We start from the raw sequence: 57,671 nt of genomic DNA on the forward strand, positions 1-57,671 counted from the left end.
TGATAATAAAGGTGTATCTTTAGTATTAATAAATACATATAAAGGCAACAATACATTTAAGTATTTGAATAATAAACCTAAATACAAAAATATTGAAAAAGTTAAATTTTTTAATGGCGGACTAGGAGGCAATATAGCTATATTTTCTAACAGAAAATATTTTTTTGATAATTTAGATAAAGAACCTTTAGAAGAGTTATATAAAAATAGCTGTAACCCAAAATATAATATAGCGATAATTAATATGGGTACATCAAATAATTTTGGTGCTGTTTTAACTTCTTATGCTATATTTTATATAATAAAACAACTTTATTATAATCCAATACTAATATATGATAATTTGAGGAGTGAAAGTTTATATGATAATACAAAAGGTTGTCAAACATATTTTAAATATCTAAATGTTGGAAATGAAACATTTTCTAGAAAAGAGCTAGAAAGATATGTAGAGAAATGTAATACTTTTATTGTAGGTTCCGATCAGTTATGGAAATTTAACACATGGTCTAATTATGCTTTAGATTATTATATGTTACACTTCGTACCAAATAATAAAAAAAAAATATCCTATGCTCCATCATTTGGTATTAGTAAATATGAAGGTGGTAAATATAATGAACTTATGTGTAAATTTTATTTAAAACAATTTGATCATGTTTCTGTTAGAGAAGATGATGGTGTTAATATTTGTAAATATTATTTTGACGTTGAAGCAACTCATGTATTAGATCCTGTATTTTTGCTGGAAAAAAAATACTATGACTATTTAATATCTAAAAGCAAATTAAAAATAGATTATAATTATATAGCTGTATATAATTTAAGATCTGATTTAAATAATATAATTAACATTATATCAGATAAATTAAATTTAAAATGTATAGTAATAAATGATGGGGATCATAATTTTTCTATAGAAGATTGGCTTTATATAATTAAAAATTCAAAATATTTTATAACAGATTCTTTTCATGGTATGTGCTTTTCTATTATTTTTAAGATTCCTTTTTTAGTTACATTAAATGAGCATGGCGGTATATCAAGAATATTATCAATATCAAAACAATTTAATTTTGAAGATAGGGTTATAAAAGATATTAATGAAATAACAGATAATAAAATAAATAATATAATCAATATGGATTTTACAGAAATAAATAATAAACTAAAAACAGAAAAAGAAAAATCTTTAAGTTGGCTTGTAAATGCTATTGAAACTCCAAAAAAAATTAATAAAGATTCATATAAGGATGATATGATAAATTTGCTTATAGAAAAAAATCAACAGTTAAATAATGAAAATAAACAATTAAGCAATAAAATAAATTATTTAGCAAATAATATAAATTGGTTAAAGTTTTTTGGAATATATAATAGCAAGAATTATATTTATATATACTTATTTGGTATTAAAGTCACAATAAAAGCTACTGAGAACAATATTAATATGATAGCTTGGTGGATACCAGTAAAAAAGTGGCGTGAAGCTTTTAGAGATAAATTCAGAATATTATATTGATAATAATTTCTAATAAACAATACCGCCGCATAAAGTTAGTTCTCCGTCATAACATACGCATGACTGTCCTTTAGCTACTATTCCTGTAGGTTCAAGAAATTTTATTTTTATAGTATTTTCATCTATGGGAATAACTCTCGCCATAGTACCTTTGTGTACACTTCTTGTTTTTACTAAAGCTTCAAATTCTTTTTGTATAGGTTCAGCTATCCAATTAACATTGTATATGGTAACTTCATTAACAAAAGTATGATTCTTATTACCAACATAAACAGTATTTGTTTTGCTGTCTAATGATATTATAAATAAAGGTTCTTTATAAGCTATACCCAAACCTTTTCTCTGTCCTACAGTATAATGCCATATTCCTTTATGATGCCCCAATACTTCATTCGTATCTATATTTATTATATCACCTTCCTTATCTCCATCAAATAGTCTGTGATATTCGCCTGCAAAAAAATCCTGACTCTCACTTTTTTCAGAAACTTCCAAATTATATTCCCTTGCTATTTTCCTAGTATCCTCTTTTGTATTTTCATACATTGGGAATATTATTTTTGATAATTGATATTGAGTAAGCCTGTATAAAAAATATGACTGATCCTTTATAAGATTTTTTCCTCTTAATAAAATATATCTTTTTGATTTTTCATCATATTTAACACCTGCATAATGTCCTGTAGCAAATTTATCAAATTCTAACCCATGATTTTCTATAGCCTCAAATAAAGCCATAAACTTAATCTGACTATTGCACATAATACATGGATTAGGAGTAAGTCCGTTTTTATAAGACTCTGCCACATAATCTATAACTTTTTTTTGAAACATATCGCTTACATCGAATGCATAATAATCTATTCCAATAGCCTTAGCATATCTTTTACATTCATCTACCATATTTGACTGTGAAGGACTATAACATGAACCGCTTAAAGGGGCTCTTTTATCACCATTCCAAAGAAGCATAGTAACACCAAATACTTCATTTCCTTGTTCTTTTAAAATCTTTGCTGTAGTAGTAGAATCCACTCCTGCACTCATTCCAACCGCTATTTTTAACATAAATCCGCTCCATTATTATATCTTTTCTGCCGAACTCTTATTTATCCAGCCCTTAAAATTTCCTTTTACATAATACCAATTAGTATATTCTTCTAATATTCTCAATTTTTCACCTTCATGTATTATAGAAACTATATCAGATTTTGTACTGCTTCCATTATAAATATTTGCTTCTTCTACAGTTACAACATAATCATCATTTATTCTGTTATTAATTATTATAGTAGGTATCAAAAATACAATAGATAATATTAATAAAAATTTATTAGACTTTCTTAGTTTTATAAGCAGTACAATAAACACTGTAAAACTTATCAAAAATAATATTAACAATATATATATAGTTATAATCATTTGTGAATTATAATTATTATTTCCTGTAATAGAGTTTATCATATTTTTTGTTTCTTTATCAAAAGGAGATATATTAAGAGCCTTTTCATAATAAAGTACAGCATATCCATTGCTTCCAATAGCTGCATAAGAAGAAGCTAAATTATAATACAAATCTTTTGAAATAATATTAGATGATGCAATATCTTTGTATAAATAATTAGCCTCTAAATATTTGCCTTCATTATAAAGAGTATTGGCATTTTCAAATAAATTATTTATTTTATCCAAATCAGCACAGTATAAAAAACATGATTGAAATATCAAAAATATCACTATATATTTTCTTATATTCATTTATAAAATTTCCATATTATTAATTATTTATTTTTGATTTTTAATTTATCTATATATTTTATTATTTCAATGGCTTTTGTATGATAATCTTCATTGTTATATGATTCTCCAGAATACAATTCAAAATTGCATTTATCAATTATATTCTTTATCTCATCAGCCTTTTGAGAACCTATATAATCATTTAACTTTTCATATAAAGTATTATTATCATATATATTAAATTTATCTTTTATCTTATTTATTAAAATATTTTCTATAGATTTACAGTACTCTTTTCTATTATTGTCAGCGTAATATTTTTTAATGTTCTCAATACTAGAATCATTATTTTTATTAGAATTATTAAATAATAATTTTAAATTACTAATCTTTTTAGAATTATATATTATTATAGATACAGCTATTAATATTATAATATAAAAATAAATTATATTGATATTGAATACTCTAAACTCTTTATCTTCTTTTATGATTGTATTTTTTATAGGTATAACATTCAGCTCTTCATTATCATTATTAACAAAAGAATTAAAATTCTGCTTAATGCCTGATACTGTTAGATTAAAAGCACTAGAATAAATATTAGTATAGCTTTTATCATTAGGCGAAAAATAGCAAAAACTAATATTTGATATTATAGACTCTCCTTCATCTTTTGCAACTAATACATACTCTTTTATTTTTTTTCCTATTATTCTATTTCCGTCAAACCAATTTGTTTCATAAGTTTTAGGCTGATATACAGAAAAATAATTAGTTACATCATCATTAATATTAGGCATATTTATTATAGAAGTATTGCCCTCGCCTACAACTTCCATTGTAATAAGCATCTCTTCTCCTACAGCCACATTAGTTTTATTAACTTTTACATTAAAATTAAAATCGCCAACTGCTCCAGAAAAATTATCAAAACCAGTTTTATCAGGCAGAGGCAGTACATTTACAGTAAAATCTTCTTCGCCGTATTCGACTCTGTCATAAAACATGCCCTCTTTCTCAAATACAAAAGGCGTAGTTAATATATCTTTTATTCCAGACTTCATAGGATACAATGCTTCTTTCTTCAATGGTATAACGCTTACCCTTTTACCGTCTATTATTTCCGTAAATGAATTGTATTCGGATGAATCAGAATATGAAAGAAAATCAGTTCTAACAGGAATCTTTGAAAATCCAAGCACATTTACAGGTATATGAGAATATGCCTTCTGTTCTATATATATAGGTTCGTATAAATATACTTCTTTCTTATTAATATTATTATCAACATAAATATCTTCTCCGTAATCCATAAACTCCTCAAATTTATTTCCGTCAGGAGTACGGTCATCATCTCTGCTTCTTACTGGAGAACTCAAAACCTCTATTTCAACAGGATTTGCAACATAGGTATTATTATTTACTTTTACTCTAATATTATCTATTTTATATGTTCCTTCTTTGTTGGCTATATATGTAAAATTGTATGTCTGAATTGATTTGAATGTACCTGAAGAATACATCATATTCCTGCTTTGAGATGTACCTCTAAGCACAAATCCGTCTATATCAGGCATTATTACTCTTCCTGAACTGTTATTTATAGTTACAGATAGAGTAAATATTTCGCCTACACCTATTCTTTTGTCAGAAAACTCAGCTGTTATGCTTGTCTGTGCCGATAATGAATTGTAGGCAATAAATAATACAATCAATATGGAACTTATAAAAATATTACCAATCCTTGTCAATTCTTCCTCCGCCGTAATATTGATCTCCATTATCTTTATCTTTTCTAAACTGCCTTAAAGATTCTAATAATCTGTCAATATCTGATTTACTGTCTTCGTTGTTATTGCTGTTATTGTTGTTATTATTATTATTTTGATTATTCTGATTATTATCATTATTTTGATTATCCTGATTATTATCATTATTTTGATCATTCTGATTATTATTGTTATTTTGATTATCTTGATTCTGATTATTACTGTCATCATTATTCTGATTATTTTCACCAGAGTTTCCGTCATTATTATCGCTTTGACCGTCTTGCTCATCTTCACTTTGCTGATTATTAAATCCGCTGTTATTCTGCTGATTCTGTTTTTGATCTTCTAACTTTTTCTGTGCATATTCTAATGCTCTTTTTGCATTCTCATCATCTGGAGTATTAACAAGAGATTCAACTAATTCATCTATGGCACCTTGATAATCCTGACCTTCTATTTTTGTTATGCCTGAATTATAATGAATAGCACTTCTCATTTTTTTACTTGTATTTTCTGTAACACTTTTCTTTGCCATATCGAATAATTGAACAGCACTTTGAATATCTCCAATGGATGACATAGTTGTACCCATGTTATAAAATATTTCTGGAGAATTAGGAACTTTGCTTAAAGCCTTCTCATATAAAGTTACAGCACCTTCATAATTTCCTTTTTTCATCAATCTATTAGCCCTGTCCACATCAAGTTTCGCTGTAAGCTCATTGAATGAAAAGGCATATATATTAAAAGACATAATTACAAATAAAAATATTAATAAATTGTATTTTTTCATTTTTAAATTCCTGCTTAATAAGATTTAGCTTTTTTATTAACAATTTTTTCTTTGGGAGTATTTACTCTTATTTGAGTTAATATATTAAACATACTGGCAATTATTATAAGAATAACTGAAGCTGCTAAAAATATTTGGAATCTTTCTTTATAGCTTCTATTATTTCTTATAGAAGATACGCTATCCATATTTTTTTTCATATCATCAAATATTCTTTCCAAAGAAACATTCTCAGCAATATAGCTTTTTCCATGCGTAGAATCGGCTATCATTTTCAATGTATTATCATCCCTTTTTGAAATTATAGTTTTTTCTCTAACTCCTAAATCCGTACTTATGCTTGCACCTTCTAATGTACCAACTCCTATTGTATATACGCTTACATTCATGTCATTTAATTCTTTTAAAACTTCATCAAAATAACCGCCATGATCCTCTCCGTCAGTTATAAGTACTATTGATTTTTTACTTACGGCATTAACATTAAATGTATTTTTAGCTGTAACTAAAGCATCTGCTATTCTAGTTCCCTGCAATGTAACAGATTTTGTATTTAAATTATTTAATATATAAGTAAAAGTGTCCATATCCTGTGTAAAAGGACTTGCTATAAAACTAGTTCCTGCAAATCCTACTAATGCCACGGATAAATTATCAGTGTTTTCAACAAACTTTTTTATTTCTAACTTAGCTCTTTCCAATCTTGAAGGCCATACATCATCCGCATCCATAGACCTAGATAAATCCAATGCTATTGTTATCATATAATTATCTGTTTTTATTTTTTGCTCTATTATCCCCCATTTAGGCTGCATGAGTGCAAATATTAAACATGCAGCTGCAAGAATCATAAATATAATAGAAAATACTCTTAAATTTGATATTCTTTTATAATTTTTATCACTTTGAAAATTGGAATTCTTTGTAAATATAGAAAGTATCTTATGCACTTTTTTCCTTGACATAATAAACAATGCTATAAGTACAGGAATTAATATATATAAAATTACAAATTTAAAGTCGCCAAAAAACATTATATCTAATCACTTTTTATAAATATATTTATTTATTATACTAATATTTAGTATTTTAATCAATATGTATAAATAACCATTGTTATTTGATAATGTAAACATCTAAAAATTTATTATACTTGTTTTAAAACTAAATTTCTTAATACTGACAATTTTTTATTTAATATTTTTTAATTATAGTTTGGGCACACAGCCGTGAAAGACCGCATATTTACACACTAAAATAATCATTTATACAACATATAAAAACATTATTTTTGCATTGGTAAATTATAAAAATTTTATATATAATCTTGTCAAGTACTTTTGAAACAAATCTATTAATTTCTATTCAATATATGCATTCCTAAAATCATACACAGAAAAAATATCGTATTTTACACCATGAAGTTTTTTACTCTGCATAACTGTAGCCTTATCATAATATATAGGTATAATAGCCATATCTTCTTTTATGAGTATGCGTTCTGCATCATAGGCTGCTTTTATTCTTATATCTTCATTAGCATTTGTCATAGCAATATCAACTAAATAATCATAAACTGCATTAGTATATCCGCCGTCATTGCCAAGTCCGTCAAGCTGAAAAAGTCTTAAATAACCAGCCGCCTGATTATAAGCTACACTAGTACCTGCCTTAATCATTTGAAAACTTCCGTCTTTTATTGACTGCAAATATGATGTAGGCTCTTCATATCTAAGTTTCAAATCAATGCCTAAATTATTTTTATACATATTCTGAATGGCTTCTGCTACAAAAAGCGATGAAGGATTAGTAGTTGTTATTAATTCTATAATAGGGAATTTTTTTATATCGCTGTATCCTGCATCTGAAAGAAGTTTTTTAGCCTCTTCAATATTTTTCTGATAATCGCCTTCTTTTAAAGAAATATATTCTGGTGCATTCTCTCTAAAATCATTAGTACCTATTTTTACATTTATAGGAACAAATCCGTCAGCAGCTACCCTTCCTCCACCTAAAACATTATTTACTATATAATTTCTGTCTATACCTAAAGCTAATGCCTTTCTCACTAAAGGATCTGTAAAAGGTTTTCTTTTTAAGTTTACCATATAGTAGGCAATAGATGTTATATCTGCTTCTCTTCCTATACCCTGCTCTATTAAAGAAGCTCTTTCATTTTCTGGAGTCTCTGGATAAAATAATATACTATCTGCATAAATAGCCGCAACTGCAGTATTAACATCTTCCAAAAACTCGAAAGTTATTTTTTCAGCCTTTACATTATCTTTATCCCAATAATAAGGGTTTTTCTCCATCACTATTTTTACAGCCTCATCATATTCTGTTATTATATAAGGTCCGTTTCCAATATAATGATCTTTACTCAAAGCCCAATCCTCTCCGTAAGTTTCTATAATATCACTTCTTATAGGTGAGGCAATATCGCTTGCCATAGCCTCTTCAAAATACGGAAGCGGTACATCAAGTTCTATTTTCAAAGTATAATCATCTAATGCATATACTCCAAGTTCTTCTAAAGACTTTTCCCCTTTCATTATACTTTGAGCATTCTTTATTATATCAAACCCTAAAGAAAATGGAGAAGCAACTTTCGGGTCTATTAATCTTCTTAATGTATATACAAAATCATTTGCAGTAACCGTTTTTCCGTCAGACCATTTGGCATTATTTCTCAAATAAAATATATAAACAGTATTATTACTCATAGCCTCCCAGCTTTCAGCAAGTGCAGGAATTATAGTACCGTCTTCATCTCTTTGAGTTAATGTTTCAAAAGTATGTGTTATGTAAACTGCTGTATTTATGCCTTTAGCAAATGCTGGGTCTAAGCTGCTTGGCATTCCTCCTACTGATACAACTATACCGCTATTATTATGTTTACTATTAGAACATGATAATAAAAATATACCTGCAATAAAAATTATTATAAAAATATTCTTCTTCATAAATATTTATTCCATTATTTTTTTAACATATTTAATGATAAATCAATATATAATTATGTCAACTATATTATGTTAATAAATGAAAATGCAGTAAAAATTATCAATTTAAAATAAGCTGGGGCGGGGAATTAGAATAAATTAAAAATTTTATTTACACACCCCACCCTATATACTTTATAGATTTATTTTTTAACTCTAACTTATTTACTTTTTGATATCAATTTAGCAACAGCACGCCCTCCCAAGTTTTATTAAAAAATATGAACCCAATTAACGCACGGTTAACAGCACTAAGTTTTTAACAAAATCATATCGCATAATACGTATATATTTTTTATTTTATTAAGCGTGCGTTGAATAAGTCTTGAAAATAAATAAAGTTAGGGCGGGAGTTTTATATTTATAATTAATCAACAAAAAAGTAAAGATGTAAATTTTCAATATAATCAAAAAATTTAATGGGCGGGGAATATATTTAAAACTATTATGCGATAATACCTAAAATATATTTTGAATCTACATAATCACAAAGCCAAACTTTATTTTCTGATAAATTGAAGCTGATACCATCTTCATGCATCTGTTTAGCATTAATCTTTATTATGGTAGGATTTCCATGACGTTCCCCAACTTTTTTGGCAATGTCTTCTGTTAATGATCAATGTACATGAAGCCTTTTCATTTTTTAATACCTTATTTTTTATGCTATCTATATTATTGGTAGAAGTGCCATGAAATAAAATATCAGGGGTTCTTTTTCTTCAAAATCCAAATCTACATCTATACTATGCCCATGATTGGTACTTATTAAAGTATGATTTTTATTAAAACTAAATCTCTTCTTATCATTTCATTATATAATACAACTCTCTCAAGTATATCTTTATCAATATTTTTTCCTTTTGATTTTATTTTTTCTATTAGTTCATGAACATTAGCCCATACGTCTTTTGATAATTTAATACCTATATACTCTGGCTTATGCCTTAATACCATACTTACAAACTTACTAATTTTCACTTCTTCTTTATTTAATTTATTATCTGACATTTTTACTTTCCAACATTTAGTAAATAAAAAATAATATCATTTAAAAATTATGTCAACTATATTAATTATGCCTTGTAAAAAAATAATTTTGCTTTAATATATATGTCAAATATTTTTAAGGAAAATCATTATGGCTGTTATAGGTTTATCTGGAAATCTTTTATATGAAAATAGTTCTATACCAAAAGAATTTGTTAATCGCTCTTATGTTGATTCTATTATAAGGTCAAAAGGAGTACCTTTTATAATGCCTATTACAGAAGACGAAGAAATAATAAAAAAAATGGCTGAAAATGTTGATGGCATTATTATGACTGAAGGTGTTGATGTTCACCCTTTTAGATTTAATGAAGAGCCTATAGAAAAAATCGGTACTATATCTGCCGAAAGAGATGATTTTGATTTTAAATTAATGAAATATGCTGTTGAAATGAATAAACCAATATTTGGAATATGCAGAGGAATACAGGTTATAAATGTATACTTCGGAGGCACTTTAATACAGGATATACCTACTCAAAGAAATACAAATATACTTCACAGCCAAACTGCTGAATATCATACAGCCACGCATAAAATACAAATAGTAAAAGACAGTATTATATACGATATGCTTGGAGAAAGTTCTGAAGTTAATAGTTTTCATCATCAGGCTATAGATAAATTAGCTAAAGACTTTAAAGTTACAGCTGCAGCAAAGGATGGTATAGTGGAAGCTATAGAATACAAGAAAAAAGATTCTTTTATTTTAGGCGTACAATGGCATCCTGAATTAATGAGTGCTAAAAGTGTAAAAATGCAGAATATTTTTGATATGTTTTTAGAAGTATGCAGGTCAAGAAAGGAGTAACAAATATTTTTTATTAATATTAATAATTTGATATTAATGCATATAAAACTTTTTCATAGCATATATAAACAATTATATTAAATTATTTATTTCCTCTAAGTTTATTTATAGTATCTTTTTTATTATCGCTGTCAATTATAGCACTTCCAGCAACAAGGAAATTAGCACCTGCCTCAATTACCTTATCACAAGTATTAAAATTAACTCCGCCGTCAACAGCAAGAATTATATTTCTATTATCTATTAATTTTCTAATTTCTTTTATTTTTTGTATTGAAGATTCTATAAACTTCTGTCCGCCAAATCCAGGATTAACACTCATAACAAGAACATAATCAATATCATCAATAATAGGTTCTATTACATCAGCCCTTGTATGAGGATTAAGTACAATACCTGCTTTTATATTATGGGATTTTATTTGATGAAGAATCCTATGAATATGAATATTACCCTCAAAATGAACGCTTATTATATCGCATCCAGCCTTTGCAAAATCATCAATATGCTTTTCTGGATTTACTATCATAAGATGAGCATCAAGCGGTATTTTACTAATTTTTTTTATATCAGAAACTATTTTTGCACCAAAAGTAATTTGAGGCACGAATACTCCGTCCATTATATCCAAATGAAGATAATCGCTTCCTGCTTCTTCAAGCTCCTTTATAGTATTTTCCAAATTAGAAAATGGTGCTGTTAATATTGATGGTGCTATTAATATTTTACTCATAATATTCCTTTTATTAATTTTTATTTTGCCTGTTTCTTTTTATAGTGCTGCTTACTATCTCTATTTTATTTAATGCACTTTTAGCCGCTTCAGTTTCAGCTTCTTTTTTACTCCTTCCAAAACCCACTGCAAAAATATTATCATTTACATGAACTTCTGCTTTAAACATTTCATCATGATTTTCATTACTGCATGTATATTCAAAAGATTTATACACAGGACTTGTTTTATGCTTTTTCTGTATTAGTTCCTGAAATATAGTTTTATAATCTTTATCAAAATTTTCTATATCCAAATTTTTAAGTCTATTTTGATAAGCCATCATAACAAATTTAGAAGCATTACCTATACCAGAATCCAAATATATAGCTCCAACAACAGCCTCAAATAAATCCTCAAGCATATTAGACCTATAACGTCCTCCAGAAGCCTCTTCTCCATGACCAAGAAGCAAAAAATCCCCCAGCTTAAGCTCCTTTGAAAGCTCAGATAATGATTTCTGAGATACCAATGATGATTTCACTTTTGAAAGAAGTCCCTCTTTACTTGTATTATATTTTTTAAATAAATAATCGGATATAATAAGAGAAAGAACAGAGTCCCCCAAAAACTCAAGTCTTTGATTATATTTCATCTTTTTTTTGGATTCATTTGCATAAGTTCTATGAGTTATAGCTTCCAAAAGATAAGCTCTATTCTTAAACTCATATTTTATAGCTTTCTGACAATTATCTAATACTTCATCTAAATTCATACCGCACACTGCCTAGTAATGATAGCATTATCATACAATGAAAAAAATAACAGTCAAGAATTTTTTTATATAATTTTGTTAATTACCAAATATATTTGAATACATATTTCCAGTAATTTCCTTAACGGAAGCATTTGAAGAATCATAGCACCAATTATAATCAAATATGCTGTTTTTCACATTGAACATAGGGCTGCTGCCTATTATAAGAGAGAAAAACCTATTTTCATTTTTCTTTTGGGCTTCAGACAATTTATAATCTTCTTCTGTAAATTCATTAAATACAAAATCAGAAACAAAAAGTAAATCAGATTTTTTATAATTCTCAGTATTCATAGTTTTTACGGCATGCCTCAATGCAGGTACAGCATCAGTTCCTCCGTTAAAACTTAATCTCAAAAACTCAATCAAATTATCCATAGTATTAGGGTATGTTAAATCCATAGTTTCTATTTGCGTACTGAAATTTATAAGGTAACAATTTCTTTTCTGTTTCATTGCACGAGTAGCCAGATATAATGTAACAGCCTTTGCAACAGTTTCAGGAACTCCGCTCATAGAACCGCTTGTATCAACGCATATTATAATAGGACCTTTTTTATCCTCCTCCGCAACCTGCATTTCATCTTCAACCATTTCATCATAAGAATAATCAGTATAACCCTCTTTTTTGAAAGTCAAAAGCCTATTTTCAAAATACTTTACTCCGAATAAAGTTTCAAGTACGCCTTCAGCTAAAAGCAGCTTCTCCTGAGGAAGTATATTATGTATATCCCTAGAATAAGTTATTCCGACAATCTCTTCCTGAGAGTTAGTATCTATTTTTTTAGTTTTGAAAGTTTCTTTTCTTAGAACTTTTTCTATTTTTATGCTTTCCTCTGCTTTCATAAATCTTCCTAGCATATCGCAAAGTTCTTTTATACTTTTATGATTTTTTAGAAAGTTTGCTAGTTTTTTTATATAATTTATATCTCTTTTTGCAATTTTTCCAAGACTCAAATCAAAAAGCTCGCCTGTTTCATCGCCTAATGATTCTTTAATCTCTTTTATATCTTTTAAATATTCAAGCAGATTTTTAGTATCTTTAAAAAACTCTTTTCTCCTTTCATCTATTTTATCCAAGGCCCATTTAGTATATTCTCTATCTAAAGAATTTTTCCAATCATTTAAAACCACTTTTTCTAAAGCATTATAATCGTTATTGATATTGCTGTATTCTTCTTTATGTTTATTTTTTATATCATTTAATTTTTTATTATAAAAATTATCATCAGCATCTTTATCAAAATTTTTATAATTATTTATATCATTTAAAATACGGTTTTCATCAGCACCATTATTTTTAAAAGAAGAATATGCATTATTATATTTATCATATTCATTTTTTAAAGGATTATTAGATGAAAGTTCTTTATTCAAATTTTCATTATAATCATTTATTTTTTTATCAAGTTCTTTAGCAAAATCTTCATCTTCAAGTAATTCACCGTACTGAGAGAATTCAGTGTATAATTGATTTTTAATATCATCTTTTTTAAATAAAAAACTTAATATATCCAACATATTATTTCAAAGACTCTCTAATCTTTTCAAGCTCTATAATCTTAGACTTTAATTCAGATATATTTTCATTGTATATTTTATACATTAAGAGATTGTTTTCATCGCTTAAAAATACAGAATATATATTATTAATATTATTTTTTAAATAATTTTCATATCCATTAACAAAGTCATTAATATTCTCTATTAACTCGTTACATTCTCTTTTTAAGTCTGAATTATTTACTGATACAGTATTATTAGCTGTATTATTGACACTATTTTTAACAGGCAGACTGCATGTAGTTTCATCTGCTTCATTTCCATTTTCATCTATTAAAGTAATAGGATTATATATATTATTATTAAGTGCAGCACTTATTGATGATATCCCAGAACTAATGTTACTAACTTTTAGATTCTTTGTTATTTTTAATTTGCCATTACCTAAATGTATACATTCAAAATCTTCGCATTGACTGCCGTATTCATCATATGGATTGAAATATGAATCAGTATTTAATTGATATGATGTAGCGTATAAATTGTTAAGTCTAAGCCTAGTAATCACAAATGATGAGCTAGATCTAAATTTTACAGGCAGTTTTACAAATTTTTTTCCTTTTATTGATACTGTTTCAAATTCTAAATCGTCATTATTAGTTGAACTAGTGCTGCTGCTATTTGAAGAAGTTTTAGAACTATTTTTTATGTACTCAATTTTTTCATCAAATCTGTTAATATCTAAAGTCGAAAAAATTTTTATGGCTTCTAACACGATTTTTTTTACTTCTTCAATATTTTCTTCAAGCGTCCATATACAATGAGTTATTAAAAAACAATCTACAGGCATAACAGTATTTCTATCAGAGAAAAATGCAGCTGCTTTCAGTATATAAACAATATTCTTCCATCTTCTGTCTGAAATATATATAGCTTCATTATTGCCTTTGTTGTATTCATCTATCTCATTTTTAATATAACATATTATATTAATAGCTTCGTCGGATACTGATATATTATCTATCTCTTTATGAAATTTTAACCAATCTTCAGTAGATATTTTTTCATCTTCTTTTAATTCAGCATCGAAAGAAACATCTTTATCAGATATTAACTTTACAAAATTATCAACATCTTTAGCAGTATCAACAAATAAACGCATTATGAATCTGTCATACATTGCCTCAAGTCCCTGCCCCTTAGGAGGAGTTTCATTACTCGCAGAAACTAATGCCTTTAATGGTACTTTCTCTTCCTGACTGCCGTTTCTGTATACTTTTTCATTTATTATAGTTAATAATGTATTTAATATTGCAGGGCTGCTTTTCCAAATTTCATCTAAAAATACAAAATCGGCTTTAGGAAGATATCCTTCAGTCTGTCTTTCAAATTTATCTTCTTTTAATTTTGATAAGCTCACAGGACCGAATACATCTTCAGGAGTTGTAAACCTATTCATAAGCTGACCGAAATATTTAGAGTCTTTAAAAACTGATGCTATTCTTCTTACTATCAAACTTTTAGCAGTTCCTGGAGGACCGTATAAAAATACTGATTTTCCAGCCAAAGCACATAAAAGAGTTAAGCTGATAACTTCTTCTTTTTCGTACAAACCTTCTGAAATTTTTTTTATAAGCGTCAAAATATCAATACTGCTGTTTTTATTTTCCTGACTTTTAATATTAGTATTTTTATTATGATTTTTTTTAGACATTTTATATATCCATATAAAGTTTGATAATTACAATATAATAAATTTTATTCTATTTGTCAATAAAAACTGTTATTATATAAAAATATTTATTAAAAAAACAATAAAATAACATATGTATTTAATTATATAAATTATAATTGTTTTTTTACTTTATATATATTATAATGTTTTTCTACTTATATATTTTTTAGATTTTAATTTTTAAATAATGATTTAATTTTAGCAATATATAAAATAAAAAAGGAACAAAATGATATCAGTAGAAAATTTAAACAAATACTATGGTGATTTTCATGCTTTAAAAGGCGTAAGTTTTGAAATAAATGCAGGCGAAATAGTAGGGATACTAGGGCCAAACGGAGCAGGAAAATCTACTACTTTAAGAATATTAACTTGCTACCTCTCTCCTACTAGCGGAAATGCTATTATTGACGGAAAAAGCATATTAAATAATGAAAGAGAAGTTAAAAAAGTTATAGGATATTTGCCTGAATCAGCACCTCTTTATGATGATATGTGCGTATTTGATTATCTTGTTTATATGGCAGAGATTCAGGAGCTTGAAAGAAGCCGATTAAATGAGAGGCTTAAATACGTTGTAGAAGCATGCAGTTTGAAAGATGTTATATCAAAATCAATAGGAGAGCTTTCAAAAGGTTATAAACAGCGTGTAGGTATTGCTGGTGCTATTATACATGATCCTAAAATACTTATATTAGATGAGCCTACAAACGGACTTGACCCAAATCAAATAGTAGAAATCAGAGAACTTATAAAAGAATTAGGAAAAGAAAAAACCGTTCTCATATCAACTCATATATTAAGCGAAGTTGAAGCTACTTGCTCTAGGGCTATTATTATTAATCAGGGAAATGTTATTGCTGATGCTGATCCTAAACATTTAAGTTTGAATGATGCAGGAAAAGAAAATAAAGTATCTGTAAGAATAAAATTATCTATAAAAACAAAGGATGATAATAATAAAATAATAGAAAAGTTAAAAAAAATAGAAAATGTTTATGATGTAAAAATAGAAAATAATGATGAGTTAAAAGATATTACGGTATATTCTAATGATGAAGAGCCTAGAGAAAAAATTTACTCATTTATAAAAAGCACAGATTGGATAATATATGAAATGGCAAAAGAAAGAGAAAATTTAGAAGAAGTGTTCCATACACTTACAAAAGGAGATAAATAAGTGGAGAATGTTTTTTCATTAAATAAGATTAATCAGACTATAAATAAATCAAATATTATATTAAAAAAAGAATTAAGACATATATTCTTTTCTCCTATAGCATATATATTTTCAGCAATATTTCTGATAGTAAGCGGAGTATATTTTTTCTCAAGATTTTTTATACTTCAGCAAAATGATATGCAGGATTTTTTTAATATTTTGCCTCTTATACTTTCACTAATAATACCGCCTATAACAATGGGATTATTATCCAGCGAGTTTTCAAGCGGTTCTTATGAGCTTATAAGCACTCAGTCTGTTTCATCTTTAGAAATTATATTAGGCAAATTCTGTTCAGCTGTAATATTTATGCTTTTTGCATTAATTCCTACCATACTCTACCCTATCACATTGATATTTTTAGGAAGATTGGATTTAGGACCTGTAATTGCAGGATATATCGGAAGCGTATTTCTTATTATGGCATTATGTGCTATAGGCATATTCGCATCATCAACAACTAAAAATCAGATAGTTGCTTTAATAGTTGGACTTGCCATTATGATATCATTAAATATGTTCCTAAGATATTTAACTTTGCTCTTCCCAGCATTAGTTAATATTATAGAGGTTATAAGCGGTGATTATCATTTTGCTAATATTGCAAGAGGAGTATTAGATTTAAGAGATATTGTTTATTTCTTATCTGTTGCTATAATATTTTTATACTTGGCTAATATTATGCTTGAAAATAGAAAATAATTTACAATATAAATAAAAAAATAGGATAAAAAATATGAATAAGAACGTTACAAAAATTATAATTTTACTTGTAGTATTGGCTGTAATAGGTGTTGCTGCATTCTTTACTACAAAACAAAAACGCATAGAAATTGAAGCAAATAAACCAAGAACTCAGCTTTTTGAACTCAATGAAACTAATGTAACAAAATATGAATTGAGATATTCAAATGAACCTATAATAGTAGAAAAGATAGGTGAAACTTGGAAAGTAACATCTCCTTCTAATAATTACAAAATAGATCAGTTAGAGGCTTTTGCAAATGTTAAAAACTTTAATACTTTGAATATTGATATGACTATAACTAATCTTGCTGAACTTGAATCATTCGGACTTGAAAATCCAAGCAATGAATTTATAGTTTGGGAGGGAGATAAAGAGTATCAGGTATTTGTAGGAAATAAAACTCCTGATGAAGAAAGATACTATGTTAAATATAATGATGAATATTTTAGTGTTGAACTTGTATATATAGAAGCACTTAAAAAAACTATTGATATGCTAAGAGATAAGCAAATATTTGACAGACCTATATATATAGATTCAGTTATAAGAACAGAAAGCAATATTAGAGATTATACAAATACTATAAGAAAAGAAAATAGAACTAATTGGGTAGTTGATGGAATTGAGGAAGAAATTAATTTAGATAAAGCATACAGAGATTTTGAGGCATTATCTTTAGTTAAAGCAACTGGATTTGTTAATAATGATAATATGAAAAAATATTTAGAAAGATTATTCAGAATCCCAGATGCTAAAATCACAATATTTATGGAAGATAATACTAAAAAAGAATATAGTTTAGTTTATGATACTAATGAAGGCAAAGTATATGTTAAGCCAGAAAGCGGTATAATATATGAAGTTGATTATTCAATATACAATGCTGCTATGAGAGGAAAAGAATACTATATAAAAACTGAAGAGGATGAAAAAGAGGCAGAAAATATGGATGATCCTTATATGGATATGGCAGAAGATAATAATATGAGATTGGATGATAATATACAGCAGCAATAATTATATAAATAAAAGGAAGTTATATTATGAAAAAGCAAATACCTAATTTACTAAGTATTAGCAGAATAGTTTTATCTCCGCTTGTTATATTTTTATATTTTTATAATTCTATGATAAGTGCAGTTTTGGCATTAATATTTCTAATAATACTGGAAATAACTGATGCTTTAGATGGAGCTATGGCTAGAAAATTAAATTTAGTAAGCGATTTAGGTAAAGTTTTGGATCCTTTTGCTGATACTGTATTTCATATAACTATGTTTACAATATTTTTATATGAAGGCTCTATGCCTATATGGATGTATATAATTTCACTTTATAGAGATATGTTTTCAATGTTTATAAGAATATTAGGCGGTCTTAGAGGATTTGCTGTTGCTGCTAAATTCAGCGGCAAATTAAAAACCGCCTCAAGAGCTGCAGCTGTAATTATAATATTTCTTATAAAAATATTAAAACACACAGACATAGTTCTTCCTTATAATCAAATAATATACTATAGTTTATTAGTAGTTACAATAATAACTATATACTCATTCTTTGATTATATGCCTTTGATAACAGGAAAAGCAAATAAAAAATAATTTATAACAAAAAATAAATAAATATAAAGGGTTATTCTTATATCTAGAATAATCCTTTTTTATTTTTATCAAAACCAATATCTAAATCCAAAATCTCCGTAGAATCTAAAAAATTTAGAGAAAGACCATCCGCTGCTTCTTGGATACCATCCGAAAGTTCTAAATCCGTCATTTCCTACAGCTATAACGCTTAAACCTGGAGCCGCTTGCAAAAATATTTCCCAATCTCTATCAACTATAAATGAAAATCCTACAGGAAGTCTAAAATTCGCCTCTATATTCCAATACTTATTGCCAAACTCCATTACTCCCTCCGCACCAGGTCCGAAATAAATCCAAACATGTGAATCTCCTAACATCCCTAATCTATGCTTTAATCCCCACCAATCAGCACTGACGCTAACTCCAAAAAATGCAAATCCAGTTGATGATATACCAATATTTAGAATTCCTCCAAACATAAAAGGAACAACATCAAATTTTCCAGTAATTCCTAAAGAAACCTGAGTGGGAAAACCAGCCCTAATGAAAAATCCAGCACTATCTCCATGAGGATAAAAAGAATATAATCTATTAAAAGCAGATGAAAAAGAAATTATAATAAAACTGTAAATGATTATCTTCTTATACATAACAATTATAAATCCAAAATATTTTATTAAAAAATATAAAAAAGTAAAGTAAAATAAAAGCCCCGTCTATTAAACGAGGCTGTGATTTTCTTAAATAAAATTTAGAACCAATATCTAAATCCAACTTGGAATGCTATATGCAAGAAATGACCTAAATACCATCTATTTCTGCGTCCGTCCTTATCACCCATATATATACCTAATATAGATACCCCATCTCCATCGGCATGAATAACATTTATAGTAGGAGCAGGTTCTAAGAATATTTCCCATTTTTGTTTAATTAAAAAAGAAAAACCTATAGGCATTCTCAAACCAGCATTAACTGACCATACACCATAAGAGCCAAAAGCAGCATCAGCAGCAAGTCCTGGTCCTAAATAAAAATGAACATCAGACTCTCCTGCCTGACCCAAAGGTATTTTTAATCCCCACCAGTCCATAGTTAATCCAATACCGAAATATTGATACCTTGGAGTTAATACACCTGCTACAGCCTGAACTCCAAACATTAAAGGCACGCCTTTGAATTGTCCTACTAATGCTAAACCTTGATTAGGATATCCAAAGAATAATGAAGCTCCTATTGCAGCACCATCTGAATAAGCAGCATGTGCTTTATTAGGTACGCATACAGCCAATGCAAATACCAAAACAGATGTTAACATAATCTTTTTTAACATAATATTCTCCGTTTTTTTATTTATATACACTATACTATTTATGTCTAAAAATGTCAACAAGTAACATAATTAATTAAACATAATAATATTTATGTTCAGAATAAATAAAAAACAAAAAATAAATAAAATCACTTTTTTATCTGCTGTTTGAGATATGCAGATATGAACTCATCTATATTTCCGTCCATAACAGAGTTCATATTACTGCTTTCATGCCCTGTTCTCAAATCTTTTACCATCTGATAAGGCTGAAATACATAACTTCTAATTTGGTTTCCCCAAGCTATATCCGTTTTCTCTCCTGCTATTTTCTGCTTTTCTTTATCAAGTTTTTCCTTTTCAAGCTGATAAAGTTTAGCCTTAAGCATCTTCATAGCCATATCTTTATTATTATGCTGGCTTCTCTCTGCCTGACACTGCACAACAATATTAGTAGGAATATGTGTTATTCTTATAGCAGATGATGTTTTATTAACATGCTGTCCGCCTGCCCCAGAAGCTCTGTATGTATCTATTCTTAAATCTGCAGGATTAATTTCAATTTCAATATCCTCATCTATATCTGGCATAACACTTACAGCCACAAATGAAGTATGCCTCTTAGCATTAGCGTCAAAAGGAGATATTCTAACCAATCTATGAACCCCTATTTCTGAACGCAAATAACCATAAGCATAAAGACCTTGTATATAAAAACTTATCTGCTTTATTCCAGCTTCATCCCCTGGAAGTTCATCTGTAGTTTCAACTGTAAAACCATGCCTCTCACAAAAACGTACATACATTCTTGAAAGCATAGAAGCCCAATCGCAGCTTTCTGTTCCTCCTGCTCCTGCATTCAAAGTTAAATATGCATTCTTACTGTCAAATTCTCCAGAAAATAAGTTTTTAGTTTCAAGTTCATCAAAAACTTTTTGAAGTTCAGTATACTCCCCTTCAAGCTCCTTTTCCATTTCCGTATCGCCTGATTCTATTGCCATTTCAACAAGCTCATATATATTATTGGAATTCTTTATTAGATTTTCAACAGGCTCTATCTTATCAAGAAGAAGCATTCTTTCTTTCATTAACTTTTGGGCAGCTATATTATCATTCCAAAAATCATCTTTTGCCGATACTTCATCGATCTCTTTTATTCTTTTATAAATAGAATCAGGGTCAAAGATACCCCCTTAATACTTCCGATTGTTCCTTAATATTTGCCACTGCATTTTTAATCTCAGATAATGTCATAAATTTTCCTAATTTATTATTAACAATTAATTTTGTTCAAATTAAAAATTACTCTTCTGTAGGCAATACTCTAGTGCCGTTAGATGATTTTAATATATAAACATCAGCATCTCTTCTAGTTCTTTCTTTATAATGGGCATATAAATTTTCTATAACATTTTCAACTTCTGTTTTTTTAAGGAATATTAAAACTCCTCCTCCAAAACCTGTACCTATCATTCTAGCACCTAATACTCCATCCATATTAATAGATTCTTCAACTAGTATATCCAATTCTGCAGTAGAAACTTCGTATAATTTACTTAATCCGTCATGAGTTTTTGATATTAAATTTGCTAAATCCTTAATAGAACCTTTTTTAATAGCTTTTACAGCTTGATTAACTCTGTCCTGCTCAGAAGAAACATATAAAGCACGTCTTTGTTCTTTATTTTGCAAAGTTTCTTTAATAAAATCAGCATCTTTAGGCTTCAAATCGCATAAAGATTTTAAATTAGTTTTTTTTTCTTTTAATTTTTTTAAAGCATTCTCACATTCTCTTCTTCTGGCATTATATTCACTGTCGCTGGATGTTCTTTTTTTATTACTGTTTACTACAGCCATACAGTATTCGCCCATATTAAAATCAAAATATTCATACTTAAGAGAATTCATATTAAAGAAAAATAATGTATTGTCCTTACCCATAAAAATTGTAGCATGATCGCTTAAGGATGTTCTATGAGAAGCATATTTTCTTTCACCTTCATACGAAAGTTTGGCCATATCTAGAGGCTCAATATCCTTTATATTATTTATATCCAAAGCAGCATAAGTCAAACAAGCACATAATGAACTTGAAGAAGCAAGAGATGTATTAAAAGGCAAATCAGTATATACAAATAAATCCATGCCATGAAGTTTATATCCATTTTCTAATAATACAGAATAAACACCCTTAAAATAAACAGCCCATTCATCATCTTTATTTTTTTCTAATTCATCTAAAGTAAATGATTTTTTAGCTTTGAAAGAATGAGCATATATATTAATTTTATTATCAGGTCTTTTTCTAGCTACTATATAAGTACCCCTATCTACAGCAGCTGTTATAGTATCGCCTCCTGAATAATCTATAAGCTCACCTATAATAGTTACTCTTCCAGGTGAAAAATATAATTTTGTATCGCCTTTATGTCCGAAAACTTCTCTAAATCTTGCTACTATTTTTAAATGTAATCTAGGTATCATAACTTAACTTCTCTCAAAATTTATCTGTTATAAATATCATAAAATAAAAAAAAATCAATAGTATAAATAAAATATTACTGTTAAATATTAATAAATCGTAATTTTTTTTTAAATTAGATTATAAAATATTGATTTTGATAATAAAGAATAATATAATATTAAAACTGCGAAATTTTAGGGAATATAAATAATATTATGAACAACAAATTATACAGAAACTATATAGATATATTAAAAGAAGAGCTAATACCAGCACTTGGATGTACAGAACCAATAGCAATAGCTTATGCGGGAGCAAAAATAAGAGATGTTGTAGGAGAAATACCAGATTCAATAACTGTAAAATGCAGCGGAAATATTATAAAAAATGTAAAAGGAGTAACTGTTCCTAATTCAGGAGGATTAAAAGGAATTGACATTGCTGCTGTTTTAGGATTGATAGGAGGCGATTCTAATAAAAATCTTGAAGTATTATCTACAGTAAAAGAAGAAGATATTGATAAAACTAAAGAACTTGTAAAAAACGGTTTTTGCAATTGTGATTTAATAGAAGGTTCTGAAAATCTTCATATCATAATAGAAGCTAAGTATAAAAATACATATTCCAGTATTGAAATAAAAAATGCTCATACAAATATCACTAAAATAATTAAAGACGGAAAAGAAATATTTACATCTGATAACTCAAACAGTGATAAGGAATTAGCAGACAGAGAATCATTAAAGATAAAAGAAATTTTAAATTTTGCAAATGAGGTTAATATAGAAGATATTAGAGAAATTATATCAAGACAAATAGATATGAATACAGCCATATCCAAAGAAGGAATAAAAAATGAATACGGTTCATGTATAGGAAGAACACTCCTTAAATATTATGGAGATGATATTAGAAACAAAGCAAAAGCTTATGCTTCTGCAGGTTCTGATGCCAGAATGGGAGGATGCCCTATGCCTGTAGTAACTAATTCAGGAAGCGGCAATCAAGGAATAACAGTATCTGTACCTGTAATACAATATGCCGAATACATGAAAGTATCAGAAGAAAAATTATACAGAGCATTGGTGCTTTCAAATTTAATAGCTATACTTCAGAAGAAACATATAGGAAAGTTATCAGCATTCTGCGGGGTTGTATGTGCTGCTACTGGGGCAGCTTCAGGTATTGCATATTTGCATGATGCTGACTATAAGATAATTTCAGATACTATAACAAATGCATTATGTACAATAGGAGGAATGGTTTGCGATGGGGCTAAGGCTTCATGTGCATCAAAAATTTCTGAAGCTGTAGACTGCGGAATATTGGCTTTTAATCTAGCAAGAGATGGTAAAGTTTTCAAGTCGGGGGACGGTCTTGTGAAAGATGATATAGAAGCTACAATTGACAGTATAGGAAGAATGGCTAAAGAAGGCATGAAAGGTACTGATATAGAAATACTTAATATAATGATAGATAAATAATTTCTATAATACTGATAAAAATTCTTTCCTTATAATATTTTTATGTCCTCTAAAAAATAATATTTTAAAATATACATCAATATCTAATATGCATGAAAATCCTTTTTTTAGAAAAACAGGTATTGCATTAATTATAATTCCCAAATAGTATATTTTAACATCTAATTTGATAGTACGGCTTTGATTAGAATGCAGAGTATAACACTCCTTTAAATTAGCCTCACCTACTTTATTGCCTGAACCCAATTTATCTTTAAATAAAGATATATAAATATTATTCAGCTCTACATCTATAAAAAAATTATTTTTTATATTTAAATCTATTTCTAAATTAACTCCTTTAAAATCCGCATTTTTAAAATTAACTTTATTAACAGAAATATCTGGTTCAAACATAACAATACCTATAAATATTTATTTAATAATAAAATAACATATATTATTTTAATTATCAATATGTAAATATGTAAAAAAGTATATAAATTATAAACTATAAAAACTGCAATACACTAATAAAACTATAAGATTGTATACTAGATTTATTTTAAAAAAATTGTATAATTAATTAATGAAAGTTCTCGATATATTGTAATGATATTTTACATAAGATTAGAAATATTTTTCAAAAGGAGTCTTCAATGGCTGGTTTAAGCGATAAAGAAATTAATGCAACTTTAGCTAGAATAAGAAGCGATTATGAAAAAGGTGCTGAGAAATACGGCAGTAAGATATATAATGTTAATAGTTTCAATGATAGATACAGAGAGGCATTGCAAAATAGACAGGATATATCAAATTTCTTAATCGTTGAAATAAAAATACTTGAAGATATAAAAACAACGCTCAGAGACAGAGAATTAGAACGCCAAAGAAAAAAAGCTGAAGAAGAAAAAGCTAAAGAAAATTCTTTTATGAATAAAGTAGACAATATGATAGAAAAGTTTAAGAGTGCTGTTGAAAAATATCCTTTAGAAGAAATGCATCCTAAGGCAGATCAGGAAATAGAACATTTATATGGTGCTTTTAAAGAATTATATAACTGTTTTTCTGTTATAAGATTCTTTTTATGCGGACCTGCAAGCGATTATGTGGTGGAAACTGCTATAAAAGACTATGACAATCAATTTCAAAAATTTATAATACCAGTAGGCGAAACTAAAGTACCGCAAATATTTGCTGATTATATATTTGCATTAAACAACGGAGAAAATTCAAGCAGAGCAGAACAATTCATACTTAAAGAATCAGGCTTCTTCCTGCATGCCTTTATAGAAAAAATGACTAATATAAAATCCATAGCATTAAAAGTAGCTAATGACGGAGAAATTGTACTTCCTGATTATTTAAATGTTCAATCTCCTAGAGTTTACAAATTTTTTAAAGGCAAGAAAAAAGAAGAAATGTATGATGCAACTATAGCTTATGCCAATGCTATGATAAATGACTTTAGGCTGCAAAGTTTCAAAAAAGATGCTAATTAAAAATATATTAATTTTAATTTTTTCTGCTTTTTTAACAAATATATCATTATATTCTCAAACTAATGATAATTTTGTGTACAATAAAAATAATTTAGCTAATGCATATAGATATTACAGAGCAAAAAATTATTTAAAAGCAGCCGAACTTTTTGAATATGAAATAGCCAATTCCCCTATTCTAAAAATAGAATATTTCGAAAACTTAGCTAATGCATATATGAATCTAAAAGATTATACAAATATGCTTAGAGTTTCAAGAAATGGAATTATAGTAAATAGATTCTCATCTAAATTATATTTTCAAAAAGGATATGCATTATACAAATTAGGAAACACAAATCAGGCAATAGATTCTATAAGGCATTCTATAAGTTTAAAACCAAATGATGCATATATGAATAATTATCTAGGACTTTTATATTTATACATTGAAGATTATAAACAGGCAGAATCATCATTTTTAAAAGCTACTGTTTATAGTCCCAATAATATAGTATATATGGTAAATTTGGCTGCAACTTATGAAAGAGATAAAAATTACAGTTCAGCACTTGAAGTATACGAGTCAGCATTCAAACTAGATCCAAAATACAAAGGTCTTCAGGACTCTATAACTAGAACAAGAACAATCCTTGGAATAAATACTAATTCTGCACAGCAAATAACTAATCAAAATAATATTATGGATTATAATGAAGATATAGAAGCAAAACCTATAGAATTAGAAAATTATGAAAACAGTATTATTACAAACAGCACTATAACAAATACATTCAATACAAATAATGATATGGATAATACAGCACATACAAATATAATTCAGGAAAACAGTACAAATATGCAAAAAAATAATTCAACCAATAATTAATATTGATAATATAAAAATTTATTATATGATATATATTAGGAATTATTATATGCATACAATAAAAAATACTTTAGAAGAATATTCAAATATAAAATCATATCAGAATATAAATCTTTCAAGTTATATTAAAATATCACAAAAGTGGAATGATATTATAGGAGAAGTTCTGTCAAAAATATGCTATCCTTCATTTTTTAGAAATGGAATACTTACAGTGATTGTTAAAGACAATGTATGGGCCAATGAAATATTTATGAACAGAACTAACATATTTAAAAACATAAAAAAAGAAACAAATATAGAAGTAGTAGAATTAAAAACTAGAATAGGAGAAATTAGTAATATAGATAATAATAAACCTAAAGAAGATGTAGAAAAAAATAATAATAATTTGACTAAAGAACATAAAGAATGGATGGAAAATGTTATAAAAGAATCAAATATAAAAGATGAAAGAATGAAAGAGATGTTCTTTAATATACTAAAATATGAGGATAATGATGATTGATGATGAGTTTATAAAAAAAGCTGTAAATGAATATAAAATTGCTAGAAGCATTGAATCTTTAAAAAAAATTAATAATCATTTATCTAATTATATATATAATTATCCTAGAAAAGTTTTTGGTGCTTATCATAATGATGCTTTAGAGTTTTATTCATATTATATAGAAAGAATAGAAAATATAATATTAAAATACAATGAAACAGAAGCTAAATTTATAACATGGTTTACATACACATTAAGAAGCCATTATTTAAATTTTATAGATTATAAAAAGAGAAAAAATAAATATAATAAAAAAGAAATATCCATAGATGCCCCATTATGCAATAGAGATTCTTTAACATTGCATGATGTGCTTTATGATACTAAATCATATTCAATAAATGAGTATACAGAAAATTATGATGAAGAAACAAATATAGAAAATATAGCTTTAAATATGTTCAACTATATAGAAAAAGAATTTAATGACAGGGATTCTTTGGCATTCTTTATACATAATTTAGAATTATTTATTAATCTTATAGCATCGCCTTTAATGAAATATTTTAATATTAGTTATGAAGAAGCATACTCTATAATAGAAAAAGCAAGAGCAACATATATAAATAAATATAATGAAATAATAAAACAGCAGGACAAAATAGCTAAAGTAAATGCTCAAATATCAGAAAACAATAGAAAAGGAATTTTCACAGTACATTTGGCTAGTAAAAAACAAAATTACATAAAAAAACTTCATTCTATAAAATTAAATGTTCCTTATGATTTTATAGCTAAAGTTCTCAATATAACATCTAATGCGGTTTCTAAAATTATAAATAAAATAAAAAATAAATTAAAAGAAAATTTTGGATTGATATATGATAGATAAAAACTATAATTATACGGAAGAAGAAATTATTAATTATGTTAATGGGATTAAAGTTTCTGATGAGTTTATTAACGAGCTTGAAATAAATACAGATTTACAAAGAGAAGTAAGCAGTTTAAGAAATGATATATTCATAATGGAAAACGTTAAAGACTCAGAAATGTTTAATGAAGAAAAAAAGAAATCAGTCATTAATATAAAAAATAATGAAGTTGATTATATGCTTTATTTCAGCAGAGTAACGCCTTTGCTTTCTAGGGGAAGCAATGAAAATGAAAAATACATATACAATAATATAGAAATAAGTAAAAATGGAAATGAATATCATATTAATATAAAAGATATAAAGAACTGGTGCATTATAGATTATAACGGAGAGAAAATAGTAAATATAATCGAACAAAAGGATAATTATTCCATGTTTTTAAAAAAAGGAAAATATAATATAAAAGTAGATGATTATGAATCTAGTATAACGGTGGATGAATAATGAGCGATAGTATATGCAAATGGGCTAAAAGTGAAATAGAAATAAAATATCATAATGAGGAGTGGTGCAGAATATGCCATGATGAGAGGAAATTGTTTGAAATGCTTATACTAGAAGGCATGCAGGCAGGACTCAGTTGGAAATGCATACTAGATAAACGTGAAAATATGAGAGATGCATTCGATAATTTTGATTATAAAAAGATAGCTAAATATGATAATAAAAAAATAGAAGAGCTGCTTAATAACAAGGGAATTATCAGAAATAAAAGAAAAATTAATGCTTTAATATTAAATGCACAAAAATTTATTGAAGTTCAAAAAGAATTTGGAAGTTTCGACAAATATATATGGGCTTTTACCGATAATAAGCAAATAGATAATAAACTAAACGATGATTCCCAAATACCAGCAAAAAATGAATTATCTGATACTATCAGTAAAGATTTAATAAAAAGAGGATTTAAATTTGTAGGAAGTGTTATCGTTTACAGTTATATGCAGGGTATAGGAATTGTAAATGATCATTCTATAAACTGTAAATTTCATAATATATCAATTAATGGAAATTAAATATGAGCTACAATACTTTATCATTTCAAAAATCAGCTATTATATACATAAAGAATCAATATCCTAAAGATTCTTTTTATGTAGTTACAAAGGAAAAAGCTATATCTTACGGTACTTTAGATTACAATATAGAATTTAATAAAGGAAATATATTAGGATTAGTAAATGCTGTATTAAATGAACCATATTTCTATAATGTAAAAGCTATAGAAGATACAGAAGTAATGGAAGTAAAAATAGATGATATAGTTAATATAGAAAGCAAAGACTTAATGATAAAAATAGATAGATATTTGGATACATCATTAGAAATGTGGCTGAGCAAATATTATATGTTATTATCAAGTCATCATAAAAATAAAAATATATCTTATCAGTTCAGACAAACTAAAGAAGAAATATTAAAGATGGCTGATATATACAAACATAACGGCTTCAATGATGCTTCGTATAAATTATGCAAAAAATGTATAGAGCTATTTCCTGAAAGTGAAAATGAAATAAAAAATGCATTATCAATTTTAACTCCTGTAGAAGAAACTGCTAAATCTGAAGACAATACATACAGTTATAAAAAAGGATACTGCATATACACAGAACTTGAATCAAACGAACATTTATACATTATAAAATCAGGAAGAATTGGAGTATATAATATATTAAATTCTAATCTAATCACCAGAGCAATTTATTCTGAAGGAAGTATTATTGACGGATACAAACCTGTTGGAAAATATCAGGCATTATCCACAAGCGTTGTAGTATTAGAAGATTCTTTAATAAAAGTATTGAAAAGAGAAGAATTAATAGAAGCTATGGAGCATGAAAATTCTTTAAAACTTTATTATATAAAAATGGCAAGCATGAAAATTAGAAATGCTGTATTAAAAATAATAGTGCTTCATACAGAAGATATAATATCTAAGCTAATAATAACATTATACTATATGCTTAGAACTGAAACACTTCCTAAAGACAGCAATTCTGTAGATTTATTGTATACTATAAATGATATAAAAACTATAATTGATGTTGAAGATGCCTCTATTGTAGAAAAAGAATTAAATAAAATAAGATCTGTAAAAATATCTGAAGATAATAATATCAATATATCAGATATAAAAAACTTCGTATTAGAATATAAAAACTGCATGAATAGAATAACAAGTCATCATAAATAATAAAGCATCATATTAGTTATAATGCTTTATTATTTTTTACATATTAATATTTATTAGGCGGGTTATATACATCTTTACCATCTGTAAGCCATGCAAGATTAAATCTTCTAAATACAATATCATAATGTTCTTTATTTGGATTTGTACCATTGCCCTCTTCACTAAGAACAACTATAGTACCGTCTTTAAGTCTTGCAAGAGAAGTATAGCCTGCCTTTGAAGAATTAAGAACCCTCCCTACTTCCCAGCTTTTACCCTCATCATAACTGATAAATGCCGTAAGATTTTTCCTTCCATTATCAGAGTTTAAAGCAACATGTATAAGTCTGTTTTTTTCATAACCATATTTTGTAGATGAATACATTATACCTTCAGCATTGCATGCCGCATCATTAAAATTTCCTTTTACAGAAGCTGTTATTTCATCCCAATTACTTCCAATACCAGACTGAGAACGAAACCATATTCTTTTTTTACTACTAGCATTCCAAGGACCCGAACGTACAGACATTAATATTCTTCCATCATTTAATTGTGCCACAACCTTAGGTTCATCTTGTGTGCCTGATTTTCTTTTAGCAATACTTCTTACATGCCAAGTATATCCATTATCCATAGAAACAATAACAGCAGCAGCAGCTTTAGTAGCATCCGTTCCGCTATTTACTAACATAGCCCCCATCAATGTACCATCTTCAAGCCTTACTCCTGTACCAGAAGCAGCAAATCCTCTTTTATATGGCTGAAGCAAACCGCTTCCAAAATTATTTACATCACCATCAGCATCTTTCCACTCACTCCAAGTAACACCATCATCTGTACTTCTAGAAATCATTACCTTTGAATATTTTTTAGTTTGCTGTGCATAACCGCCGCCTGCAGAACATAAAACTACTAAATCTCCATTTTTGCATGAAAAAAATAATGAATCCCCATGAGCATCATCTTTACTTATTGATTTAGGGGGTATTATTATCTCGCCTCCAAATGTATGCCCGCCATCTGTGCTTCTTCTTACAACTATATCAATATCTTTAGAATTATTGAATCCTACATCTTCATAACTGCCCTTTCTGCTGTCAGCAACTGCTATAATAGTATTTTTTTCTGAAACGGTTATAGCTGGTATTCTGTATATACTTGTAGGATTACCGCTTTTATCAACAGAACTATGAAAAAGTACTTGGGAGTCTAAAAGTTTAGGTCTTTGCTGTTCTTCATCTTCCAAAAACCAATTAGGAACTTCCTCTTCAAATTCATTATTACCAGAAGAAGAATTAATACTTGAATTATTTTTAGAAATAGGATATGTCGGCATAAGTTTCTTCATGCATGAAGAAAGCAATATAAACATAGAAAAAAATAATATAGATTTTTTTAACATAGATTGTCCTTATTTAATCATCATAACATATTTTATAAATATACGAATTAAAATATATTAGTCAAATTAACAAACATAATCTAATAAATTTGACTAATAAAATTATTATATTATATTTTGATAAAAGCATATATTAATTATACTGAAGGAAAATCAATGTTGTACATCAAAAGAAATCTGCTTTGCATATTATATTTATCTGCATTCTTATCAATATCTAAAATATCATTTGCCGCCTCAGAAGGAGGTTTTGAAGCTATAGTAAATATTCCATTAGGAACTGCTGTAACAGTAGTGCATAAAAATGTCCCTGTAGAAGGAAATCCAAAAGGTCATGCAAACTTTCAATGCGGAATAGAAACAGACATTGGATATATGTTTCAATTAAAAGAAAATATGGGAATTAGTTTATTAGGAGTTTTCGGATACAATTATACTTCAGCATCATATTCCAAATATAATGGAAATATAAAATACAAATTTATTGAAAATGACATTTATATAGGGATATTACCAAAATTTAATATAGATTCTTTTTCTATAGGTATAAATTTTGGATTCAGATTTACATTATCGCCTAATATTCTTTTTTATAATTCAAAAGATACTGTAGAAATAAAGCAGGATATATATCCTAGAATGTATATAAGAGGCACTTTTGATTATTCTATTTTTTTTAGAGAGGATATGGCAATTAATGTAGGCATATATATCGGTTATGATTTCGGTGATTATTGGGACGGAACATCAAAAGAATTGTATGTTGTAAAAAATGAGTCTTTTGGAAATGTTGAAGTTGGGGCACAATTCGGATTTAGATTCGGACCTAAATTTTAATAAAAAAATATATAAATAATTGAAAATTATTATACTATTGTTAAAATAGTAAAATATATTTATTAAAAAATAATAAACATATAATATTTATGATAATTAGGAGTATTAAATGCCTACATTAAAAACCAGTATATCAGGTATAAGAGGAATAATAGGTGACGGTTTAGATATAAGAACCATTGTAGATTACACATCAGCGTTTGCATGTCTTTTTCCAAAGAAAGCCAAAATCTTGGTGGCAAGAGATACAAGAATAACAGGAGAATCCATATTAAATGCAGTAGTTTCAACATTAATGGCATCTGGAATAAATGTAATAGATATAGGAATAACCCCTACCCCAACAGCATTATATATGGTTGAAAAACTTAAAATACATGGCGGTATTATGATATCTGCAAGTCATAACCCTATAGAATGGAATGCCTTAAAACTCATAGGAAAGGAAGGAAGATTCTTAGATGAAAAAGCTGTTAATGAACTTATGAAGCTTTATGATAAAAAATCATCAAGATTTGTAAAAGCATTAGAAACAGGAACATATCAAAAAATAGATAATGCTATAGAAGAACATATAAAAAGAATTATTAGATTTATAGATGTAGACAAAATAAAAAAGTCTAATTTTAGAGTGGCATGCGACTATGTTAATGGAACAGGTTTATTTGCTACGCCGCCATTATTAAAGGCTTTGGGAGTAAAAGAAGTTTCTATTAATAAAGAGCATACTGGTAAATTTGCTCATGTTGCCGAGCCTTCTGCTGCAAGCATGAAAAGTTTGTCTGATTTAGTTAAAAAAAATAAAGTTAATATAGGTTTTACTCAAGACCCTGATGCAGACAGACTTGCTATAGTTCTTAATGACGGTACTATCATAAGTGAAGAGTATACTTTGGCTTTATGTGCTAAATATTTATGGCTTGTAGGAAAGGGAAATGCTGCTGTTAACCTATCTACATCCAGAATGATAGATGATTTAGCAAAAGAAAAAGGATATTCTGTTGATAGAACAAAAATAGGTGAAATAAATGTTTCTTCTCATGTTGTAAAAAATAAATTGTATTTCGGAGGAGAAGGCAATGGAGGAATAATAGTTCCTTCAGTAACACCTGGAAGAGATTCTCTTTTGGGTATAGCTTTGATATTGGAATTAATGGCAAAAACTGGAAAAACTATAACAGAGCTTGTTAATGAAATACCAAAATATGAAATAGTTAAAGAAAAATTAGAAGTTGCAAAAATCGATGAGGATAATTTCTTAAAACAGATAAAAACTGAATACCCTAAAGCTAAAATAACAGCTATTGATGGCATAAAAATAGATTTAGAAAATGGATGGCTTCATGTACGCTCATCTAATACAGAACCTATTGTACGTATAATAGCAGAGGCTAAAAGTAAAAAAGAAGCTAAAGAATTAATTGAAGCTGCTATGAAAATGATAAAGGGAGAAAATATATCAAAAAAATCATCTCCTAAAAAAGAAACAAAGAAAAAAACTAATAAATAATAATTTATTGGTTATGTTAGTGATAAAGTTGCTTAAAAATAGCTGATAACTTTCTTGTCAGTTATTAACTGCAAGTTTATCACTTCAAATATAATATTTCATTTATTATAATAATAAAACATCATAAAATAATATACTACAAATATTTATTAATTTGTTTTTAAAAACTGATATAAAATATTTTATCAACTTTTTGTAACTTCTTAAAAATACTTGTTTTTTATATATTTTTATTATAAGAATTTTAATATGAATTAAAAGTTATTAAATAAGTCTAATACTTGTAATTTGACAAAATATTTTTTTTGTTATAGTATTTTTTTATTAATTGAATAGAAGGGATAAAACATGTCTGGAAAAGTTTATATTGTAGGAGGAGGATGCGGATCCTATGAACTTTTAACACTTAAAGCTAAAGAAGTTTTAAGTATATGCGACTGTGTAATATATGATAGGCTTGTAGACAACAGCATACTTCAATTTTGTAATGAAAATGCAGAACTTGTTTATTTAGGAAAAGAACATGGAAATCATACTCTTCAGGATACAATACATAAAACTATTTTAAAATACGCGTTAGAAGATAAAACTGTTGTAAGATTAAAAGGAGGAGATCCTTTAGTATTTGGAAGAGGCGGAGAAGAATTAGATTTTTTATATGATAATAATATAAAATTTGAAATAGTACCAGGAATAAGCTCATCAATAGCTTCGTGCGAATATGCAGGCATTCCTCTTACTTATAGAAATATATCAAGAAGTTTCCATGTATTTACCGCACATGCTATGGGCGAATATAATCATTTGGACTTTCCAATAATATCAAAATTGGAAGGAACATTAATATTTTTAATGGGTATAGCTAATCTTGAAAAAATAGTTAATGGACTTTTAGAAAATGGAAAATCAAAATCTTCTAAAACTTCAATAGTAGAGAATGCATGCCGTCCTAATCAAAGAGTAATAACAGGAACTTTAGAAAATATTGTGAGTTTATCAAAAGGAAATAAAATTAAATCCCCTGCCGCAATCATTGTAGGAGATGTTGTTCAATTTCAGAATAAATTTTCTTGGTATGATAAAATGCCTTTAAGCGGAAAATCCATTTTAATAACAAGAGATAAAAAAAGAGCAAATATATTATATAATAGATTAATAAGTTTAGGAGCAGAATGCTACTCTCTTCCTATGATAGACATAGAATATAATAATAAAGAGCTTGCTGATTTAAATAAATATAAAGCTGTATTATTATGCTCATCAAATGGGGCTAATGCTTTTATTAGCAAAATAGATGATTTAAGAATTTTAAATAATATAAAAATAGGCGTTGTAGGAAAGGCTACTTTGCAGACATTAGAAAAATATAAAATAAAACCTGATTTTTATCCTAATAAATTTTTGGTAAATGAATTAATAAAAGAGTCTGTAAACCATACAAATGAAGATGATAATATATTAATAATTACATCAAACATATCTCCTGTGGATGAAGATGATATTAGCAAAAAATATAAAAGAAACTTCACAAAATTAGAATTGTACAACACAAAAAAAATCAAATATGAAGAGAAAGTAATGATTGAAAATATTAATATGACGGATTATATAACATTTTTCAGTCCGTCTACTGTTGAATCCTTTTTAGAATCTATCAACTATAATACTTCTTTGATTGAAAGTAAAAAAATAGTATCTATAGGACCTGTAACAAGTAAAAAATTAAAGGATAATAATTTAAATGTACATTTAGAAGCTGATGAGTTTTATGCTGAGGGAGTTATAAAATCATTATTAGAAGATAAATAATATTAAGGGATAAAAAATATGTTTAGAAGAACCAGAAGAACAAGGAATAATGCTGTTATAAGAGATTTAATATCAAATGTTAATTTAAGTATGAATGACTTTTTATACCCTATATTTATAGAGGAAGGAAGCAATATTAAAACAGAAATAGAAGCTATGCCTAATCAATTCAGATTTTCTATAGACAAATTAAAAGAAGAGCTTGAAGAAATAGTAAGTTTGGGTATAAAAGGAATATTATTATTTGGAATACCAAAAGATAAGGATGAAACTGCAAGCGAAGCATATAATGAAAATGGTATTATACAAAAAGCGGTAAGATACATAAAATCAAATTTTCCTGAACTTTTAATTGTAACAGATGTATGTATGTGCGAATACACTTCGCATGGACATTGCGGTATATTATGCGATACCAATGTTGATAATGATTCTACGCTTGAATATATAGCAAAAATAGCATTATCTCATGTTGAAGCGGGAAGTGATATGGTAGCTCCTTCAGACTGCATGGACGGACATGTTTATGCTATTAGAAATATTTTAGATAAAAATGGTTATTATAATACTCCTATAATGTCATATAGTGTAAAATATGCATCTTGTTATTATTCACCTTTTAGAATAGCTGCCGATTCAGCACCTAGTTTCGGAGATAGAAAAAGTTATCAAATGGATTATAGAAACAGCAAAGAATATATAACAAAAATAGAAAATGATATAAAAGAAAATGCAGATATATTTATTATAAAGCCCGCACTATCCTATTTGGACATTATAAAAGATGTAAGCAGTAAATTCAATATTCCAATAGCAGCATATAATGTAAGCGGAGAATACTCTATGATTAAGGCTGCATCAAAACTTGGATTTATAGATGAAAAAAAAGCCGTTTTAGAAAATATGCATGCTTTAAAAAGAGCTGGTGCTGATATAATAATCACATATCATGCAAAAGATTTAAGCAGATACTTAAAAGAGATTTAATAATGTTTTTTCCAGTATTTATAAATATAAAGAATAAGGAATGTTTAATCATAGGAGGAGGAAAAGTTGCATTAAGAAAGATCAATAAACTTTTAGAATACGAATGCAATAATATTACCGTTATTTCTGATAAAGCATTAAAAGATATAATTGAATTAAATAAATCAAATAAGATAACCTTAATTGAAAGTAAATTCGAATTAAATGAAAAACTATTAGAAAAATATTTTTTAGTAGTAGCAGCTACCAATGATGAAAAAATCAATAATGAAATATCTAATTTATGCATTGCAAAAAATATATTAATTAATAATGCATCATCAAAAGATAATATGAATATACGTTTTTGCACCAATATAGAAAATGAAGAGTATTCTATAGGCATATCTGCAAATGGGAACCCTAAAAAAGCATTAGAAATAAAAGAAAAAATTAAAACTTATTTAAATATATAAATATTTATTAATTATCAGACTGCATTTTTAATTTTATTTTTTTATAAAGTTCATTAGCTAAATCATTTTTATTATTTACTTCATTTAGACAAATCTTATCCCTATAATTTTTATCATTATAAAAGAAGTTTCCATGAAGTACTATATTATTATCAGTAACTTCAGTATAGCATCCCACAGGAGAATTGCATCCGCTGTCAAAAAGGCATGCAAACTCTCTTTCTATATCAACTAATTCTCTTATTTTTTTATCTTCTATAAGTTTCAATATATCTATTATTTCATAATCATTCTCTCGGCATTGAACACATAATGCTCCCTGACCTGGGGCAGGCAGTATATCATCTATAGAAAAATATTCTGTTATAATATATTCTAAATGAAGCCTATGCATAGCAGCAGAAGCTAGTATTAAAGCATCATAATCTTCTGCTTCCATCTTTTTTAATCTAGTATGAATATTTCCTCTTATTGGTTTTACAATTAAATCATTTCTAAGCTGCATAACGGAACTTGAACGCCTTAAAGATGTAGTTCCTATTATAGAACCTTTTCTTAAATCTTTGAATTTTATATTATTTTTTGAAATTAAAACATCTCTGGCATCATCCCGCTCAGGTACAGAAGCATATATAAGTCCTTTAGTACTAATAGTAGGCATATCCTTCATTGAATGAACAGCAAAATCTATTCTTTTATCCAATAACGCCTCTTCTATTTCTTTTGTGAAAGCACCTTTTAATGATTTTTCCTTACTATTTGGATTTTCTATTAAATGCTTATCTCCGCTTGTTGTTATTTCTTTTATTTCTATATCTGTTTCATTTAATGCATCAATACTTTTTAATTTATCTATAACTATATTAGTCTGTGCCAATGCCAATTTACTGGCTCTGCTTCCAACTGTCAATTTCTTTCTCATAAGTACATTTCCAATTCCAAAATTCTATAAAAATAATAAGTCTAATTTTAGCAAGTTATCTTTTTTTTATCAATAGTTATTGACTTTTTTTAATATAATTATATTGTTTAATGAACAGTTATGATTACATTAGATGAAGCCTTTAACCAAATAAAAATATTTGAAAATATTAGTTCCCAAACTATAGAATACATAAAACAATTCTCAAGCCTAAAAATATATAAAGAAAAAGAACATATATTCATGGATAAGGATAAAATAAATAATATTTACATAATAGTTTCAGGTAAGGCAGCTTTATATAAATTAAATAATTTTGGGGACAAGAAAATAATTTTCATATTTGATGAAGGAAAGCTATTAAATGAACATAGTCTTCAGGGTATAAAAGTATCTATAAACTGCGAGGTTTTGGAAGATTCTATTGTAATGTTCATACCATCAGATATTTTCATAAAGGCTATGGAAAAAGACTTTATATTATCTAAAACTATATTGGACTTAATGTCTTTGAATATAAGAAGACTTTACAGACAATTACAAAATACAACGAATAATTTAGAATGCGAAAAAAAATTGGCTTCAAAACTATTAAAATTGGCAAAAGACAATGGCATATCATGTGAAAATATAGTAAAAATAAATGTACCATTAACTGTAACATACATATCGGAAATGATAGGTTCAAGAAGAGAAACCGTTTCAAGACAAATAAAAAAGCTATCAAAATTAGGATTCATAGAATTTAAAGATAATTTTATTTTCATAAAAGATATTGATAAATTAAGAAATTATTTCTACGATATATAAACATAAAAAATAGAATTTTATATAACAGTGTGATATATATCACATACTTATTCTTATTAATTGGTATAATAATATCATAATTAAATGGAGGTATAGTATGGGATATAAGCTGGATAAGTCAGATTTTCAAAACCTTATCGACAATCTCAAGAAAGACTATTATCTGTATGCCCCTAAAATGTTCAAGGGTACTGGTACATTTTCTGATACAGATATAGTTAGGTATGCTTCTATATCAAATATTGATGATATAGAGTTTCATAAAAAATCGAATTATTCTTTTAAGGAATCTATTTTGCCTATAACTCAGACATTATTTTACTTTACTGAAGATGAAGTAAAAGAGGCAAATATTGAAAGAGATAAAGGAGCTTTAATATTTTTAAGAAGCTGCGATTTGCATGCTGTAAAGAGATTAGATCAAATTTATCTAAAAAACGGATATGAAGATTATTATTATAAGCGTCTTAGGGATAAAGTTAAATTTGTACTTATAGGATGTTCAGAGTCATTTGATAATTGTTTTTGTGTAAGTATGAACAGCAACAAATGTGATGAATATGATTTGGCTGTAAATGCCAGAGATAATCATTTTGAAATAGACTGTAAAAATTCAGATTTTAAGGCTTTATTAAGTTCATATCAGGAATTAGATGTTAAGGCAGACTATGTTAAAGAGAATGATATAAAGGTAAAAGTTCCTGATAATTTAAGTTTGGATATTTACAAATCTAAAATGTGGGATGAATATGACACAAGATGTATAAACTGCGGACGATGTAATTTTGTATGTCCTACATGCACATGCTTTACTATGCAGGATATATTCTATACTGATAATGGAAAAGTAGGAGAAAGGAGAAGAGTTCATGCATCTTGTATGGTAGATGAATATACAGATGTTGCTGGAGGCGGTGCTTATAGAAAGAAAAATGGAGAGCGTATGCGTTTTAAGGTTATGCATAAAGTTTTTGATTATAAAAAGAGAAATGGATATACTATGTGCGTAGGCTGCGGAAGATGCGATGATGCTTGTCCTGAATATATATCCTATTCTAATTGTATTAATAAATTGGAAGCTGGAATGAAGGAGGTAATGAGTAATGAGCAATAATGAATATGTGCCTTTTTTATCAGAAATATTGGATATAAAAAAACATACAGAAATAGAGTACACTTTCAAAATGGCATTTAACGGAGAATCAAAACCAGGACAATTTTTTGAAGTATCGATTCCTAAATTTGGAGAAGCTCCAATATCTATAAGCGGAATAGAAAAGGGAAGCGTAGATTTAACTATAAGAAAAGTAGGAAGAGTTACAAATGAAATATTTGAAAAGTATGTAGGAAATAAACTCTTTATGAGAGGACCTTACGGCAATGGATTTGATGTTAATTTATATAAGGATAAAGATATTATAATCATTGCTGGAGGTACTGGAGTTTCTCCTGTAAGGGGAGTCATAGACTATTTCAGCAATAATAAAAATGACAGAAAAGAAATGTCTGCCATTATAGGTTTTAAAAGCCCAAATGATATTTTATTTAAAGAAGATATAGAAAGATGGGAAAAAAATATGAATCTCATACTAACTGTTGATGCTGCTCCTGAAGGATACGATAAAAATATAGGGCTTGTAACTAAATATATACCTCAATTAAAAATAAATGATATGAATAATACGGCTGCTATAGTAGTGGGACCGCCTGCAATGATGAAATTTTCTATAATGGAATTAGAAAAACTCGGATTCAAAGAAGAAAATATATGGGTATCTTATGAAAGAAAAATGTGCTGCGGTATAGGAAAATGCGGACATTGTAAAATAGATGATGTTTATATTTGCTTGGACGGACCAGTATTTAATTATGTTAAAGGTAAAACTTTATTTGATTAAGGAGTTATTATATGTTGGATATAAATGTTAAAAAACTTAAAAAGAATGCATTTCGTATTACAAAGAAAAGAGGTTTAACAGCTTCAAGAATAAGGGTTCCTGGTGGGCATTTAAATGTAAAATATTTGGATATCATTAAAAATATAGCTGATAATTACGGAAACGGAACCATTCACATGACTGTGCGTCAGGGTTTTGAAATTCCTGATATAAAAATGGAAGATATGCCTAAAGTTAATGAACTTATACAGCCTATAATTGAAGGACTTGGAATAAATCAGGATGAAGCAGGAAAAGGCTACACTTCTTCAGGAACTAGAAATATATCAGCATGCATAGGAAACAGAGTTTGTCCATTCGCATGCTATGATACAACAGCTTTTGCAAAGAGAATAGAAAAAGCAATATTCCCTAATGACCTTCATTTTAAAGTTGCTTTAACTGGATGCCCTAATGATTGTGCTAAAGTAAGAATGCATGACTTTGGTATTATAGGAATGACTCATCCTCAATATGAAAAGGACAGATGCATAAGCTGTAAGGCATGCATAAAATCCTGCAAAAGAAAATCTGCTGATGTACTTAGCATGGTTAATTACAAAATAGAAAGAAATCATAAAGGCTGTATAGGATGCGGGGAATGTGTTTTACAATGCCCTATGAGAGCTTGGACTAGGAGCGAAAAAAGATATTACAGACTTACAATAATGGGACGTACTGGTAAAAAGAATCCTAGACTTGGAGAAGATTTCATAAAGTGGGCTGATGAAGACAGTATAGTAAAGATAATACTAAATACTTATGAATATGTTAAAAAATATATAGATTTCTCAGCACCTGGAGGAAAGGAGCATGTGGGATATATAGTTGATAGAACAGGTTTTGAAGAGTTCAAGAAATGGGCTTTAAAAGATGTTCAATTACCTGAAATAGCAGAAGTTTATACACCAGTTTATTGGAAAGGAGTACATTATGTTTAAAGAAGAATTAAATGCTGTATGCAATGGATCATTAGCTAAATCAAATTTATTAAAAAACAATATTTTCGGATATTTCGTATCATCAATGCTTGCAGGAATGTATGTAGGACTTGGTATACTATTAATATTTTCTATAGGCGGTTTGCTTGGAGATTTTACTGGAACTAAAATAATAATGGGAGTATCTTTCGGTATAGCTTTAAGTTTAGTTGTAATTGCGGGTGCAGAATTATTTACAGGAAATAATTTAGTTATGACTGTAGGAATGTTAAACAAAAAAGTTACATTTGCTGATACAATTAAAGTTTGGGTTGTAAGCTATATAGGAAATTTATTAGGTTCAATTATAGTAGCTTTATTATTTTATTTAGCTGGTCTTTCAACTGGAGCTATTGGAGATTTTATAGTAAAAACAACATTAACTAAAATGACTTTAAGTCCTCAGGCATTATTATTCAGAGGTATATTATGCAATACATTAGTATGTCTTGCTGTATGGTGCAGTTTCAGATGTAAATCAGACAGCGGTAAATTAATAATGATATTTTGGTGCTTATTTGCTTTCATAACAAGCAGCTATGAACATAGTATAGCAAATATGACTTTAATGACTGTAGGCTTACTAACTCCTTCAGAACTTAATGTAACAGTTGGAGGATATGCTTATAACTTATTATTTGTTACTCTAGGAAACATGATAGGCGGTATATGTTTTGTAGCTGTGCCTTATCATTTAATAGCGAGAGATAAAAATTAATATTATATTTTTAGTGCAGGGAATATACAAATTCTCTGCACTTTTTATTTTAAATTCAATATTTCACAACACTTACTTCCAAACCAACATGCAATGCATTTCTCCAATCATTATCAGAAGCGGTGCTGCTTTTTGGTACATATATTGTCTTTAAAGGACAGCCCGAAAAAACACTATTTCCTACTGTTATTTTATTAGGATCATCTATTACAAATTTGATGCTTTCAAATTTTATGCAGTAGTAAAAAGCAGAATTATTTATCCTTGTTACAGAAGCTGGTATAGTAATAGTAGTTAAGCTTCCTGAACTTTCAATTATGCTTTCTGGTATTTCTTTTAATCCGCTAGGCAATTTTATATAAGTTAAACTCTCACAATCTCCAAAAGCAGCTTTGCCTATATAAGTTACAGAATCAGGAATCTCTATGCTTGAAAATCCGCATCCTTTGATAGCGTTTTGACCTATTGACTTTAATGAATTTGGAAGTTTTAAATTCTTTAGATTTGCACATCCTATCAATCCTCTATTTCCAATAGTTACTAAACTGCTAGGAAGCTGTATATCCCTTAAAGCAGGACAGTAAATAGCATATTCACCTATATCCGTTATAGTATCAGGAAGTGTTACTTTTACTACTGTTTTATTTATTGCATTGGCTACTAATATATAATCTGGAATTTTATTATTAGGAAAATTAACATATTTAAATGATATTTCCATTTCTATATCTTTTAATGAAGTATTTTCAAGCATCTGTGTTATAGAAGTCCAAATAGTATATTCTTTAGTAGAAGTACCAGTGAATATTAATTTGTATTTACCATTATGATTGTCAGCGTATCTTCTTAATGCCTCTTCCATATTTTGAGCATTAGCCTTATCTATTTCTAAAGCATATTTGATATCATCTTTATATAAATTATCATCTGCTGCTGTATCAATATCTTCTGCAAAAGTTATCTTATTTCTGCATGATAATAAAGCAGCTGATAAAATAACCATTAATAAAATTGTTATTTTTTTCATTATGTTCCTTAAGTAAAATATTCTTTGTATTCAAAAATTATTAGAATAATTGTTTTATATAATATAACAATTAAAATGAAATTTTATTAAAAAAATCAGAATTAATTTTCATTTATTAGTTTTTTTGTTTTATTTATGCATAGATTTATAAAGGAGTCCCACTCTCCCAAAGTTTTATCTATAACTTCTGCCTCAAGACCTAATTCTTTTATTGCATTAAATATTCTCTCTGATATATCTTTCTTATAATGAAAAGATTTTGATATTAATATTGGTATTATTAATACTTTTTTATTTAACTTTAATAATTTATCTTTTATTTCATCTAAACTAACACCTTCTGAAAAAGTCATTGATAAATAAGATTCATTTTGAAGGCTTAATTTATATGCAAGCATTCCATAAGCAGAATTAGAATGATGCTTTCCTCCATGACCTATAAAAAGATAAGTATAATTATCATAATCATTAAATTTATCTTTTATTATAGATACCATATTATCATAATCGCTTGGAATTGATAATAATGATTCTCCATATTTCAATACAGAATAATCATTTTTAAAAGGAACTGCCGTATGAAATATTCTCATATAATCTTTATTTTGAAGAAGCACTATAGGAGCTATATAAACTTCTCTTATATTCTTATCTTTTAATTCATTTAATCTGTCTTTAACAGCAGGAAAATCAGAACTTTCTTTCATCATTTTTCTTATAGCACTTGAACTATAGGCATCTGTTATATAAAAATCTTTAAATTCATTTTCAAATCTTTTCATTATATCAGCATACATTTTATTTGTTTCTTCATAATTATTTGCTCCATGAAATAATAAGATTATGCTTTTATCTGACATATATACTAACTCTCCGTAAAGTTTTTATTAATTATTAATATTATAATACATAATTAATAAATTTGAACTTAAAAAATTAATTTTTAATTGTAGTATATCCAGTTTCTTCAACTAAATACTGACCTTGTTCTGAAAGCATAAAATCTATTAATTTCTGCACATTAGGATTTTCTTCTAAATCTCTTTTAGTTGCTGCAGCATAAAATGTAGTTGACAGAGTGTAAGTACCATTTTGTATATTTTCCTTGCTTGGTTTTATATTATCTATAGAAAGAGTTTTTATTTCATTATTGTTTATCATTTCATGAACATTAAATAAAAATGAATATCCTATAGCATTTTTTCTATTGCGGTATTCTTTTACGTTTTCTGTAAATCCAGAATTCAAATCAAATCCTATTTTTGTATCGGGCTTAATTATATTATTGTATTGTATTTTAATATATTTTTTAAAGTAATTTTTAACTATATTAAAAAAATAAATATATTATATTTTAGGATACAATAATTTTTTATTAAATTTATCTATTGCATATTAAACTATACAAATCTATTAACTTTTTTAACTATTGACTTGAAAAAGATAAGTCTAAAATAAATTATTCCTCACCTATACTCATAGGCATAATAATATAATAATAATCCTCTCTTTCTATTTCTTTAACCATAGTAGGACTAGAATCTTTATTAACCATAAAAGTAACTATCTCAGAATCAATCTGCTTAATAACATCCTGAATATAAGTGTAGTTATAAGCTATAGAATGTTCCTCTCCAGAATATTTTATATCAATTTCTTCCAAAGACTCACCCATTTCCTGATTTATACCCTTAACTTTTAAAGACTCCTCAGAAACAGTTAATATCATCCTTTTTGAACGTACATCATTAATCATAGGAACTACACGTCTTATAGCATCGAGCAAATCATTTTTATTAACTCTAAAACTATAAGCAAACTCTTTAGGTATAACTTGTCTGAAATTAGGATATTTTCCTTCTATAAGGCTTGAAACGAAATCATATTTACCAACTTGGAAATAAACCTGCTGACCATCAACTCCCATTTTTACCTGCTCAACCTCATCATAATTTGCAGTAACAAGTATTTCATTTAATACTTTAGGCTCTATTATTATAGAAAAAGAACCATTTTCTACTCCTTCAAATTCTCTTTCTATAACAGCCATTCTTCTTCCGTCAGTAGCAACAGCTAAAAATTTAGAATCAGTTTTTTCAAAGCATATACCTCTTAAAGCAGGCTTGAATGGTTCTTTAGCTATAGATGATATAGTCTTATTAATCATTGTAACTAATTCTTTTGTAGGAAGCATTATATAATTGATATCGCCGCTGCTCTCAGGATAAGCAGGAAAATCATCCGTTTTCATTCCTATAATTAAATGCTTAGTTTTTCCATTTTCAGATTCTATATTAATTTTTTCATTTTCTTCAACATTTATAGTTATAAGTCCGTCAGGCATCTCTTTTAATATTGAGCTTATTTTTTTAGCATAAACAGCAACAGAACCTTCTCCCTCACAGTCATCTAATATTATTCTGCTTCTAGCCCAAACAGAGCCGTCAGTAGCTGTTAATGTAAGCATATTGCCTGAAAGATGAAAAAGTACATTGCTTTCTATATTATAAATTACTTTACCTTCAACAACATTTTCTGTTACGCCTATAGATTTTACTATATCCTTTTTTAAACATCTAAATCTCATCGCTTCCTCTTTATTTTATATGTATTTTTTATATTAATTTTCAATAATTGCAATATTCAGACTTTAATTTTAACATTAAAAATCATTTTTTACAATATTTTTTCTATAAAATACTGCTGTTCAAAATATTACCGTTTGGATAAATACTCATATATATCTTCATATCCCTCATACTGTGCTATATCTATAGGAGTAAGTGAGTAATTATCTTTAATATTAGTTTTTGCTCCAAGCTCTATGAGTGCAACAACAGAATCATATTTATTATAATAAACAGCCCAATGTAATGCCGTTCTTCCATTATTATCTATATCATCTATATTATCAGTATGGCTTGCTATCTCATTTATTATTTCCCTATCTCCATTAAATACTGCATACATCAAAAGTGTCTTGCTTTCACTATCTCTTATCTTATAGTCTATATTCTTTCTATTATCTCTTATAAGCCTTTTTATATCATTAAGGCTCAATTTTTTATCCTCATTCAAAAGAGATTTCATTATTACTGTAAGCCCAGCATTATCAACCTTATTTATATCATTAACAGAAACATCATAATTTTTATCATATATAATATGCAATACAGCTGCAAATAATATAAATATTATAAACATAAAAATGAATATATTATTCTTATTTTTTTCTTTTGTAGATATCTTCTTTATGGAATTGGATTTCTTTTTTTTCATACATCTATACTCAGATAAAAATATAAAGCATATTATAACTTTTATGCAATTAAAAACAATAAAATATACTTGAAAAAATTATTTTTTATCCTATACTTAATATAGTAGTATTCTAAATAGTAATATACATAGTTAAAGGAGATATAAAAATGGAATTATTGGCTCATATTTTAGCAGCAGAAACTGATGAAGAATTCATAAAAAAGCTATTAAGCGAACTTTTTACTAAGGATGAGCAGGATATGATACAGCAAAGATTGAGGATAGTTACATTGCTCAGGAGGAAAATGCCTCAATATGAAATTGCAAAACATCTTAATGCCAGCTTATGTTCTATAACAAGAGGAGCCAAAGAATTAAAGAAAGAAGACAGTGCTTTAGCAGTAATTGTAGATAAATATCTAATACATGATAAAAACTTTCAAGAATCGCTACTAAAATCACAATAATAATAAACTAATCTCATCAACATAATTAAAATAACATTTTTTTATAGATAAATAATCATCTGAAACTATAAAATACTCTATATTTTTATTTATGATGCCGCTATATTTTTTATAAAAGTTCTCATTAAATATATAATGATAAGCATTTATGTCTATCCCCTTTACCGTTCTAAGCGAAAGAAATATAAATTCTTTTTTTCTTGTATCTTCATCTAAAAATTCTTCATCCTTTGCAGGAAGTTTATTATTATACAAAGCATTAAAATAATCCCTAATCATCTTTACATTTTCATATCTTATATTATTAAAACATCCTACAGCAGATACTCCTAAACCCAAATAATCCTTTAAAAGCCAATAATTGCTATTATGAATAGATTGAAAATTTGACAATGAAAAATTTGACACCTCATATCTTATCAATCCCAAACTTTCCAATGTATCAGATGCTTTTTTATAAAATAATACTGATTCTTCATCATTAGGAAGCATATCTTTCCATTTATTTTTCAAAGATTCCGTAAGCTCTAAATAATAAAGAGATGCATGCTTTATTTTGGGAATCAAATCATACGAAAACAATATATCATCTCTAATTTGATTTTCAGTATTTAAAGGAAGCCCGCATATAAAATCAAGAGAAATATTTTCTAAAGATGATTTATTTATCAATTTAAGAGTATTAATAATATCATTTTTACATGTATGCCTATTTATTACAGATAAAGATTTCTCATTAAATGTTTGAATACCAAGCGAAAGCCTTATATTTTCTATTGATTCTAAAAAACTGATATATTCTATGTTAATATCATTAATATTAGATTCTATAGTTATTTCTTTAATAATATCATTTCCATTATAGTTATTTATAATGCTCAATATATTCTTTAATAAATATTTAAGAAACTCTTTATTCAATACAGAAGGAGTACCTCCGCCTAAATATATAGTTTCTATTTTTTGATTATAATATCTTATTCTTAATTTAAGCTCTTTAATCAATGCTTCAATATATTTTTTATATATATCCTCACTGTTCATATTAACAATAGAATAAAAATTGCAGTAGCTGCATTTATATTTACAAAATGGAATATGTATATAAAGTCCAGACATATTATTTTAGTTATAAGTATTAATTATTATCATATATTAAAAAATTTATTCTAAGTATTTCAGCTAATAATATAGTATTATAAATTTATTTGTATTTGCTTAAACAAGTTTCAATAATATTAATTTTTTCTTTATTTTTTAATACAATCAATAATATTATTTTTTCCTTTACAAAATTTAGTATCTTTCAAAATAACATCATATATAAAAAATACATAGATAAATTTTCGGCATAATATATTTATTGTAAAATAACTCAGGCAATTCTAATTAAGTAAATTTTTAATATACAAAAATTATGATAATGAAATATAAAAATTATTTTAAGAAATCTTTTAATGAATTAAATTTCTGAGAATGCATTTTTCTTAATGCTTTTTTTTCTATTTGTCTGATTCTCTCTTTCGTAAATGAAAACATTTCTCCAACTTCTTTTAATGTTTTTCTCTCTTGATCTATACCATATCTAGCATTTATTATCTGCTTTTCTATATCTGAAAGATTTTCAATAGCAACTTTTAATTCTTCCATAAGTTCTTTATTTGTAATGGTATCCTCTACCGTTTTTGCTGTTTTATCTTCTATTGTATCTATAAGCCTGTCTTTCATACCTTCATAATTATATTCTCCTTCAAGAGAAATATGTTCTGTACTCATAGACATAATATGAAGTATATCATTAGGGTCTTTTTTTAAAATAGCGGCAAGCTCATTTACATCAGGAGTATATCCGCTTTTATAATAGTATTGATGCACAGCACGTTCTAAATCAACTAAATCCATAGCCTTATTTAATGGAAGTCTTATTAATCTTGATTTTTCATTGATAGCTCTTAATATGCTCTGTCTAATCCAATAAACAGCATAAGAAATGAAATGGTATCCTTTATCAGGGTCAAATCTGTCTGCAGCTATAATAAGCCCCAAATTACCCTCACTAATTAAATCCTCTAATAAAAGCCCGCTGTTTTTATATTGCTTAGCTATAGTTATAACAAACCGCAAATTACTTCTAATAAGTTTTGAACGGGCTTCAGCATCTCCTTCTTTAAGCCTTTTTGTTAACTCTATTTCCTCTTCACGTGTTAAAAGTTTTTCCTTTTTTGCATCAGAAAAATATAAGGATATATTATTTTGTTCTTCTGTATTCGATTTCAATCTGCTATCAGCCATAATATCATAACTCTTAAACAAAATTTATGGTGTATTATTTTACCATTTTTATATATAAAATCAATATAATCTAATTTTTCATAAATACCTATTAGCAAGATCATGAACGACAGAGTGATTAAATGAATGAGATGATTTATTGGCTATTATTTTAGCTTTTATAGGTCTGGATAAAATATATAAATCTCCTATTATATCTAGAATTTTATGCCTTACAAATTCATCCTCAAAATGTAATTTAGTATTTATCACTTTTCCGTCACATAGTAATATATGGCTGCCTATCATACCGCTTCCTGCCATCCCCATTTTTTGGGCATAGTCTATATTATCTATAGTATTAAATGATCTAGCTCTTCCTATTTCATTAGTAAATTGATCAAAATTTTCAAATTTATATGTATATTCCTGCACACCTATAGTACCAGCAAAATCTATACGCAAACTAACCTCAAGACCGTCATAAGGAGATAATATAATATAAGTTTCATTATCATTAACGTTTCCGTAAGTTAAAGTCTGATCTATAACTATAGGTTCAACATAATCATCCTGTTCAACATAACCAGCATCTTTTAAAGCCTCGCAGAATACTAAAGCAGAACCATCAACATTTGGTACTTCTCCGTCGCATTTAACTATCAAATTAGTTATACCCATCATGTGAAGTGCTGCTAAAAAATGTTCTGTAGTTTTTATATATCTGCTGCCTGATACCAAAGCAGTAGAATTAACAGCTCCTGATTTGTCTTTTGATAAAATATTGTCATGTGAAAGTTTTATATGAGTATTAGTATTAATATCAACAAATACTATGCCAGTATTTACTTCAGCAGGAACTAAAGTTAATGCGGTTTTTCTTCCTTCCATAAGGGCAAAACCGCTTACAACTACACTTTTAGCTATTGTTCTCTGAGCTACTTTATATTTACATTGATGTTTTTTATTAAAACTCATATTATCACAGCATTCTTTAGAAACATCTCTATCCTCATGTTCTTTAAATACTTCATCGCAGCTTGATAATAATTTTGAAATACTTATAGGCTTTTCTAAAAAATCATAAGCCCCTATCTTTGTAGCCCTTACAGCTGTTTCTACTCCAGCATGTCCACTCATCATAATAACTGTTATAGAAGGAAATTTATCTTTTATATTAGTTAAAATATCAAGTCCATCAATATCAGGAAGCCATACATCTAAAAATACCAAATTTATACTATTATCTTCTAAAATCTTTAAAGCTTCATTATAGTTTTTTGCTATATATACATCATATCCCTCATCTTCTAAAATGCTTTGACAAGTTGTGAGTATATCTTCTTCATCATCTATAATTAATATATTCTGTTTAATTTTTACATTCTGCATATCAATAATTCTTCCATTTTTTAAATATATTATATTAACAATATAAAATCAATACCAAAATTATTTATTATCGGTAAATATATACAATTTTCCTAAAAATATTATTCTAGCATATATATATAACCTATCAAATAGACAAATAGTTAATAAAATTATAAATTAATATATAAAAAACATTGTATTTTTTATACTATAAATGTACAATATAATACATCAGTATATAATTAATTTTTAAGGATATAAAAGTGAAAGATTTACTTATAGAAATATTGGTTGAAGAGATACCTGCAGATTTTGCCTTACCTGCAAGTATGAGTTTTAAGAAGATTATGGAAAATACATTAAAAAATAACGGTGTAAATTTCAAATCTATAGTATCATACACAACTCCAAGAAGATTATCAATTCTTGTTGAAGATGTAGAAGAAAAATCAAAAGATGAAATTATAGAGTTTAGAGGTCCTCTATTTGAAAGTGCTGTAAAAGACGGTATTCCTACAAAAGCGGGTGAAGGATTCTTAAAATCACATAATATTGATGCCAATCTAGTAAAAAGTATAGATGAAAAAGAATCTTTTGATAAACCATATATAAAAGATGTAAGCGGAAAAAAATATATATTCGTAAAAAAAGAAAAAAAAGGCATAGAAACAAAAAAATTATTTGAAGAGAATCTGGAAAATATAGTTGCCAATATAGATTTTAAAAAGAAAATGAGATGGGCTGATAAAGATTTCGCATTTGTACGTCCTATTAGAAATGTATTAGCATTATTTGGAAATGAAATTATAAAAACTACTGTTGCTGGAATAGATACTAATAATAAAATAACAGGACATAGATTATTATCTCCTGAATTTGCTGAAATAAATAATCCAAAAGACTATGAGAAAATTTTAATTGAAAAACATGTTATAGTATCAAGAGAGAAAAGATTAGAAAATATAATTAGTCAATTAGAAAATATTGAAAAAGAAAATGGATATGAAGCTGTTTCAAAGAAAAAAGTGTCTGAAATAGTTGTGGATTTAGTAGAAGAACCTTATTTACTCACTGCTGAATTCGATTCTAAATTCTTAGAAGTTCCTAAAGAAGTATTAACAAGCGAAATGATAGAGCATCAAAAATACTTTCCTCTATGCAAAAAGGATGGAACTCTCACTAACCTATTTGTAATAACAGCTAATCAGCCTAAAACTCCTCAAATAATAGCAGGAAATATAAGAGTATTAACAGCAAGACTCTCTGACGGAAGATTCTTGTATCAGGAAGATATAAGAAAAGGTATGGATGAGATGAATGAAAGACTTAAAATGCTTATGTTCAGAAAAGAACTTGGAAGCGTTGCTGATAAAGTAAAAAGACTTGAGAAAAACTCTGATCTTTTAATAAAACTTTTAGGTTATGAAAAAGATAAAGATAATATAATTAAAGCTATTAAATATATGAAATCTGATTTAGTTAGCAATATGGTTTACAACTTCCCAGAACTTCAGGGTATTATGGGCGGATATTTTGCAAAGAATATGGGATTAAATGATGATATAGCATTGGCTATTAATGAACAGTACAGACCTTTATTTGCTTCTGATGATATACCTTCTAATGATACTGGTAAAGCTATAGCAATACTCGATAAAATGGATAATATTGCCGCTGGTTTCTATGTTGGAGATATACCTACAGGTTCTCAAGACCCTAATGCTTTAAGAAGACAGGCACTTGGTATTATAAATATACTTACAAAATCAAAAAAACATGTTAATCTTAAAAAACTAATAGAAGATTCTATTAATTCAATGCCTAAAGATGCAAGAAATAATAAAAGTGCTGATTTAGTTAATGATATATTTGAGTTCTTTAAATCACGTTTTGAAAATGATATTGATTTTTCTAAAGATTCTATAGCAGGTGTTTTATCTACAGGTATAGATGATATCTATGATGCCTACTTAAAAATAGAAGCTGTTGATGAGTTTAGAAAGAAAAATGAGGATTTATTCTCAAATCTTTTAGCAGTATTTAAAAGAATAAAAAATATGATTAAGTCATCTAAGGATGTTAATTTGGATGAATCTTTACTAAAAGAAGAAGCAGAAAAATCTCTATACAATATTTATAAAGAAAAATTAAATGAAGTTAATAAACTTATGGAAAATAGAGAATATGAAAAAACATTTGCTTTATTAGCTAGTCTTTATGAACCATTAGACAAATTCTTCAAAGATATTATGGTAAATGTAGATGATGAGAAAATAAAAAATAACCGTATAGCTTTGCTTTCTTCAGTTGATAAAATTTTCAAGAATATGCTTGATTTCTCTAGTTTGGTAAAATAATAAAAATAATTACTATAAATAAAGGGGGTTCATTGATAAAAAAATCCCTTTTTTATATATAAAATGTCTGTTTCCATTAATCTTGTCATGGAGCTATAGATATTGTGCTTTCCTTGCTGTAATATTTTCTATTCTTTCAGCAATTGTAATATATCCTAGAGAGGAAATCAATCTCTGATGATTATAAAAATGCGTATATTCATTTAATTTTTGTTTTAAGACTTCTACAGTTATTTTTTTATTCAATCTTGAATAAAATTCTTTTTCATCTATTCCATGTACTCTTTCTACTACGCCGTTATATCTAGGTACTGCCACGGGAATATACTTTCGTTCCAATTTATTTTTCAAACAATATTCATCAAAAATATTTATTTTAGAAGTATTAAGACAGCGGTATGTATATTCTGTACCATTATCTGTCTGTATTGATTGTATATTAAAAGGGGAAGTTGTTAAAACATATTTCAAGAATGATAAAGCACTGGATGGTGTTTTATCGTCCCAAGTATAACGTGTGGCTAAATCTACAGCAGTGAACTGATAAACAGTTTTTCTGCCAAGTTTAATATATTTTGTATCTATTTGAACTATTTTACCCTCTTTTTGTATTTTAGAAACAAATTTACGTTTATCATAGCGTTTCTTTTTCCTTTTGACTTTATATCTCCAAATATTATTTCTCTTTAATACATTTTCAATAGCAGTAATCCCTATCTTAATTCCTTCACGATTCAAATATGCTTTAATATAATGTTTTCCTCTATATTCTTTAGTATAGAGCTTAATAATTAAATCAATGACTTCTTGATTATTAAAAATATGCGGAAAAGTTTTCGGTCTAGTAGTTAAATTAAAAATAGTTCCCGTAGTTTTATATTTGTTATACCAATGATAAAAAGTAGATCTAGCAATAGAATATTTTTTTAAAAATATTTTAATATTTTTAGTTTTTAAAGCTTCCTGAACTATAAATAATTTAAATTCTGTAGTATACTCTTTGCTCATAGTAGTATCCTTTTATTTGTTTTGTCTGTGAAAATATTATAACAAGGGTACTGCTTTTTTTATACTAAAAAATGTACAAAAACTCACACTCCTAAACATAAAAAAAATGTTTTTTTGTTGACTTTAAAATATTTTTGTGTATATTAGTTAATGCTAAGTAAAATTAAAAAATGCTGTCAAAAAAAGGCGTGAGAAACCTTTTAAGCATTGAAGAAGGTTAAAAAAATGTGTAATATAGTTGTATTATGCTCTGGTATATTGTATACTTTGAGCAAGTTTAGTAATAGTTCTTTTAATTTAATAGTTAGAAATGCAGTACAAGTAATGATTATATTATACTCTCAATTTTATAATCCTTCTTGTATTTTACTTAGCAATAAAAACAAATACTTGTACTGCTTTTTTATAGATTTTAAAAAATTCGTTAAACTTTTAAGTTTGTCATTTTTTTAGTCAACTTTTTCCCGCCGCATACGCTCTGCGGACTTCGTCAAAGTTGCAAAAAGTGCAAGATATAAAATTAGTACTAAATCATACTAAAATTGTTTTTGTATGTAAGATAGATTATTAATTTAAGCTAAAATATAGCCTTTCGAGAAGCGTATCCGAGCCTGTCGAGGATATAGCTTCTTCATGGCAACACCGAGTAGGTGCCTTACCTACGGCACGCAGAGCGTCGGCAAAAGAAGTGGGGTGCGGGTCAAAGCCCTGCAAATATTTAAAATTTAAAAAAATTATTTTTGACAAAATATATTTGTTTTGGTATATACTGAAATGATTTCATTTTGCCGACCACTGCACATTATATAATTATTATCAACTTTTTTGCCGCACAAAAAAGTTGCAAAAAACGCAATTGCTAGAACTTTATATTAAAAACATGCCTATTAAATATAGGATATAGCCTAAATTTATACTAAAAATGCAGTTCTTTTGGTTCTTTTATACCAATAAAAGAACTGGGGTATGGGGCAAAGCCCCAGATATAAAAACAAAAATAAATTTATATTTTTGACAAACTGTATTTGTTTAGGTATATACTAATTTCTAATACAGAAATCTAGCTGCCTATAATAATATTATTCATCAATATCTGTTAATAAAAAATAACTAGCTCGTTTCAAAGTATATAGAATAGTATCATTACAATATATTGTAGAATAATATCATCAATACAAAATTACAATAGTATATTTTTCTTACATATAAAACAACATAATTCGTATTAATAGTATTATAATAGCCTTTTTTATATACATATCATGGGTAAATATATAAAAAAAATTTACATTTTAGTATATGTATAATATTGTAATATTCAGTATATATTTTATTATATGATTAACACAAAAAAGGAGATAAAATGAAAAAAATTATACCTATAGTATTATTTATATCTGTTTTAATATTTTCATGTTCTAAAACAGATACAACATCAAATCAAAACGGAACAGCTGAAGCAGGAACTATGGATATAGACTTTCAGGCTGTATTCGGTGAAAAAGCTAATGATGACAATAATTTAATGCAAAACTCATATTTAAAAGTTTCAGGAACTTACGGCAATATTGATGCTAAAGTAGATGCTGCTACAGGAGCTTCAACACCTGCAGGAGCAACTAAATCTTGGGACTCATACAGATATAAAAACGGACAATTTGCTGACAACAAAATGGAACGTGGTTTCGGATTCTTTGTATTATATGGAGTATCTCCTTCAAAAACTTATAACTTTGACGGTATGGTTACAGGAACATCCCAAAAAACTTTGGACGGAACTAATGGACCTTCTGTTATAGGAACAGGTGTTACTAAAGATGAAACTGGAGTTATTACTATAAGATATGCCCATGCAGGAGGACCTACAGTTTATCCTTGGGTTTATGAATTAAAATCTGATACTAACGGAATATTCAAAATAGGATATGGTTTAGATAATAATAAAATGAGTACTTCTCAAATTTCTAATGATACTGATTTTACTAATATACAAATGGTTACTGATAAAGCTAAAGACGGGCTTCCTTATTGGCAGGGAGATTTACAGGGTACTTTTGAAAATGATACTTTGACAATAAAAGGTACTTTGAAAGAAGTTCAATAATGCACAATTAATAAATTTAAGGGACTTTATTTTATATAAAGCCCCTTATTTTATATATTTAATAAAATAAATTACTACAATTGCTTTGTAAACATTATTCCATCGCAATATGTGCCGTCTTTTAATCTGTATCCATTCTTTATAATACCAGCCTCTGTAATTCCTAAAGAACGATATAATTTTAAAGCTGCTTCATTTAAAGAAACTACTCCGTTATATTGAAGCACTTTAAATCCAAGATCTTTGCATCTTTTAAAAGAATCCAGTACAAGCTCTCTTCCTATACCTTTTCCTCTCATATCAGCTCTCACATCATAAGTAGTATTGCATATATGAGAACGTCTGCCGTATCCATTCGGATGTATTAAATAATAACCTAAAACTGTATCATTATCTACAGCACATATAACATCTATCTCCTTTTTAAAAAAGGAGTATGCTTCATCCAGCTTTATCGGATATTCATCAGGATAAGCAAGTGCCGATTCTACTATTTCATTCCAAATTTTAAGAATTTGCTCAACATCTTTATCTTCATAAGAACGTATAATCATTATAGAACCCCAAAATATTAAATATTTAAATATTTCCATGCCTCATAAAAATGATGAACAGGACCATGTCCCTTACCTACACTATCTATTTTTGCCGCCTGTAATGCATTAAATAAATATTCTTTTCCTAATTTTGAAGCCTCAAGAGGCGTTTTTCCATGTGCCATATAACTGCAAATAGCAGCCGAAAGAGTACATCCAGTTCCATGAGTATTTTTTGTATCTATTCTCATAGCATCTAAAAATTCTTTATGATCCTTACTCATAAATAAATCCCTTGAAAGCTCTCCTTCTAAATGTCCGCCCTTAAGCATAACATTTTTAGCTCCCATATTGAGTATATCATCAGCAGCCTTTATCATATCATCATCTGTTTTTATATTTTTTAATGTTAAATCTTCTGCCTCAGGTATATTAGGAGTTATAATAGTAGATATTGGAACTATATATTTTTTTAAACTATCAACAGCCTCCTCTAAAAGCAGCCTGTCCCCGCTTTTTGCTACCATTACAGGATCAACTATTATAGGTATATTCTTTGCATTTTCATTTAAAAATTTTGCAACTAACTTTATTATATTGCTATTAAAAAGCATACCTATCTTTACAGCATCAGGCACAATATCATCAAATATGCAGTACAGTTGTT

57 protein-coding genes (1 of these 57 running past the window's edge) are annotated in these 57,671 nt (G+C 27.3%); 27 read left to right on the plus strand and 30 right to left on the minus strand.

What is annotated here, in order from left to right:
• The coding region (locus Q0J69_RS08240) for a polysaccharide pyruvyl transferase family protein (protein ID WP_297206063.1) at nt 1-1,522 on the plus strand (1,522 nt) is incomplete at its 5' end.
• Between the two features lie 9 nt (nt 1,523-1,531).
• Here the strand turns inward: Q0J69_RS08240 and mnmA are convergent.
• From mnmA to Q0J69_RS08275, 8 genes are all read right to left on the minus strand, one after another.
• Nucleotides 1,532-2,590 carry a tRNA 2-thiouridine(34) synthase MnmA gene (gene mnmA / locus Q0J69_RS08245; protein ID WP_297206065.1) on the minus strand — a complete coding sequence of 353 codons (1,059 nt, stop codon included), beginning with the start codon at nt 2,588-2,590 and terminating at the stop codon, nt 1,532-1,534.
• A gap of 15 nt (nt 2,591-2,605) precedes the next feature.
• The gene (locus Q0J69_RS08250) at nt 2,606-3,280 is read right to left on the minus strand and encodes an SH3 domain-containing protein (RefSeq protein ID WP_297206067.1); all 675 of its coding nucleotides are present in this window, start codon (nt 3,278-3,280) and stop codon (nt 2,606-2,608) included.
• 23 nt (nt 3,281-3,303) lie between these two features.
• Nucleotides 3,304-5,046 (minus strand): BatD family protein, encoded by a 1,743-nt coding sequence (locus Q0J69_RS08255; protein ID WP_297206069.1) that lies wholly within the window; start codon nt 5,044-5,046, stop codon nt 3,304-3,306.
• A complete protein-coding gene (locus Q0J69_RS08260) occupies nt 5,000-5,830 on the minus strand; it encodes a tetratricopeptide repeat protein (RefSeq protein ID WP_297206072.1) in 831 nt (276 codons plus the stop codon). Before Q0J69_RS08260 ends, Q0J69_RS08255 begins: the two co-directional genes overlap by 47 nt.
• A 14-nt stretch (nt 5,831-5,844) precedes the next feature.
• Nucleotides 5,845-6,864, minus strand: a complete 1,020-nt coding sequence (locus tag Q0J69_RS08265) for a VWA domain-containing protein (protein WP_297206074.1) — start codon at nt 6,862-6,864, stop codon at nt 5,845-5,847.
• A 327-nt stretch (nt 6,865-7,191) separates the two neighbouring features.
• A complete protein-coding gene (locus Q0J69_RS08270; RefSeq protein ID WP_297206076.1) occupies nt 7,192-8,796 on the minus strand; it encodes a peptide ABC transporter substrate-binding protein in 1,605 nt (534 codons plus the stop codon).
• Nucleotides 8,797-9,280: 484 nt separating this feature from the next.
• Nucleotides 9,281-9,439, minus strand: coding sequence for an RNA 2'-phosphotransferase (locus Q0J69_RS14220; protein WP_366030482.1), 159 nt, complete (start codon nt 9,437-9,439; stop codon nt 9,281-9,283).
• A 164-nt stretch (nt 9,440-9,603) separates the two neighbouring features.
• A complete protein-coding gene (locus Q0J69_RS08275; protein WP_297206078.1) occupies nt 9,604-9,846 on the minus strand; it encodes an RNA 2'-phosphotransferase in 243 nt (80 codons plus the stop codon).
• A gap of 130 nt (nt 9,847-9,976) precedes the next feature.
• Here Q0J69_RS08275 and Q0J69_RS08280 point away from each other — a divergent pair, with 130 nt between their 5' ends.
• Nucleotides 9,977-10,696, plus strand: a complete 720-nt coding sequence (locus Q0J69_RS08280) for a gamma-glutamyl-gamma-aminobutyrate hydrolase family protein (protein WP_297206080.1) — start codon at nt 9,977-9,979, stop codon at nt 10,694-10,696.
• Nucleotides 10,697-10,778: 82 nt separating this feature from the next.
• Here Q0J69_RS08280 and rpe read toward each other — a convergent pair whose 3' ends face one another.
• From rpe to Q0J69_RS08300, 4 genes are all read right to left on the minus strand, one after another.
• Nucleotides 10,779-11,429 carry a ribulose-phosphate 3-epimerase gene (gene rpe, locus Q0J69_RS08285; RefSeq protein ID WP_297206082.1) on the minus strand — a complete coding sequence of 217 codons (651 nt, stop codon included), beginning with the start codon at nt 11,427-11,429 and terminating at the stop codon, nt 10,779-10,781.
• A gap of 13 nt (nt 11,430-11,442) precedes the next feature.
• The gene (gene rnc, locus Q0J69_RS08290; protein WP_297206084.1) at nt 11,443-12,183 is read right to left on the minus strand and encodes a ribonuclease III; all 741 of its coding nucleotides are present in this window, start codon (nt 12,181-12,183) and stop codon (nt 11,443-11,445) included.
• A gap of 78 nt (nt 12,184-12,261) precedes the next feature.
• The gene (locus tag Q0J69_RS08295; RefSeq protein WP_297206086.1) at nt 12,262-13,746 is read right to left on the minus strand and encodes a VWA domain-containing protein; all 1,485 of its coding nucleotides are present in this window, start codon (nt 13,744-13,746) and stop codon (nt 12,262-12,264) included.
• A gap of 1 nt (nt 13,747) precedes the next feature.
• Entirely contained in the window at nt 13,748-15,442 is a 1,695-nt protein-coding gene (locus tag Q0J69_RS08300; protein ID WP_297206088.1) for an AAA family ATPase, read from the minus strand.
• Nucleotides 15,443-15,692: 250 nt separating this feature from the next.
• Between Q0J69_RS08300 and Q0J69_RS08305 the strand changes: the two genes are divergently transcribed.
• Genes Q0J69_RS08305 through pgsA form a run of 4 tightly spaced genes read left to right on the plus strand, consistent with a single transcriptional unit; the run spans nt 15,693 to nt 19,034 of the window.
• The gene (locus tag Q0J69_RS08305; protein ID WP_297206090.1) at nt 15,693-16,643 is read left to right on the plus strand and encodes an ATP-binding cassette domain-containing protein; all 951 of its coding nucleotides are present in this window, start codon (nt 15,693-15,695) and stop codon (nt 16,641-16,643) included.
• Nucleotides 16,644-17,387, plus strand: coding sequence for an ABC transporter (locus Q0J69_RS08310; protein ID WP_297206092.1), 744 nt, complete (start codon nt 16,644-16,646; stop codon nt 17,385-17,387).
• A 34-nt stretch (nt 17,388-17,421) separates the two neighbouring features.
• Nucleotides 17,422-18,450 carry a DUF4340 domain-containing protein gene (locus Q0J69_RS08315; RefSeq protein ID WP_297206094.1) on the plus strand — a complete coding sequence of 343 codons (1,029 nt, stop codon included), beginning with the start codon at nt 17,422-17,424 and terminating at the stop codon, nt 18,448-18,450.
• Nucleotides 18,451-18,476: 26 nt separating this feature from the next.
• A complete protein-coding gene (gene pgsA / locus Q0J69_RS08320; protein WP_297206096.1) occupies nt 18,477-19,034 on the plus strand; it encodes a CDP-diacylglycerol--glycerol-3-phosphate 3-phosphatidyltransferase in 558 nt (185 codons plus the stop codon).
• A gap of 68 nt (nt 19,035-19,102) precedes the next feature.
• Here pgsA and Q0J69_RS08325 read toward each other — a convergent pair whose 3' ends face one another.
• The 4 genes from Q0J69_RS08325 to galK form a co-directional block, all read right to left on the minus strand.
• Nucleotides 19,103-19,666, minus strand: a complete 564-nt coding sequence (locus tag Q0J69_RS08325; protein ID WP_297206098.1) for a hypothetical protein — start codon at nt 19,664-19,666, stop codon at nt 19,103-19,105.
• A gap of 101 nt (nt 19,667-19,767) precedes the next feature.
• The gene (locus tag Q0J69_RS08330; protein ID WP_297206100.1) at nt 19,768-20,349 is read right to left on the minus strand and encodes a hypothetical protein; all 582 of its coding nucleotides are present in this window, start codon (nt 20,347-20,349) and stop codon (nt 19,768-19,770) included.
• Between the two features lie 128 nt (nt 20,350-20,477).
• A protein-coding gene (gene prfB / locus Q0J69_RS08335) for a peptide chain release factor 2 (RefSeq protein ID WP_297206102.1) occupies nt 20,478-21,582 on the minus strand; the annotation gives its coding sequence in 2 pieces (ribosomal slippage) (nt 20,478-21,509 and nt 21,511-21,582; 1,104 coding nt in all).
• A 48-nt stretch (nt 21,583-21,630) separates the two neighbouring features.
• A complete protein-coding gene (gene galK / locus Q0J69_RS08340) occupies nt 21,631-22,812 on the minus strand; it encodes a galactokinase (protein ID WP_297206105.1) in 1,182 nt (393 codons plus the stop codon).
• 195 nt (nt 22,813-23,007) lie between these two features.
• On the opposite strand from galK, the gene Q0J69_RS08345 reads away from it, so the two are divergent.
• Entirely contained in the window at nt 23,008-24,276 is a 1,269-nt protein-coding gene (locus tag Q0J69_RS08345; protein WP_297206108.1) for an L-serine ammonia-lyase, iron-sulfur-dependent, subunit alpha, read from the plus strand.
• A gap of 3 nt (nt 24,277-24,279) precedes the next feature.
• Here the strand turns inward: Q0J69_RS08345 and Q0J69_RS08350 are convergent, their stop codons facing one another.
• On the minus strand, nt 24,280-24,672 hold the full coding sequence (locus tag Q0J69_RS08350; protein WP_297206110.1) for a hypothetical protein: 393 nt from the start codon (nt 24,670-24,672) through the stop codon (nt 24,280-24,282).
• A 242-nt stretch (nt 24,673-24,914) separates the two neighbouring features.
• Here Q0J69_RS08350 and Q0J69_RS08355 point away from each other — a divergent pair, with 242 nt between their 5' ends.
• Genes Q0J69_RS08355 through Q0J69_RS08385 form a run of 7 tightly spaced genes read left to right on the plus strand, consistent with a single transcriptional unit; the run spans nt 24,915 to nt 30,250 of the window.
• Nucleotides 24,915-25,757: a hypothetical protein gene (locus Q0J69_RS08355; protein WP_297206112.1), complete on the plus strand. Its 843-nt coding sequence runs from the start codon at nt 24,915-24,917 to the stop codon at nt 25,755-25,757.
• The gene (locus tag Q0J69_RS08360) at nt 25,717-26,625 is read left to right on the plus strand and encodes a hypothetical protein (RefSeq protein ID WP_297206115.1); all 909 of its coding nucleotides are present in this window, start codon (nt 25,717-25,719) and stop codon (nt 26,623-26,625) included. The genes Q0J69_RS08355 and Q0J69_RS08360 overlap by 41 nt, the downstream gene beginning before the upstream one ends.
• Before the next feature lie 49 nt (nt 26,626-26,674).
• Nucleotides 26,675-27,133 carry a DUF721 domain-containing protein gene (locus tag Q0J69_RS08365; protein WP_297206118.1) on the plus strand — a complete coding sequence of 153 codons (459 nt, stop codon included), beginning with the start codon at nt 26,675-26,677 and terminating at the stop codon, nt 27,131-27,133.
• Nucleotides 27,126-28,007: a sigma-70 family RNA polymerase sigma factor gene (locus Q0J69_RS08370; protein ID WP_366030484.1), complete on the plus strand. Its 882-nt coding sequence runs from the start codon at nt 27,126-27,128 to the stop codon at nt 28,005-28,007. Before Q0J69_RS08365 ends, Q0J69_RS08370 begins: the two co-directional genes overlap by 8 nt.
• Nucleotides 27,997-28,497, plus strand: a complete 501-nt coding sequence (locus Q0J69_RS08375; protein ID WP_297206125.1) for a hypothetical protein — start codon at nt 27,997-27,999, stop codon at nt 28,495-28,497. Before Q0J69_RS08370 ends, Q0J69_RS08375 begins: the two co-directional genes overlap by 11 nt.
• Nucleotides 28,497-29,069 carry a DNA-3-methyladenine glycosylase I gene (locus Q0J69_RS08380; protein WP_297206127.1) on the plus strand — a complete coding sequence of 191 codons (573 nt, stop codon included), beginning with the start codon at nt 28,497-28,499 and terminating at the stop codon, nt 29,067-29,069. The genes Q0J69_RS08375 and Q0J69_RS08380 overlap by 1 nt, the downstream gene beginning before the upstream one ends.
• 2 nt (nt 29,070-29,071) lie before the next feature.
• Nucleotides 29,072-30,250, plus strand: a complete 1,179-nt coding sequence (locus Q0J69_RS08385; protein ID WP_297206129.1) for a cyclic nucleotide-binding domain-containing protein — start codon at nt 29,072-29,074, stop codon at nt 30,248-30,250.
• 43 nt (nt 30,251-30,293) lie between these two features.
• Here Q0J69_RS08385 and Q0J69_RS08390 read toward each other — a convergent pair whose 3' ends face one another.
• On the minus strand, nt 30,294-31,634 hold the full coding sequence (locus tag Q0J69_RS08390) for a sialidase family protein (protein WP_297206131.1): 1,341 nt from the start codon (nt 31,632-31,634) through the stop codon (nt 30,294-30,296).
• 156 nt (nt 31,635-31,790) lie between these two features.
• On the opposite strand from Q0J69_RS08390, the gene Q0J69_RS08395 reads away from it, so the two are divergent.
• The 5 genes from Q0J69_RS08395 (at nt 31,791) to Q0J69_RS08415 (ending at nt 37,232) form a co-directional block, all read left to right on the plus strand.
• Complete coding sequence (locus Q0J69_RS08395) at nt 31,791-32,471, plus strand: hypothetical protein (RefSeq protein ID WP_297206133.1); 681 nt, start codon at nt 31,791-31,793, stop codon at nt 32,469-32,471.
• Nucleotides 32,472-32,580: 109 nt separating this feature from the next.
• Nucleotides 32,581-33,981, plus strand: coding sequence for a phosphoglucosamine mutase (glmM, locus tag Q0J69_RS08400; protein WP_297206135.1), 1,401 nt, complete (start codon nt 32,581-32,583; stop codon nt 33,979-33,981).
• Nucleotides 33,982-34,329: 348 nt separating this feature from the next.
• Complete coding sequence (gene cobA / locus Q0J69_RS08405) at nt 34,330-35,790, plus strand: uroporphyrinogen-III C-methyltransferase (RefSeq protein WP_297206137.1); 1,461 nt, start codon at nt 34,330-34,332, stop codon at nt 35,788-35,790.
• A gap of 18 nt (nt 35,791-35,808) precedes the next feature.
• Complete coding sequence (gene hemB, locus Q0J69_RS08410; RefSeq protein ID WP_297206139.1) at nt 35,809-36,777, plus strand: porphobilinogen synthase; 969 nt, start codon at nt 35,809-35,811, stop codon at nt 36,775-36,777.
• Between the two features lie 2 nt (nt 36,778-36,779).
• Entirely contained in the window at nt 36,780-37,232 is a 453-nt protein-coding gene (locus tag Q0J69_RS08415) for a bifunctional precorrin-2 dehydrogenase/sirohydrochlorin ferrochelatase (protein WP_297206142.1), read from the plus strand.
• A gap of 7 nt (nt 37,233-37,239) precedes the next feature.
• On the opposite strand, the gene hemC is transcribed toward Q0J69_RS08415, so the two are convergent.
• Nucleotides 37,240-38,154: a hydroxymethylbilane synthase gene (gene hemC, locus Q0J69_RS08420; RefSeq protein WP_297206144.1), complete on the minus strand. Its 915-nt coding sequence runs from the start codon at nt 38,152-38,154 to the stop codon at nt 37,240-37,242.
• A gap of 120 nt (nt 38,155-38,274) precedes the next feature.
• Here hemC and Q0J69_RS08425 point away from each other — a divergent pair, with 120 nt between their 5' ends.
• From Q0J69_RS08425 to Q0J69_RS08445, 5 genes are all read left to right on the plus strand, one after another.
• Nucleotides 38,275-38,964 carry a Crp/Fnr family transcriptional regulator gene (locus Q0J69_RS08425; protein ID WP_297206146.1) on the plus strand — a complete coding sequence of 230 codons (690 nt, stop codon included), beginning with the start codon at nt 38,275-38,277 and terminating at the stop codon, nt 38,962-38,964.
• 97 nt (nt 38,965-39,061) lie between these two features.
• On the plus strand, nt 39,062-40,078 hold the full coding sequence (asrA, locus tag Q0J69_RS08430) for an anaerobic sulfite reductase subunit AsrA (RefSeq protein ID WP_297206148.1): 1,017 nt from the start codon (nt 39,062-39,064) through the stop codon (nt 40,076-40,078).
• Nucleotides 40,068-40,862 carry an anaerobic sulfite reductase subunit AsrB gene (gene asrB / locus Q0J69_RS08435; RefSeq protein ID WP_297206151.1) on the plus strand — a complete coding sequence of 265 codons (795 nt, stop codon included), beginning with the start codon at nt 40,068-40,070 and terminating at the stop codon, nt 40,860-40,862. Before asrA ends, asrB begins: the two co-directional genes overlap by 11 nt.
• A gap of 11 nt (nt 40,863-40,873) precedes the next feature.
• Entirely contained in the window at nt 40,874-41,842 is a 969-nt protein-coding gene (asrC, locus tag Q0J69_RS08440; RefSeq protein WP_297206153.1) for a sulfite reductase subunit C, read from the plus strand.
• On the plus strand, nt 41,835-42,599 hold the full coding sequence (locus Q0J69_RS08445; RefSeq protein ID WP_297206155.1) for a formate/nitrite transporter family protein: 765 nt from the start codon (nt 41,835-41,837) through the stop codon (nt 42,597-42,599). The genes asrC and Q0J69_RS08445 overlap by 8 nt, the downstream gene beginning before the upstream one ends.
• A gap of 55 nt (nt 42,600-42,654) precedes the next feature.
• Here the strand turns inward: Q0J69_RS08445 and Q0J69_RS08450 are convergent, their stop codons facing one another.
• The 5 genes from Q0J69_RS08450 to Q0J69_RS08470 form a co-directional block, all read right to left on the minus strand.
• Nucleotides 42,655-43,626: a leucine-rich repeat domain-containing protein gene (locus tag Q0J69_RS08450; protein ID WP_297206157.1), complete on the minus strand. Its 972-nt coding sequence runs from the start codon at nt 43,624-43,626 to the stop codon at nt 42,655-42,657.
• A 101-nt stretch (nt 43,627-43,727) separates the two neighbouring features.
• Nucleotides 43,728-44,486, minus strand: a complete 759-nt coding sequence (locus Q0J69_RS08455) for a sirohydrochlorin cobaltochelatase (RefSeq protein ID WP_297206158.1) — start codon at nt 44,484-44,486, stop codon at nt 43,728-43,730.
• Between the two features lie 76 nt (nt 44,487-44,562).
• The gene (locus Q0J69_RS08460; protein WP_297206160.1) at nt 44,563-44,874 is read right to left on the minus strand and encodes a hypothetical protein; all 312 of its coding nucleotides are present in this window, start codon (nt 44,872-44,874) and stop codon (nt 44,563-44,565) included.
• A 211-nt stretch (nt 44,875-45,085) separates the two neighbouring features.
• Entirely contained in the window at nt 45,086-46,213 is a 1,128-nt protein-coding gene (gene dnaN / locus Q0J69_RS08465; RefSeq protein WP_297206162.1) for a DNA polymerase III subunit beta, read from the minus strand.
• 128 nt (nt 46,214-46,341) lie between these two features.
• Entirely contained in the window at nt 46,342-46,905 is a 564-nt protein-coding gene (locus tag Q0J69_RS08470; protein ID WP_297206164.1) for an ankyrin repeat domain-containing protein, read from the minus strand.
• Between the two features lie 149 nt (nt 46,906-47,054).
• Between Q0J69_RS08470 and Q0J69_RS08475 the strand changes: the two genes are divergently transcribed.
• Entirely contained in the window at nt 47,055-47,354 is a 300-nt protein-coding gene (locus tag Q0J69_RS08475; RefSeq protein ID WP_297206166.1) for a Trp family transcriptional regulator, read from the plus strand.
• Here Q0J69_RS08475 and hemW read toward each other — a convergent pair.
• The 3 genes from hemW to lpxC form a co-directional block, all read right to left on the minus strand.
• Nucleotides 47,346-48,473, minus strand: a complete 1,128-nt coding sequence (gene hemW / locus Q0J69_RS08480; protein ID WP_297206169.1) for a radical SAM family heme chaperone HemW — start codon at nt 48,471-48,473, stop codon at nt 47,346-47,348. The genes Q0J69_RS08475 and hemW overlap by 9 nt on opposite strands.
• A 318-nt stretch (nt 48,474-48,791) precedes the next feature.
• Nucleotides 48,792-49,646, minus strand: coding sequence for an RNA polymerase sigma factor RpoD/SigA (locus tag Q0J69_RS08485; RefSeq protein WP_297206172.1), 855 nt, complete (start codon nt 49,644-49,646; stop codon nt 48,792-48,794).
• A 78-nt stretch (nt 49,647-49,724) separates the two neighbouring features.
• On the minus strand, nt 49,725-51,017 hold the full coding sequence (lpxC, locus tag Q0J69_RS08490; protein WP_297206174.1) for a UDP-3-O-acyl-N-acetylglucosamine deacetylase: 1,293 nt from the start codon (nt 51,015-51,017) through the stop codon (nt 49,725-49,727).
• Between the two features lie 245 nt (nt 51,018-51,262).
• Between lpxC and glyS the strand changes: the two genes are divergently transcribed.
• The gene (gene glyS, locus Q0J69_RS08495) at nt 51,263-53,356 is read left to right on the plus strand and encodes a glycine--tRNA ligase subunit beta (protein WP_297206177.1); all 2,094 of its coding nucleotides are present in this window, start codon (nt 51,263-51,265) and stop codon (nt 53,354-53,356) included.
• A gap of 93 nt (nt 53,357-53,449) precedes the next feature.
• Here glyS and Q0J69_RS08500 read toward each other — a convergent pair whose 3' ends face one another.
• A complete protein-coding gene (locus Q0J69_RS08500) occupies nt 53,450-54,364 on the minus strand; it encodes a DDE-type integrase/transposase/recombinase (RefSeq protein WP_297206180.1) in 915 nt (304 codons plus the stop codon).
• Between the two features lie 1,363 nt (nt 54,365-55,727).
• On the opposite strand from Q0J69_RS08500, the gene Q0J69_RS08505 reads away from it, so the two are divergent.
• The gene (locus Q0J69_RS08505; protein WP_297206183.1) at nt 55,728-56,468 is read left to right on the plus strand and encodes a hypothetical protein; all 741 of its coding nucleotides are present in this window, start codon (nt 55,728-55,730) and stop codon (nt 56,466-56,468) included.
• A gap of 74 nt (nt 56,469-56,542) precedes the next feature.
• On the opposite strand, the gene Q0J69_RS08510 is transcribed toward Q0J69_RS08505, so the two are convergent.
• Both Q0J69_RS08510 and thiD read right to left on the minus strand, forming a co-directional pair.
• Nucleotides 56,543-57,022: a GNAT family N-acetyltransferase gene (locus tag Q0J69_RS08510; protein WP_297206186.1), complete on the minus strand. Its 480-nt coding sequence runs from the start codon at nt 57,020-57,022 to the stop codon at nt 56,543-56,545.
• A gap of 17 nt (nt 57,023-57,039) precedes the next feature.
• Nucleotides 57,040-57,671, minus strand: the 3' portion of a protein-coding gene (gene thiD / locus Q0J69_RS08515; RefSeq protein WP_297206190.1) for a bifunctional hydroxymethylpyrimidine kinase/phosphomethylpyrimidine kinase. It continues 178 nt past the right edge of the window; the window shows 632 of its 810 coding nt (coding positions 179-810); its start codon lies off the right edge, out of view — the gene reads right to left on this strand; the stop codon is at nt 57,040-57,042.

Source organism: uncultured Brachyspira sp. (genome assembly GCF_944388875.1).
In the GTDB taxonomy this organism is placed as follows: Bacteria; Spirochaetota; Brachyspiria; order Brachyspirales; family Brachyspiraceae; genus Brachyspira.

Coding starts and splice junctions, on each gene's coding strand:
- Q0J69_RS08380 (WP_297206127.1), top strand. CDS start 28,497: ATGAGCGATAGTATATGCAAATGGGCTAAAAGTGAAATAGAAATAAAA.
- asrB (WP_297206151.1), top strand. CDS start 40,068: ATGAGCAATAATGAATATGTGCCTTTTTTATCAGAAATATTGGATATA.
- Q0J69_RS08350 (WP_297206110.1), bottom strand. CDS start 24,672: ATGTTTGAACCAGATATTTCTGTTAATAAAGTTAATTTTAAAAATGCG.
- glmM (WP_297206135.1), top strand. CDS start 32,581: ATGCCTACATTAAAAACCAGTATATCAGGTATAAGAGGAATAATAGGT.
- Q0J69_RS08470 (WP_297206164.1), bottom strand. CDS start 46,905: ATGAAAAAAAAGAAATCCAATTCCATAAAGAAGATATCTACAAAAGAA.
- Q0J69_RS08305 (WP_297206090.1), top strand. CDS start 15,693: ATGATATCAGTAGAAAATTTAAACAAATACTATGGTGATTTTCATGCT.
- cobA (WP_297206137.1), top strand. CDS start 34,330: ATGTCTGGAAAAGTTTATATTGTAGGAGGAGGATGCGGATCCTATGAA.
- pgsA (WP_297206096.1), top strand. CDS start 18,477: ATGAAAAAGCAAATACCTAATTTACTAAGTATTAGCAGAATAGTTTTA.
- Q0J69_RS08510 (WP_297206186.1), bottom strand. CDS start 57,022: ATGATTATACGTTCTTATGAAGATAAAGATGTTGAGCAAATTCTTAAA.
- lpxC (WP_297206174.1), bottom strand. CDS start 51,017: ATGCAGAATGTAAAAATTAAACAGAATATATTAATTATAGATGATGAA.
- Q0J69_RS08455 (WP_297206158.1), bottom strand. CDS start 44,486: ATGTCAGATAAAAGCATAATCTTATTATTTCATGGAGCAAATAATTAT.
- Q0J69_RS08355 (WP_297206112.1), top strand. CDS start 24,915: ATGGCTGGTTTAAGCGATAAAGAAATTAATGCAACTTTAGCTAGAATA.
- Q0J69_RS08475 (WP_297206166.1), top strand. CDS start 47,055: ATGGAATTATTGGCTCATATTTTAGCAGCAGAAACTGATGAAGAATTC.
- Q0J69_RS08425 (WP_297206146.1), top strand. CDS start 38,275: ATGATTACATTAGATGAAGCCTTTAACCAAATAAAAATATTTGAAAAT.
- Q0J69_RS08375 (WP_297206125.1), top strand. CDS start 27,997: ATGATAGATAAAAACTATAATTATACGGAAGAAGAAATTATTAATTAT.
- hemB (WP_297206139.1), top strand. CDS start 35,809: ATGTTTAGAAGAACCAGAAGAACAAGGAATAATGCTGTTATAAGAGAT.
- Q0J69_RS08360 (WP_297206115.1), top strand. CDS start 25,717: ATGACTTTAGGCTGCAAAGTTTCAAAAAAGATGCTAATTAAAAATATA.
- Q0J69_RS08485 (WP_297206172.1), bottom strand. CDS start 49,646: ATGGCTGATAGCAGATTGAAATCGAATACAGAAGAACAAAATAATATA.
- Q0J69_RS08415 (WP_297206142.1), top strand. CDS start 36,780: ATGTTTTTTCCAGTATTTATAAATATAAAGAATAAGGAATGTTTAATC.
- rnc (WP_297206084.1), bottom strand. CDS start 12,183: ATGAATTTAGATGAAGTATTAGATAATTGTCAGAAAGCTATAAAATAT.
- Q0J69_RS08365 (WP_297206118.1), top strand. CDS start 26,675: ATGCATACAATAAAAAATACTTTAGAAGAATATTCAAATATAAAATCA.
- Q0J69_RS08265 (WP_297206074.1), bottom strand. CDS start 6,864: ATGTTTTTTGGCGACTTTAAATTTGTAATTTTATATATATTAATTCCT.
- galK (WP_297206105.1), bottom strand. CDS start 22,812: ATGATACCTAGATTACATTTAAAAATAGTAGCAAGATTTAGAGAAGTT.
- Q0J69_RS08280 (WP_297206080.1), top strand. CDS start 9,977: ATGGCTGTTATAGGTTTATCTGGAAATCTTTTATATGAAAATAGTTCT.
- Q0J69_RS08330 (WP_297206100.1), bottom strand. CDS start 20,349: ATGTTAAAAAAGATTATGTTAACATCTGTTTTGGTATTTGCATTGGCT.
- hemC (WP_297206144.1), bottom strand. CDS start 38,154: ATGAGAAAGAAATTGACAGTTGGAAGCAGAGCCAGTAAATTGGCATTG.
- Q0J69_RS08385 (WP_297206129.1), top strand. CDS start 29,072: ATGAGCTACAATACTTTATCATTTCAAAAATCAGCTATTATATACATA.
- Q0J69_RS08300 (WP_297206088.1), bottom strand. CDS start 15,442: ATGTCTAAAAAAAATCATAATAAAAATACTAATATTAAAAGTCAGGAA.
- Q0J69_RS08270 (WP_297206076.1), bottom strand. CDS start 8,796: ATGAAGAAGAATATTTTTATAATAATTTTTATTGCAGGTATATTTTTA.
- Q0J69_RS08345 (WP_297206108.1), top strand. CDS start 23,008: ATGAACAACAAATTATACAGAAACTATATAGATATATTAAAAGAAGAG.
- asrA (WP_297206148.1), top strand. CDS start 39,062: ATGGGATATAAGCTGGATAAGTCAGATTTTCAAAACCTTATCGACAAT.
- hemW (WP_297206169.1), bottom strand. CDS start 48,473: ATGTCTGGACTTTATATACATATTCCATTTTGTAAATATAAATGCAGC.
- asrC (WP_297206153.1), top strand. CDS start 40,874: ATGTTGGATATAAATGTTAAAAAACTTAAAAAGAATGCATTTCGTATT.
- dnaN (WP_297206162.1), bottom strand. CDS start 46,213: ATGAGATTTAGATGTTTAAAAAAGGATATAGTAAAATCTATAGGCGTA.
- Q0J69_RS08500 (WP_297206180.1), bottom strand. CDS start 54,364: ATGAGCAAAGAGTATACTACAGAATTTAAATTATTTATAGTTCAGGAA.
- Q0J69_RS08295 (WP_297206086.1), bottom strand. CDS start 13,746: ATGTTGGATATATTAAGTTTTTTATTTAAAAAAGATGATATTAAAAAT.
- Q0J69_RS08390 (WP_297206131.1), bottom strand. CDS start 31,634: ATGTTAAAAAAATCTATATTATTTTTTTCTATGTTTATATTGCTTTCT.
- mnmA (WP_297206065.1), bottom strand. CDS start 2,590: ATGTTAAAAATAGCGGTTGGAATGAGTGCAGGAGTGGATTCTACTACT.
- Q0J69_RS08250 (WP_297206067.1), bottom strand. CDS start 3,280: ATGAATATAAGAAAATATATAGTGATATTTTTGATATTTCAATCATGT.
- Q0J69_RS08255 (WP_297206069.1), bottom strand. CDS start 5,046: ATGGAGATCAATATTACGGCGGAGGAAGAATTGACAAGGATTGGTAAT.
- Q0J69_RS08395 (WP_297206133.1), top strand. CDS start 31,791: ATGTTGTACATCAAAAGAAATCTGCTTTGCATATTATATTTATCTGCA.
- Q0J69_RS08445 (WP_297206155.1), top strand. CDS start 41,835: ATGTTTAAAGAAGAATTAAATGCTGTATGCAATGGATCATTAGCTAAA.
- Q0J69_RS08260 (WP_297206072.1), bottom strand. CDS start 5,830: ATGAAAAAATACAATTTATTAATATTTTTATTTGTAATTATGTCTTTT.
- Q0J69_RS08450 (WP_297206157.1), bottom strand. CDS start 43,626: ATGAAAAAAATAACAATTTTATTAATGGTTATTTTATCAGCTGCTTTA.
- Q0J69_RS08505 (WP_297206183.1), top strand. CDS start 55,728: ATGAAAAAAATTATACCTATAGTATTATTTATATCTGTTTTAATATTT.
- Q0J69_RS08325 (WP_297206098.1), bottom strand. CDS start 19,666: ATGTATAAGAAGATAATCATTTACAGTTTTATTATAATTTCTTTTTCA.
- Q0J69_RS08370 (WP_366030484.1), top strand. CDS start 27,126: ATGATTGATGATGAGTTTATAAAAAAAGCTGTAAATGAATATAAAATT.
- Q0J69_RS08315 (WP_297206094.1), top strand. CDS start 17,422: ATGAATAAGAACGTTACAAAAATTATAATTTTACTTGTAGTATTGGCT.
- rpe (WP_297206082.1), bottom strand. CDS start 11,429: ATGAGTAAAATATTAATAGCACCATCAATATTAACAGCACCATTTTCT.
- Q0J69_RS08275 (WP_297206078.1), bottom strand. CDS start 9,846: ATGTCAGATAATAAATTAAATAAAGAAGAAGTGAAAATTAGTAAGTTT.